Origin of the sequence: Paucibacter sp. KBW04, assembly GCF_003852425.1 — a bacterium.
In the GTDB taxonomy this organism is placed as follows: domain Bacteria; phylum Pseudomonadota; class Gammaproteobacteria; order Burkholderiales; family Burkholderiaceae_C; genus Paucibacter_A.
The window spans coordinates 300,329-357,999 of sequence record NZ_QAJN01000007.1 but is presented as its reverse complement, the minus strand read 5'-3'; the positions used below and the strand labels follow the sequence as shown (position 1 = coordinate 357,999).

General features: G+C 64.5%; 40 protein-coding genes (1 of these 40 cut by a window edge). 21 read left to right on the top strand and 19 right to left on the bottom strand.

All coding sequences use genetic code 11. From position 1 onward, the window contains the following. From DBR47_RS09665 to DBR47_RS09655, 3 genes are all read right to left on the bottom strand, one after another. A protein-coding gene (locus DBR47_RS09665) for a patatin-like phospholipase family protein (RefSeq protein WP_124449368.1) crosses the window boundary here: on the bottom strand, nucleotides 1-857 show its 5' portion. 241 nt of this gene lie to the left of the window's left edge; the window shows 857 of its 1,098 coding nt (coding positions 1-857); its start codon is at nucleotides 855-857; its stop codon lies beyond the left edge, outside the window. A 186-nt stretch (nucleotides 858-1,043) separates the two neighbouring features. Next, the gene (locus DBR47_RS09660; RefSeq protein ID WP_124449366.1) at nucleotides 1,044-2,744 is read right to left on the bottom strand and encodes an AMP-binding protein; all 1,701 of its coding nucleotides are present in this window, start codon (nucleotides 2,742-2,744) and stop codon (nucleotides 1,044-1,046) included. A 479-nt stretch (nucleotides 2,745-3,223) separates the two neighbouring features. Beyond that, the gene (locus tag DBR47_RS09655) at nucleotides 3,224-4,531 is read right to left on the bottom strand and encodes a tryptophan--tRNA ligase (protein ID WP_124449364.1); all 1,308 of its coding nucleotides are present in this window, start codon (nucleotides 4,529-4,531) and stop codon (nucleotides 3,224-3,226) included. 262 nt (nucleotides 4,532-4,793) lie between these two features. Between DBR47_RS09655 and DBR47_RS09650 the strand changes: the two genes are divergently transcribed. From DBR47_RS09650 to DBR47_RS09630, 5 genes are all read left to right on the top strand, one after another. Next, nucleotides 4,794-7,097 carry a bifunctional diguanylate cyclase/phosphodiesterase gene (locus tag DBR47_RS09650; RefSeq protein ID WP_197046967.1) on the top strand — a complete coding sequence of 768 codons (2,304 nt, stop codon included), beginning with the start codon at nucleotides 4,794-4,796 and terminating at the stop codon, nucleotides 7,095-7,097. A 126-nt stretch (nucleotides 7,098-7,223) separates the two neighbouring features. Next, nucleotides 7,224-10,835, top strand: a complete 3,612-nt coding sequence (locus tag DBR47_RS09645) for a DUF2339 domain-containing protein (protein ID WP_231512219.1) — start codon at nucleotides 7,224-7,226, stop codon at nucleotides 10,833-10,835. Further along, a complete protein-coding gene (locus tag DBR47_RS09640) occupies nucleotides 10,832-12,334 on the top strand; it encodes a DUF3999 family protein (RefSeq protein WP_124449357.1) in 1,503 nt (500 codons plus the stop codon). The genes DBR47_RS09645 and DBR47_RS09640 overlap by 4 nt, the downstream gene beginning before the upstream one ends. A 164-nt stretch (nucleotides 12,335-12,498) precedes the next feature. Next, a complete protein-coding gene (locus DBR47_RS09635; protein ID WP_124449355.1) occupies nucleotides 12,499-12,765 on the top strand; it encodes a hypothetical protein in 267 nt (88 codons plus the stop codon). A 215-nt stretch (nucleotides 12,766-12,980) separates the two neighbouring features. Beyond that, nucleotides 12,981-13,316 (top strand): hypothetical protein, encoded by a 336-nt coding sequence (locus DBR47_RS09630; RefSeq protein ID WP_124449353.1) that lies wholly within the window; start codon nucleotides 12,981-12,983, stop codon nucleotides 13,314-13,316. A 4-nt stretch (nucleotides 13,317-13,320) separates the two neighbouring features. Here the strand turns inward: DBR47_RS09630 and DBR47_RS09625 are convergent, their stop codons facing one another. Beyond that, nucleotides 13,321-14,343: an aldo/keto reductase gene (locus tag DBR47_RS09625; protein WP_124449351.1), complete on the bottom strand. Its 1,023-nt coding sequence runs from the start codon at nucleotides 14,341-14,343 to the stop codon at nucleotides 13,321-13,323. Between the two features lie 72 nt (nucleotides 14,344-14,415). Here DBR47_RS09625 and DBR47_RS09620 point away from each other — a divergent pair, with 72 nt between their 5' ends. Further along, complete coding sequence (locus DBR47_RS09620; protein ID WP_124449349.1) at nucleotides 14,416-15,351, top strand: LysR family transcriptional regulator; 936 nt, start codon at nucleotides 14,416-14,418, stop codon at nucleotides 15,349-15,351. Nucleotide 15,352: 1 nt separating this feature from the next. On the opposite strand, the gene DBR47_RS09615 is transcribed toward DBR47_RS09620, so the two are convergent. From DBR47_RS09615 to DBR47_RS09605, 3 genes are all read right to left on the bottom strand, one after another. Further along, nucleotides 15,353-16,126, bottom strand: coding sequence for a VOC family protein (locus tag DBR47_RS09615; RefSeq protein ID WP_124449347.1), 774 nt, complete (start codon nucleotides 16,124-16,126; stop codon nucleotides 15,353-15,355). A 65-nt stretch (nucleotides 16,127-16,191) separates the two neighbouring features. After that, entirely contained in the window at nucleotides 16,192-17,073 is an 882-nt protein-coding gene (asd, locus tag DBR47_RS09610; protein ID WP_124449345.1) for an archaetidylserine decarboxylase, read from the bottom strand. A gap of 56 nt (nucleotides 17,074-17,129) precedes the next feature. Beyond that, a complete protein-coding gene (locus tag DBR47_RS09605) occupies nucleotides 17,130-17,726 on the bottom strand; it encodes a DUF2087 domain-containing protein (RefSeq protein ID WP_124449343.1) in 597 nt (198 codons plus the stop codon). A 313-nt stretch (nucleotides 17,727-18,039) separates the two neighbouring features. On the opposite strand from DBR47_RS09605, the gene DBR47_RS09600 reads away from it, so the two are divergent. Next, entirely contained in the window at nucleotides 18,040-20,079 is a 2,040-nt protein-coding gene (locus DBR47_RS09600; protein WP_124449341.1) for an aminotransferase class V-fold PLP-dependent enzyme, read from the top strand. 14 nt (nucleotides 20,080-20,093) lie between these two features. Continuing rightward, nucleotides 20,094-20,930 carry a rhodanese-like domain-containing protein gene (locus DBR47_RS09595; protein WP_231512218.1) on the top strand — a complete coding sequence of 279 codons (837 nt, stop codon included), beginning with the start codon at nucleotides 20,094-20,096 and terminating at the stop codon, nucleotides 20,928-20,930. 6 nt (nucleotides 20,931-20,936) lie between these two features. Here the strand turns inward: DBR47_RS09595 and DBR47_RS09590 are convergent, their stop codons facing one another. The 3 genes from DBR47_RS09590 to DBR47_RS09580 all read right to left on the bottom strand — a co-directional run bounded on the left by DBR47_RS09590 (nucleotide 20,937) and on the right by DBR47_RS09580 (nucleotide 22,987). Further along, on the bottom strand, nucleotides 20,937-21,515 hold the full coding sequence (locus DBR47_RS09590; protein WP_124449337.1) for a cytochrome b: 579 nt from the start codon (nucleotides 21,513-21,515) through the stop codon (nucleotides 20,937-20,939). Next, the gene (locus DBR47_RS09585) at nucleotides 21,512-21,922 is read right to left on the bottom strand and encodes an antibiotic biosynthesis monooxygenase (protein ID WP_124449335.1); all 411 of its coding nucleotides are present in this window, start codon (nucleotides 21,920-21,922) and stop codon (nucleotides 21,512-21,514) included. Before DBR47_RS09585 ends, DBR47_RS09590 begins: the two co-directional genes overlap by 4 nt. A gap of 120 nt (nucleotides 21,923-22,042) precedes the next feature. Next, nucleotides 22,043-22,987: an NADP-dependent oxidoreductase gene (locus tag DBR47_RS09580; RefSeq protein WP_124449333.1), complete on the bottom strand. Its 945-nt coding sequence runs from the start codon at nucleotides 22,985-22,987 to the stop codon at nucleotides 22,043-22,045. 143 nt (nucleotides 22,988-23,130) lie between these two features. Between DBR47_RS09580 and DBR47_RS09575 the strand changes: the two genes are divergently transcribed. Continuing rightward, complete coding sequence (locus tag DBR47_RS09575; RefSeq protein WP_197046966.1) at nucleotides 23,131-24,045, top strand: LysR family transcriptional regulator; 915 nt, start codon at nucleotides 23,131-23,133, stop codon at nucleotides 24,043-24,045. An 86-nt stretch (nucleotides 24,046-24,131) separates the two neighbouring features. On the opposite strand, the gene DBR47_RS09570 is transcribed toward DBR47_RS09575, so the two are convergent. Together DBR47_RS09570 and DBR47_RS09565 are read right to left on the bottom strand one after the other, a co-directional pair. Beyond that, nucleotides 24,132-25,388 (bottom strand): type II toxin-antitoxin system HipA family toxin, encoded by a 1,257-nt coding sequence (locus DBR47_RS09570; RefSeq protein ID WP_124449331.1) that lies wholly within the window; start codon nucleotides 25,386-25,388, stop codon nucleotides 24,132-24,134. Beyond that, on the bottom strand, nucleotides 25,385-25,657 hold the full coding sequence (locus DBR47_RS09565) for a transcriptional regulator (RefSeq protein ID WP_124449329.1): 273 nt from the start codon (nucleotides 25,655-25,657) through the stop codon (nucleotides 25,385-25,387). Before DBR47_RS09565 ends, DBR47_RS09570 begins: the two co-directional genes overlap by 4 nt. 258 nt (nucleotides 25,658-25,915) lie before the next feature. Between DBR47_RS09565 and DBR47_RS09560 the strand changes: the two genes are divergently transcribed. From DBR47_RS09560 to DBR47_RS09550, 3 genes are all read left to right on the top strand, one after another. Next, a complete protein-coding gene (locus DBR47_RS09560) occupies nucleotides 25,916-27,220 on the top strand; it encodes a UDP-N-acetylglucosamine 1-carboxyvinyltransferase (RefSeq protein ID WP_124449327.1) in 1,305 nt (434 codons plus the stop codon). A gap of 78 nt (nucleotides 27,221-27,298) precedes the next feature. Then, nucleotides 27,299-28,255, top strand: coding sequence for a TIGR02285 family protein (locus tag DBR47_RS09555; protein ID WP_124449324.1), 957 nt, complete (start codon nucleotides 27,299-27,301; stop codon nucleotides 28,253-28,255). A gap of 13 nt (nucleotides 28,256-28,268) precedes the next feature. Next, entirely contained in the window at nucleotides 28,269-29,198 is a 930-nt protein-coding gene (locus tag DBR47_RS09550) for a pseudouridine synthase (protein ID WP_124449322.1), read from the top strand. On the opposite strand, the gene DBR47_RS09545 is transcribed toward DBR47_RS09550, so the two are convergent. Together DBR47_RS09545 and DBR47_RS09540 are read right to left on the bottom strand one after the other, a co-directional pair. Continuing rightward, nucleotides 29,195-29,953, bottom strand: coding sequence for a hypothetical protein (locus DBR47_RS09545; RefSeq protein WP_124449320.1), 759 nt, complete (start codon nucleotides 29,951-29,953; stop codon nucleotides 29,195-29,197). The two genes, DBR47_RS09550 and DBR47_RS09545, sit on opposite strands and share 4 nt — an antisense overlap. Before the next feature lie 116 nt (nucleotides 29,954-30,069). Beyond that, nucleotides 30,070-34,491: a DEAD/DEAH box helicase gene (locus DBR47_RS09540; RefSeq protein WP_124449318.1), complete on the bottom strand. Its 4,422-nt coding sequence runs from the start codon at nucleotides 34,489-34,491 to the stop codon at nucleotides 30,070-30,072. A 264-nt stretch (nucleotides 34,492-34,755) separates the two neighbouring features. On the opposite strand from DBR47_RS09540, the gene DBR47_RS09535 reads away from it, so the two are divergent. From DBR47_RS09535 to DBR47_RS09525, 3 genes are all read left to right on the top strand, one after another. Continuing rightward, on the top strand, nucleotides 34,756-35,544 hold the full coding sequence (locus DBR47_RS09535; protein WP_124449316.1) for an MBL fold metallo-hydrolase: 789 nt from the start codon (nucleotides 34,756-34,758) through the stop codon (nucleotides 35,542-35,544). Nucleotides 35,545-35,876: 332 nt separating this feature from the next. Next, nucleotides 35,877-36,332, top strand: a complete 456-nt coding sequence (locus tag DBR47_RS09530) for a prepilin-type N-terminal cleavage/methylation domain-containing protein (RefSeq protein ID WP_305037013.1) — start codon at nucleotides 35,877-35,879, stop codon at nucleotides 36,330-36,332. 295 nt (nucleotides 36,333-36,627) lie between these two features. Further along, nucleotides 36,628-38,094: an O-antigen ligase gene (locus tag DBR47_RS09525; protein ID WP_124449314.1), complete on the top strand. Its 1,467-nt coding sequence runs from the start codon at nucleotides 36,628-36,630 to the stop codon at nucleotides 38,092-38,094. A 525-nt stretch (nucleotides 38,095-38,619) separates the two neighbouring features. Here DBR47_RS09525 and DBR47_RS09520 read toward each other — a convergent pair. The 5 genes from DBR47_RS09520 to DBR47_RS09500 form a co-directional block, all read right to left on the bottom strand. After that, nucleotides 38,620-39,519 (bottom strand): esterase/lipase family protein, encoded by a 900-nt coding sequence (locus DBR47_RS09520; protein ID WP_370454894.1) that lies wholly within the window; start codon nucleotides 39,517-39,519, stop codon nucleotides 38,620-38,622. A 149-nt stretch (nucleotides 39,520-39,668) separates the two neighbouring features. Next, nucleotides 39,669-41,492: an ABC transporter substrate-binding protein gene (locus DBR47_RS09515; RefSeq protein ID WP_124449312.1), complete on the bottom strand. Its 1,824-nt coding sequence runs from the start codon at nucleotides 41,490-41,492 to the stop codon at nucleotides 39,669-39,671. 8 nt (nucleotides 41,493-41,500) lie between these two features. Continuing rightward, a complete protein-coding gene (locus DBR47_RS09510) occupies nucleotides 41,501-43,360 on the bottom strand; it encodes an ABC transporter substrate-binding protein (RefSeq protein WP_124449310.1) in 1,860 nt (619 codons plus the stop codon). A gap of 5 nt (nucleotides 43,361-43,365) precedes the next feature. Next, entirely contained in the window at nucleotides 43,366-45,225 is a 1,860-nt protein-coding gene (locus tag DBR47_RS09505) for an ABC transporter substrate-binding protein (protein ID WP_231512217.1), read from the bottom strand. 111 nt (nucleotides 45,226-45,336) lie between these two features. Continuing rightward, on the bottom strand, nucleotides 45,337-47,271 hold the full coding sequence (locus DBR47_RS09500) for an ABC transporter substrate-binding protein (RefSeq protein ID WP_231512216.1): 1,935 nt from the start codon (nucleotides 47,269-47,271) through the stop codon (nucleotides 45,337-45,339). 289 nt (nucleotides 47,272-47,560) lie between these two features. Between DBR47_RS09500 and DBR47_RS09495 the strand changes: the two genes are divergently transcribed. The 6 genes from DBR47_RS09495 to DBR47_RS09470 all read left to right on the top strand — a co-directional run bounded on the left by DBR47_RS09495 (nucleotide 47,561) and on the right by DBR47_RS09470 (nucleotide 57,633). Then, nucleotides 47,561-48,499, top strand: a complete 939-nt coding sequence (locus tag DBR47_RS09495) for an ABC transporter permease (RefSeq protein WP_124449308.1) — start codon at nucleotides 47,561-47,563, stop codon at nucleotides 48,497-48,499. After that, nucleotides 48,496-49,557, top strand: a complete 1,062-nt coding sequence (locus DBR47_RS09490; protein ID WP_124449306.1) for an ABC transporter permease — start codon at nucleotides 48,496-48,498, stop codon at nucleotides 49,555-49,557. Before DBR47_RS09495 ends, DBR47_RS09490 begins: the two co-directional genes overlap by 4 nt. Nucleotides 49,558-49,564: 7 nt before the next feature. Then, a complete protein-coding gene (locus DBR47_RS09485) occupies nucleotides 49,565-51,271 on the top strand; it encodes an ABC transporter ATP-binding protein (protein ID WP_231512215.1) in 1,707 nt (568 codons plus the stop codon). Between the two features lie 374 nt (nucleotides 51,272-51,645). After that, the gene (locus DBR47_RS24955) at nucleotides 51,646-53,802 is read left to right on the top strand and encodes a diguanylate cyclase (RefSeq protein WP_197046964.1); all 2,157 of its coding nucleotides are present in this window, start codon (nucleotides 51,646-51,648) and stop codon (nucleotides 53,800-53,802) included. After that, a complete protein-coding gene (locus DBR47_RS09475) occupies nucleotides 53,799-55,922 on the top strand; it encodes a diguanylate cyclase (RefSeq protein ID WP_124449300.1) in 2,124 nt (707 codons plus the stop codon). The genes DBR47_RS24955 and DBR47_RS09475 overlap by 4 nt, the downstream gene beginning before the upstream one ends. 31 nt (nucleotides 55,923-55,953) lie before the next feature. Then, complete coding sequence (locus tag DBR47_RS09470; RefSeq protein ID WP_197046963.1) at nucleotides 55,954-57,633, top strand: SulP family inorganic anion transporter; 1,680 nt, start codon at nucleotides 55,954-55,956, stop codon at nucleotides 57,631-57,633. Nucleotides 57,634-57,671 lie beyond the last annotated feature (38 nt).

Below are 57,671 nucleotides of genomic sequence, written 5' to 3'. Positions count from 1 at the left end.
TCCAGCTTGCCCTCGGCGATCAGACGTTTGACGAAGTCGACGGCGCGCATCTCGGCGATCAGGCCGGCGTTGAAGGTGACCTCGTTGAGCCGGTCCATGATTTGCGCGCTGGTGGTGGGCAATTCTTCGCGGCGTATCGGGTTGATCTGAATCAGCAGGATGTCGCGGCCCTGGCAGTTGTAGATCAGCGGGTGGATGGCCGGGTTGCCCGAGTAGCCCCCGTCCCAGAAGTGGTCGCCCTCGATCTCCACCGCCTTGAACAAGGTGGGCAGGCAGGCCGAGGCCATCACCGCATCCACGCTCAGGCGCTTGCCGGAAAAGACCTCGGCCTTGCCGTTCTTGACCCGGGTGGCGACGACGAAGACCTTGGGCGCCTCCAGGCGCGCCAAGGCCTCGAAGTCGATCTGCTCGGCCACAAAGCTGCGCAGGGGGTTGATGTCAAAAGGGTTGGCCTGGTAGGGCGAGAGCGTGCTGGACCAAAAGCTGTTCATCGCGTTGATCCACAGCGAGGCCGGTGAGTTCTCGCTGGCGCAGGGGCCGAACAAGAAGGCAAAGGGCGCGCGTTGCGCCTCGCTGAGCGTATTGCTCAGCGCGCCCATGGCGACGATGCCGTCCCAGAACTTTTTCAGCGATTCGCGTGCGGCATCGCGCGGATCGGCCTGGCCTTTGGCATGGGCCTGGGCAAAGCCATGGGCCAGGGCGACCGCATTCATGGCCCCTGCGCTGGTGCCACTGATGCCCTCAAAGCCGATACGACCATCCTCCAGCAAGGCGTCCAAGACGCCCCAGGTGAAGGCGCCATGGGAGCCGCCACCTTGCAGGGCGAGGTTGATGCTGTGAGCGCTAGCAGTGTTCATGGCGATGGCGTGTGGTGGGCTTGGGCCATTGTGAGCCCTTGGCGCGGGACGAGCGCCGGGCCGCCCCAAGCCGGCTCGCAATGGCGATGGCTTGCCAGTCGAACTGGCAAGCAGCGCCGTCCCCTCGGGGGACCGGCCAGGCACGCCCGCGTTCAGCGGGGCGAGATTGGACGAGGGGTCAAGCGTTCAGTCTCCAAAAATGACCGGCTTGCGCTGCGCCACCCAGCCTTCCAGCTTGGGGCCGTAGACCTCGTCGATGCGATTGCGTTTGACCTTGAAGGTGGGGGTGATGAAGCCGTTGTCCACCGTCCAGGGCTGGCGTATCACCACCACGCAGTCCATCTGCTCATGCGGGTCCAGCTTGGCGTTGATATCGTCCAGATGGGCGGACAAGGCCTTGCTCAAAGCGGCCTGCTCGGCCTCGCTCTGGCTGTGCGCCGCGGCATTGGGCGAGAGCATCACGATGCCCACCGGCTGGCCCATATTCGCGCCGGCCACCACGCAGGCTTCCACGGCGGGGAACTCGCCCAGGCGGTCCTCGATGGGGGCCGGCGCCACATACTTGCCCTTGCTGGTCTTGAACAAATCCTTCACCCGGCCGGTGATGCGCAAAAGGCCTTGGGCATCGATCTGGCCCTTGTCGCCGGTGCGCAGCCAGCCGTCTTCGGTGAAGGTCTCGGCGCTCAGCTTGGGCTCTTTGTAATAGCCCATCATCACCGCCGGGCTGCGCATCTGCAGCTCGCCGTTCTCGGGCGCGATGCGGGCTTCCACGCCGGCGTAAGTGGGGCCGACGGTGCCGGTCTGGTTCTGACCCGGCAGGGTGATATTGCTGACGGCCAGGTTCTCCGTCATGCCATAGCCCTCGTTGATGGGCAGGCCCAGGCGGCGGTACCAATCCAGCAAGGCCACCGGCATAGGGGCTGCGCCGCCGGCGGCGATGCGGCATTGATCCAGGCCCAAGGCCTTCTTGATCTTGCGCCGCACCAGGCCGCCGATGATGGGGAGAGACAGCAGCAAGGCCAGCTTGTGCTCTGGCATCTTGGCCTGCACGCCTTGCTGGAACTTCACCCACAGGCGCGGCACCGAGAAGAAGATGGTCGGCCTGGCGCGTTGCAAATCGTTGGCAAAGCTGTCCAGGCTGTCGGCAAAGTAGACCGAGAAGCCGGTGTGCAGCCAGCCATGCTCGACCAGCACCCGCTCCACCACATGGGCCAGGGGCAGATAGGACAGCATGCGGTCCTCTTGGCTCATGGGGATGCGCTTGAGCGCCGCGCTCATGGCCCAGGCGAAGGCGCCAAAGCTGTGCATCACGCCCTTGGGTGCGCCGGTCGTGCCCGAGGTGTAGATCAGGGTGGCCAGCTCATCGGCCTGGCGCATGGGCTCGCCCTGCAGCGGCTGGTTGCGGGCGCAGATGGCGTCCCAGCCTTCGTAGTCCTGCAAAGCCTCGGCCGGAGACAGCGGGTAGCTGAAGCACTGCATGCCTGCGGGCAGGCCGGGCTTCATGCCGGCCCAGCCGTCCAGCTTGCCGATGAAGCAGGCCCTGGCCTCGCTATGTGTCAGGATCTGCCGAATCGTCTCCGGCGCCAGCGTCGGGTAGAGCGGCACGGACACATAGCCGGCCAGCCAGATGGCCAGATCGCTCATCAGCCACCAGGCGCAGTTCTTGGACAGGATGGCGACCTTGGCGCCGGGCTCCCAGCCCTGGGCCTGGCCCAGGGTCTGCAGATGGCTGGCCATGCGGCGCACCTGGTCGCTGACCTGGGCCCAGGTGAATTCCTGTACCTGGGCCCCGCCCATGGGCTGGGTCAGGGCGACGCGTGTCGGAGCTTGGCGCTCCCAGTGATAAAAGCGCTGCAGGGCCAGACTGTCGGCGGCGATGGTGGGCATGAGGTCTTGTCTCCGGGGTCTGTTTTTGTCGAATCGGCTCGCGCCGCAAGCCTAGCAAGTCCCGGCAGGCGGCAAGAGCGGGTAAATGGGGGGATGGGCTTCGATTAGAGCCGCCCCTCGAACAGACGAGAAGCCAGCCGGGGGCGCTAAACGCCTGCGCTTTGATCTGACTCAAGCCTGGCGGCGGCAGGTTTCCCAGCGCGAGATATTCCCTTTTCACCCGCGGGCTTGATAGGCGGCGTGGGGCTGGGGCCCTTGAGGAGGAGTGGGCGTCTTCGCCCGCTCAATTTCCAAGGAGTTGCGCCATGAACTTGCCTCGCCCCATGCTGTCCCTCGGGTCAAGTCCGGCGAAAGCGCTCGCCAAGCCACCAGCGCTGCCGCCTTGGTGTCAGGCACTAGTCCGCTGCCTGGCGGCCATGAGCCACCCCAGCCCCAGGCTTTGATTCAGCGCTGGGGGCCGGGCGGCGGGCCGAGCCGGCTTACTCGGCCTCGGCGGCTTGCAAGGCGGCCAGGGCGGCGCCGACGGCGTCCGCATCCAGCTTCAGCTCGGCGCTCAGGGGCAGCTCGGCCAGGGCGCTTGTGCCCTCGCGCTTCAGGCGCGCCACCCACTGACCGGCGGCGCGGCCCTCGGCAAAGCCCTGGCTTTGCAGCAGCAGCGTGCCATCGGCGGCATTGAGCTTGAAGTAGAACTGGCCGTCGGCCTCGCGGTACTGCTTGAACACCGGCAGGGCGGCCTTGGCCACCTTGGCCTTGGCGGCCACCTGGGGGGCGGCGATGAAGCTGCGCAGGCCCACGGCCTCGCGGGCACGGGCCAGCAGGGGGCCGGCCAGCTTGCGGGCCTTGGCCGCGCCTTCTTGCAGAATCGCCTCGATGCGCTCCGGGTGGGCCATCAGCTCGGCATAACGGGCACGCATGGGGCCGATCTGTCCTTCGATCAAGTCAAACAGCTGCTGCTTGGCCTCGCCCCAGGCCAGGCCGGCGCGCAGGGCGGCGCGGAACTCGCTGCGCTGCTCGGCGCTGGCGAAGGCGTCGTAAATCGTCACCAGGGCCTGACCTTCGGGCTCCTTGGGCTCGCCGGGCAGCTTGGAGTCGGTGACGATGCGGGCAATCGCTTCCTTCAGCGCCTTGGCGCCGCCTTCGAACAGCGGGATGCTGTTGTCATAGCTCTTGCTCATCTTGCGGCCGTCTAGGCCGGGCAGCTGGGCCACGTCTTCCTCGATATTGGCCTCGGGCAGGACGAAGAACTCGGTGCCGCCGCCGAACTGGTGGTTGAAGCGCTGGGCCACATCGCGAGCCATCTCGATGTGCTGGACCTGGTCGCGGCCTACCGGCACGCGGTGGGCGTTGAAGATCAGGATGTCGGCCGCCATCAGGATGGGGTAGCTGTACAGGCCCATGGTCACGCCCGCGTCCAGGTCTTCACCGGCCGCGGCATTGGCGTCGGTGGCGGCCTTGTAGGCATGGGCGCGGTTCATCTGGCCCTTGGAGGTCAGGCAGGTCAAGAGCCAGGTCAGCTCAGGGATCTCGGGGATGTCGCTCTGGCGGTAGAAGGTGACGCGCGAGGTGTCCAGGCCGGCGGCCAGCCAGGTGGCGGCAATTTCCAGGCGCGAACGGGCGATACGGGCCGGGTCATCGCACTTGATCAGGGCGTGATAGTCGGCCATGAAGAAGAAGCTCTCCACGCCGTCTTCCCGGCTGGCCGCGATGGCGGGCCGGATCGCGCCGACGAAATTGCCGAGGTGCAGGGTGCCGGTGGTGGTGATGCCGGTCAGAACGCGTTGGGTCATGGTGGGTCTGGCTGCTGCTTTGCTTGAGATCGGGCGGTCGCCCTGTCAGCCCGCATTGTCTCAGCATGTGGACGGCTTGAAATTTCAGCCGGCTGCGATGCAGATTCACGCCGGGCCTGGATTTACCGTCAAGAATCGGGTGTACGTTCCCATTTCAAGGGCTAGGATGTGCGCCACCCCGCCCTTCAATGCTGTGGTGGCTCTTTGCGCCCTTTGTGCCTTTTTGCCTAGCGCGCCCGGGCCGCCACGATTTGGGAGTTCCATGACCGCCCTGATCCTGATTGGTTCTGGACTCAACGCCCTCTTGGGCTTGGCCTTGCTGATGTTGTGGCGCCAAGCGCCGCAGCACCTCTATGTGCGCTATTGGGGCTGGAGCTGGATCTTGCTGTCGGGCGCTTTGTCCCTGGGCCTGGGCCTATTGCCCGATCAGGACGGTAGTGTTTTTCACAAGCTGATGGTGGGCTCGGCGGCGGCCTTTGCCATGGGCTCCATGGCCTTGCGCACGGCGGGTGCACGCATCTACCGCCAGCTGCCCTGGGAGCGCCGCGTCTGGCTGCCGCTTTATCTGGCCATGATGGGCAGCCTGATGTGGCTGGCCGAGCTGGATCACCGTTATGCCGTGCTGGCCGCCTCCATCTATCTGGCCATCGGCGCCTGGCAATGCGCTTGGTGGATAGGCCGGGGCGGCGATTCGGGCGAACGCTTTGTGGCCCTGTGTTTTGTCGCCGCCGGTTTCGTCCACGGGCTGACGCCCGCGTTCGATCCCCTGGGCCGCTCGGCCGTGCCCCATGTGGCGGGCCTGTTCGTGCAGACCACGCTGTCCCTGGGCCTGATCCTGCTGTCGGTCAAACGCGCCCATGGTCAGGCGCGCCAGCAGGCCCAGCGCTTCAGCCTGCTGGCGCAGAACTCCTTGCAAGGCTTGGCGGTGGTGCAGCAGCGGCATCTGGTCTATGCCAATCCGGCGGCCTTGAAGATCTATGGCTTTGCCAGCTTGGAAGAGGCGACGCGGCCGGGCGTGTTCGAGCAGCTGCTGCCGCCCGAGCAGCAGGAGGAAGTGCTGGCCCGCAACCGCCTGGTGCTGGCCGACCCGCGTGCCCGGGTGGAATGGCAGGCCACCCGCCTGACCCGGGATGGGCGGCAGATCCATGTGCACGGCCTGTCCAGCCATACCGACTGGGATGGCCAGCCAGCCGAGCTGATGGTGATGATCGACGACAGCTCCCGCCAATCCGCGCTGGACGCCTTGCGCCGCCAGGCCCTGCATGACGAGCTGACCGATCTGCCCAATCGCAATTTCGCGGTCGAACGCCTGCACCAACTCACCTACACCGGCGCCGCGCCCTTCGCTATTCTGTCGGCCGATCTGGACCGCTTTCAGCTGGTCAACGAGAGCCTGGGCCATGAGGTCGGGGATGCCTTGCTGCAGGCCGTGGCCCAGCGCCTGTGCCAGGAGCTGCCTGTCAACGCGACGCTCGCGCGCCTGGGTGAAGACCAATTCCTGGTGCTGCTGGAGGGCGTTGCCGAGCGCGCCGAGGTGCAGGCGGCGGTGGAGGCCATGCTGGCGCTCTTGCACACGCCATTTCTGGTGCAGGGGGCGGAACTCTTCGTGCATATGTCGGTCGGCGTGGCCCAGTTCCCACGCGATGGGCGCGACGCCAACAGCCTGCTGCGCGCGGGTGACGCCGCGATGCGCAGGGCCAAGGCCAGGGCCGGCATTTCCTATGTTTTCTTTGAGTCCAGCATGAAGAGCGACTCGCGCTCTCGGCTGGAGGTGGAGCAGGCCATAGGCCACGCCATCGTGCAGCGCCAGTTCGTGCTGGAGTACCAGCCCAAGTTCCTGGCCCACAGCCGCCAGCTCTGCGGCTTCGAGGCCCTGGTGCGCTGGGAGCGGCCGGGCCAGGGCCGGGTCAGCCCGGCGGACTTTGTGCCGGCGGCCGAACGCACCGGCCAGATCCACGCCCTGGGCGCCTTGATTCTGGACATGGTGATGGCGCAGATGCGCAGCTGGCTGGACCGCCACGGCCGTTTTCTGCCGGTGGCCGTCAATGTCTCGCCGGTGCAGTTCGAGGACGGCGGCTTTGCCACCGGCCTGCTGGGCGAGCTGAAGGCACGCGCCTTGCCACCGGAGCTGATGGAGATCGAGATCACCGAGACGGCCGCCATCGCCCACCTCGACCAGGTCATGCCCCAGCTCAGCCTCTTGCGCGGCGCCGGCGTGCTGTGCGCGCTGGACGATTTCGGCACCGGCCAGTCCTCGCTGACCATGTTGCGTCAGCTGCCCATCTCCACGATGAAGCTGGACCGCAGCATGATCGCCCCCCTGCCCGAGTCCAATGCCCGCGCCGTCGTGCAGGTGACTTGCGCCCTGGGCCAGGCGCTCAAGCTGGACATCGTGGCCGAGGGCGTGGAGACCGAGGTGCAAGCCCAGGCCGCCGAAAGCCTGGGTTGCACCCAGCTGCAAGGCTATTACCTCGGCCGCCCCCTGCCGGTGGCCAAGGCCCAGGCCTTGCTGGACGATTGGGCGGCCTCGCTGGCGCCTGTGCCCAGCGAATCCGGCCGGACTTGAGTGCCCGCCCCGGCCTGGCGGCCCCACCCTTTTGGGCGGGCATCGCCGCCCGCGCTTTACGCGTAGCATGCCGCTCCAAGACAAAGACTGGGGGCTGGGATGGGGTTGTTGGGTGGAGTCATTGGGTTGCTATTGGGCGCCGTGCTCGGCGGTGTGCCGGGCGCCTTGCTGCTAGGCCTGCTGGGCGGCGTCGGCGGCTATGCCTGGGCCAAACGCGGCGCTGAGGCCTCGGGCCAGCGGGCGGCGGACGCTTCGCAAACCCAGATCGCCATTGCCGAGCTGCGCGCCCTGGTGCAGACCCTGGAGCGCCGCCTTTCCAAGGCCGAGACCGAGCTGCGCAGCTTGCGCCAGCAGATGCAAGCAGGGTCGGCGCCGGCCGCGAGTGGCGAAAGCGCTTCGCCGAAGCCCGTGCAGGCTCCCAGCACCGCCAGCCCCGCGGTTCCGGCCAAGGTGCCTGCCCCTCCCAGCGTGACCCTTCCTGTGGTTGCCGCCACACCGGCAGTGGCAAAGGCTGAGGTTAATGCCGAAGCCAAAGCCGAGATCGACCTGCCCCTGCCGCTGGAGCTGCCACCATCGCCTCCGGTTCAGCCCCGGCCCGTGCGCCCGCCTGCAGTTCCGCCCGTGCCGGCCAAGCCCTTGCGCGAACGTCTGCCCGCGCCCATCGCCAATCTGATCTGGGGTGGCAACACCCTGGTCAAGATCGGCGTCTTCATCCTCTTCCTGGGCTTTGTTTTCCTGCTGCGCTATACGGCCGAGCGGGTCACCGTGCCCATCGAGCTGCGCTATGCCGGTGTGGCCTTGGCCGGTGCCGCCATCCTGGCCCTGGGCTGGTGGCTGCGGGAGCGTCGGCGCGACTACGCCCTGTCCTTGCAAGGCATGGGCGTGGGGGTGTTTTACCTGACCTGCCTGGCGGCCGTGAAGATGCATGGCCTGATCGCCCCCGAGGCCGGCTTCGGCCTGCTGGCCCTGGTTGCCATGCTGGGCGCTGCCCTGGCCGTGCTGCAAAACGCGCCGGTGCTGGCCATCATCGCCGCGCTGGAGGGCTTTGCCTCGCCGGTGTTGATGTCCACCGGCAGCAACCGGCCGGTGCCGCTCTTCCTCTACCTGACGATTCTGGACCTGGGCATTTTCGCCATCGCCTGGTTCAAGGCCTGGCGGGTGCTGAACCTGATCGGCTTTGTGGGCACCTTTGCCCTCGCCGCCGGCTGGGCCGACAAGTACTACAGCCCCGATCAATACGGCATTGCCCAGCCCTTTTTGATCTTGTTCTTCCTGCTGTTCGCCTTGATCGGCCTGCTGTTTGCGCGCCGCACCCTGGCCGAAAGCCAGGTCGGGGCCTCGCCGCTGCAAGCGCTGAAGGCCGTGGGCCGGGTGGACAGCGCCCTGGTCTTCGGCACGCCCATCACCGCCTTCGGCCTGCAGTACCTGCTGAGCAAGGAATGGCACAACGGCCCGGCCTTCTCGGCCTTGGGGCTGGCAGCGTTTTATTTGTTGCTTGCCCGCCTGGTGTTCCAGCGTCAAAAGGGTGGTTTGTCCTTGCTGGCCGAGGCCTATGCCATCGTGGCCGGCATCTTCGTCACGCTCGCGATTCCGCTGGGCCTGGAAGGCCAGTGGACCAGCGCGGCCTGGGCGGTTGAAGGCGCGGGCATGTTCTGGCTGGGTGCGCGCCAGCAGCGGCCGTACGCGCGCCTGCTGGCCCTGCTGGTCTTGTTCGGTGCGGCCTTCAAGCTGCTGGGCGCGACGGTTGTGGACCTCACGCCGGGCACGCCCTTGTTGATGGGTTCGCTCATCGGGCCCATCCTTTTGAGCCTGAGCGCGCTGGTGGTGTGGGCCTTGCATCGCCGCCTGCCCGAGGCCGAGCGGGCCTCGGCGCTGCAGCGGCCGCTGGGTCTTTTGGCCCTGTGGCTGGGCGTCGGTGCCGGCCTGATGCTGCCCTGGCAGCTCTTGTCGCCGCCTTTTGCAGCGGTGGCCACGGCCTTGCTGGCCCTGCCCTTGCAATACCTGTGGCAGCAGCGGGGCTTGGCGGAGTTCCTGCCCTTGAGCCATGTCCTGCGTCTGCTGGCGGTGGGCAGCTTTTTGTTCACCCTGCATAGGCCGGTCGATGCGGGTGCCGAGGCGGCCGCCTTGGCCAGCGGCTGGCGCGGTGCGCTCGCGGCCGGCCTGATCGCGCTGAGCATTCTGGGCGGCGCCCTGTGGAGCATGCTGGCGCAGCGCCGCGTCTGGCTGGCCGCGCAGCAGGCCGCGCAATGGAGCTGGGCTCAGCAGCTGGGTCTGGCCGGTGGCCTGGCCTTGTTGCATCTGGCCACCCTGTTCGGCCTGGGCTGGAATGAGGCGGCGATTCTGTGGCCGCTGACGGCCGTGGGCGTGCTGGCCTTGAGCCTGCGCATGAGCCATAGCGCCACGGCCTGGCTGGCCCTGGCCTTGCCGGTGTCGGCCCTGGGCTTTTTGCTGATGGACTGGCCCAGCCCGGCACAGCAGGCCGCCCATCGCCTCTTCTACGCCTTGCTGGCGCTCGGCCTGGGCTTGCTGGCTCAGGCGTGGCTGATGGCGGGCGAGCGGCATCACAAGCGCCCGCCCGGCTGGGCCAACCTCTGGACGAGGCAGCAGCCCCTGCCCTGGCTGCTGCCCGGCTGGGGCCTGGCCGCCTGGCTGCTGGCCTGGCATCTGGAAGGCTGGCGCATGCTGAGCCTGGCCGCGCCCGAGGGCGATTGGGCCCTGGCTCTGGATGTGGGGCTGATCCTGTGCAGCTCGGTTCTCGCGAGTTGGATCGCGCGGCGGCGCGACTGGCCCGAGCTGGGCGCCATCACGGCGGCCACCGTGCCGGGCCTGATGGTGGCGGCCCTGGCCTACGGCGGCGAGCTGCCTTCGCAACACTGGGGTTGGCTGCTGTGGCCGCTGGCTCTGGTCTGGCATCTGCGCCTGCTGCGCGAGCTGCCGCGCTGGCTCGACGCCCGCCTGTGTGCCGGCGTGCATGTGCTGGGCTTCTGGTTCTTTGCCGCCCTGGCCATGCTGGAGGCGGGGCGCCGTGCAGGCTTGGTGTTTGGCGAGACTTCCGGCTGGACCGTGGCCGCTTGGGCCGCCGTGCCGGCGCTCCTGGCCTGGGCCTTGAGCCGCCCCGCCTTGCAAGCCCGCTGGCCGCTGCAAGCTTGGCGCCAGACTTATCTGGAACTGGCCATGGCACCCGTGGCTGCTTTGTTGATGCTGTGGCTGTGGCTGGGCAATGTGCTTTGCGAGGGCTCGGCCGCGCCCCTGCCCTATCTGCCCCTGCTCAACCCGCTGGAGCTGGCTCAGGCGCTGAGCTTGGCCGCTTTGTTGGCTTGGTGGCGGGCCCTGTACGGGGCCTTGAGGCCAGAGGTGCAGGCCCTGCTGGCTGCCACGGCCCTGGCCTTGATCACCGGCCTGGTGCTGCGCAGCGTCCATCATCTGGCGGGCGTGGCTTGGGACTGGGACGCGCTGTGGGCCTCGCGTCTGGCGCAGGCGGCGGTGTCCATCGTCTGGGCCTTGTGCGGGGTGCTGGCCATGGTCTGGGGCAATCGCCGCCAGACCCGTGCGACCTGGGCCGCAGGCGCGGTGCTGCTGGGCGTGGTGGTGGCCAAGCTCTTGCTGGTGGAGATGGCGGACCGCGGCGGCCTTTACCGCATCGTGTCCTTCATCGGTGTCGGCGTGTTGATCCTGGTGGTGGGTTACTTTGCGCCGGTGCCGGGCAAGGTTGTTGAGAACAAGGAGCAAGCGGCATGAAGCGTTGGTTGTCGCTTGTTTGCTTGGCTGGCTTGCCAGCCTTTGCGCACGAGGTGCCGGTGCTCTTGCAGGGCCATGGGCCTTACTACCGCCTGGAATTGCCGCTGAGCATCTACCAGGGCGTGACCGACCCGTCCCTGAGCGATTTGCGCCTGCGCAATGCGGCGGGGCGGGACATGCCTTTCGCCTGGCTGGACCCCTGGACCGACACGGCGCTGGAGACCGCTCAAAGAAAAAGTTATCTGCTGCCTCAGTTCAGCCTGCCGCGTCAGCCCAAGGCGGGGGCCGACACCCTGGGCCTGCGCGTGGGCAAGGACGGCCGCCTGAGCCTGATCGCGCTGGGCGAGCCCGCGCCTGCAGGCGCCGACCTGATCTTCGACGCCTCCCGGGTGCAGGGCGAATTTCTGCAAGCGACGTTTGAGCTGGCGCCCGAGGTCGAGGGCTTGTTCGCCTACCAGCTGGAAGGCAGCGAGGACCTCAAGACCTGGCAGGTCTTGACGGGGACGGAGCAGCTGGCGCGCCTGCGCAGTGGCGCTGCCCAGATCGAGCGCCTGCAGCTGGACCTGCAAGGCCGCAAGTCTCGCTATCTGCGCCTGCGCTGGCTGGACCCCGCCAAGAGCGCGCGCCTGCAAGCCCTGCGCATCGACGCCGTGCAAAGCGCCCAAGCCCTGCCCGCCCTGCAATGGTCGGCCCCCATCGCGCCCAGCAGCTGCGGCCCGCAGAGCTGCGACTACCCCCTGCCCGGCCCCTTGCCCCTGCACGCTGTGCGCATCGAGTTGCAGGAGCCCAATGTGCTGGCGCCGGTGACGCTGAGCGGCCTGCGCTCCAGCTATACCGTAACGCCCACCTTGCGCGGCCACAGCCGCAACCCACTCTATGCCCTGCGCCACAAAGAGGCGCAGAGCTGGACCGTGCCCGAGCAAGAAGAAGGCCTGGCCAGCAGCATGGCCTATCGCATCCAGCATGGCGGCGCCGAGACCAGCACCCCCGATCTGGTCCTGGACGGCCCCAGCTTTCACACCCTGCGCCTGCGCACAAGCGCCGGCCCCATCAGCCAGCTGGGCGCGCGCCCGCCCCTGCTGAAAGTAGCCAGCCAGACCCGCAGCCTGCTCTTGCTGGCCAGCGGGCCCGGGCCTTATGCCCTGAGCTGGCAGCGGCCAGTCGAGCCGGGTGCGGCCAATGCTTCAGTGCCAAGCGGCCTGCCGCTTAGCCTGGCCAGCCTGGTGCCGGGCGACGCTGCCGCCGGCCCCGCCGCCCTGCGCACCGCAGGTCAGGCCAGCCTGGACTGGGCGCATGTGCGCATGAATCCGCCCAAGCCCGCGGCTTCTTCGGCCCCCAAGGCGAAGGACCCGCAGGCGAGTGCCAAGCCGCAGCGCGCCTGGCTGTGGGCGGCCTTGGGGCTCGCTGTATTGATCTTGGGCGGGATGGTGGTTTCATTGCTGCGCAGCATGCGAAGGGAAAAGGCGCCTGGGGGGCAGGCGACAAGCCAGATTGTGTGAATTCATTGCCGAGTTAGGCAAAGGAATATCGTCTGCTGCCTAGCGCGGGTTTGAGCACGTTTCCAGTGCGGTGAATTCAGCGGATTGGGCGTGTCTCAATCGCGTGCTTAAATCTCGCGCACAAATCGTTAACGAATTGCCGAAAACAAAGTTGAGCATCAGACATGAAGCGGCTACACCTTTCAAAGGTTCCCGAAAAGCTTCACTCGCTCGTCGAGCTTGCTGAGCGTTTCGGTGTCGCCGATGACCGAGGTCGCGAGCTCGTACGAAGGTCCGCCACTCCAGAAGAGCTCCAGCACCTTCGTGAGTCGGTTCGTCGGCACGACGATGAACTCGATGCATGGTTGGCAGGCACGGAATCGTTTGGGCCGGCCTACTCCGACGAGTACATCGCTTTCAGTGCCATGCGCATGACGGCGGACGGCGCGTGATGCTCAACCGAACATTGCAGCGGACCTGCGCCAGCTCCGCTGGCTGGTCCGCTGAACTTTGACGTTGGGCCTGACAGTAGTCATCCCTGGCGCGCTTGCACTTTCAACGGCCAAGCTCACTGTTCGAGCCCGCAGCCCCCTCAGAATCACGGACTCTCCTCGCCTTCCCGCTCTCCCCGAAGGCGAAACCCCAAGACTCAATCGCACGAACCACAATGAAAACTGAAGTGCTGCTACTTACCGGCCTACTTGTCGCGCTGGGCCCTTTCTTGCTTTGGTCGGCTTATCAGATTCAATTCAACAAGCGAGTTGACCTCGTGCGATTCGGTTCAGGCCCACTTCCCGGAGCCGCCTTTCTTAGGCGTCAGTTCGCCGCCGTTCACTTCTTCCATGGCGCGACTTGTCTGTTGGCAGGGACATTCATGTTCGTCACAGACAGTGCCGCCCCCGGAATCTGGGTATTTGCAGGTGTCTCCTGCGCCTTGGCCGTAAAGCGTCAACTACTGATCCGCGCCATAGAAATCAAGGCGACAAAGGCCGCCGCAGAGTGAGGCATCACCCGCGCGGTGACTCAATCCCCACCCAACCCCCTTCGGTATACCGCTCCCCCGCCACGGCGCCGGGTTTAAACAAATCGTCCAGGGTCTGAACCTGCACAGGATTCAGGTTCAAAGAGCCCGCCGCCCAATTGCTGCCCAGGTGCTTTTGCCGCCTTGTGCCGGGGATGACCAAGGCATGGGGCTGTTTAGCCAAGATCCAGGCCAGCGCCAACTGGGAGGCTTGTCCTGCCAGGCCCCAGTCCTCGGCCAGTTCGGCCAGGCGTTGAGCCAGGGCGCGGTTTTGTTCACCGGCTTCGCCATTGAAGCGGGGCAAGACGCGACGGAAGTCGTTCGCGGCCAAGGCATCGCTCGCAGGCAGGGCTGCACTGAGAAGGGCGCGGCCCAGGGGGCTGTAGGCCACGAAGGCGACGCCCAAGCGAGCGGTGGCGGGCAGCATCTGTGCTTCGGCACCACGCTCCCACAAGGAGTACTCGCTTTGCAGGGCCGCCACCGGATGCACGGCATGGGCGCGTTCCAAGGTTTCCAGGCTGACTTCGGAGAGGCCGATACCGCCTATCTTGCCCTCACGCTTGAGCTCGGCCAGCGTTTGCATCACCGCCTCGATGGGCTGAGCCGGGTCGCGCCTGTGCACGTAGTAGAGCCCGATCTGTTCCACCCCCAGGCGTTGCAACGAAGCCTCACACGCGCTGCGGATGTAGGCCGGGGAGTTGTCGATGTGGCGCTCGTAGGTGCCGGGCGGGCGCTTGATGCCGAACTTCGTCGCGATGCAGAGTTCGGCTCTTTGGGCCGGGCTCAGCTGGGCCAAAAAGCGCCCAAGCAATTGCTCGTTATGGCCGCTGCCATAGGTGTCGGCCGTGTCGAAGTGGCGCAGGCCCAGTTCGCGGGCGGCATGCAAGGTGGCCAACGATTCGGCGTCGTCGCTCACGCCGTAGAACTCGCTCATGCCCATGCAACCCAGGCCAAGGGCGGGGAGCTTGTGGCCAGCCAAATGGCGCAGGGCGGGGGTGGTTTTGTTCATGGAAAACTCCTGTTGCGTGTTGGCATGCATCCTCGCGGTAGCGAGGGGTGGCCACAAGCCTCGCAGCGCTGCATGGTCCGTGCAGTCCTGCTTCACAATCGCGCGGTGAATAACGATGTGATCCAACAACCCGAACTTCAGCAGCTGCGCATCTTTGCCGCCGTGGCCCAGGCACGCAGCTATCGGCGTGCCGCCACCGTTCTCAACCTCAGCCCCTCGGCCGTCAGCCAGGCCATGCGGCGCTTGGAAGAGAGCTTGGGCCTGCCGCTGCTGAATCGCAGCACCCGCAGCGTGGCGCTGACGGCGGCGGGTGAGCGCCTGCTGGCGCAAAGCCTGCCGGCGCTGCTTGAGCTGGAACAGGCTTTTGCCAGCGTGCGGGCCTTGGGCGCTGAGCTGAGCGGCAGCCTGCGCCTGAGCGTGCCGCGCAGTGCGGCGCGTCTTCTGCTGGCGCCGCTCGTGGCGCGCTATGTGCGGGCGTATCCGCAGGTGCAGCTGGAGCTGTCGACCCAGGACGAGATGGTGGACATCGTCGAGCGCGGCTTCGATGCCGGCGTGCGTTTCGCTGAACGCCTGCCCGCCGATATGGTGGCCGTGCCGCTCAGCGCGGCCCAGCGCTTCATCGTCGTGGCCACGCCTGATTTATTGAGCCGTGTGGGCCTGCCGCAGACGCCGCAAGACTTGCTCACCCGCCCTTGCATACGCCAGCGTTTTGCCAGCGGGGCGCTCTTCCATTGGGAGTTCGTCAGCCAGGGGCAAGACCTGACCCTGGATGTGCGAGGCCCGCTGACGGTGGACGACCAGAGCGTGGTCTTGCCCATGGCGCTGGAGGGCCTGGGCTTTGCCTACGTTTATGAGCAGGCCGCGCGCGAGCATTTGGCCAGCGGCCGCCTGCAAGAGGTCTTGGCCGACTTCTGCCCCGTGGGCACGGCCTTCTCGCTCTACTACCCCGGGCGGCGCCAGGCCAGCCCGGCGCTGCGGGCTTTTATTGAGATGCTGCGCGAGGTCTGAGTCAGCGCTTCTCTGCCACCAGCGAAAACATCGCCCCCTGCGGATCGATCGCATTGATGATCCAGCTGCCGCCCGGCACTTGCATGGGGCCGTTGATCACCTGGCCGCCGCCGGCCTTGACGCGCTCGACAGCTGCATCGATGGCTTCGACATTGAAGTAGTAGCCCCAGGCGGGCACGGGCATCTCGGGCATCTTGCTCATCATGCCGCCAAAGGCTTGATCGGCTCCGCCAAAGCATTGGTAGACGCCCATGGGGCCCATATCGACGGCTTCTTTTTTCTGCCAGCCGAATTGCTCGGCATAGAAGTCCCAGGCCTTGGCGCCATCGAGCGCCATCAGCTCATGCCAGCCCACGGTGCCGGGTGTGCCGACGGGGGGCTGCAGGGGCTGTTCCTCGCTGCTGCCGGTGAAGATGCACAGGCTGGCGCCTTGCGGGTCGGCAAAGCTGGCAAAGCGGCCCACGCCGGGGATGTCGGTGGGTGGCATGTGCAGGGTGCCACCGGCCTTGACGATGCGTTCGGCCTGGGCGTCGACGTTGGCCACGCCCACATAGCCCACCCAGCAAGAGGGGACGCCGGCGGCGCGCATGTCCTGGGTCAGGGCCATCAAGCCAGCGATTTGGCTGCCGCCAATCGACAGCAAGGTGTAGTCCATGCCGGGCATGCCGGCGTCGGCGGCCGACCAGCCCACCACTTGGCTGTAAAAAGCGGTGGCGGCAGCGGCGTCGGTCGTCATCAACTCGTACCAAACAAAGGGGCAGGCGGGGGTGCTCATGGCTCGTCTCCTCGATAGTGGGAGCGCCATCTTCTCCGCAAGCCCTGGTCGGGGCAAGCGGACTCTTACCGTGCCGACAGGGCCGTGCTGTTCGCCATCGCCTCGCCCAGCCGCACGCTGCTGCCGGCCTGGCCGCGTTCCTCACCGCACCAAGCGGGATTGAAGCTCAGGGCTTGGGCGGCGGGGAAGAGCATCACGACGGTGGAGCCGAGCAAAAAGCGGCCCAGCTCATCGCCCTTGGCCAGGTTCACTTCCTTGTCGGCGTATGTCCACTCGCGCACATGGCCGGGGCGGGGCGGGTTGACCACGCCATGCCAGACGGTGGCCATGCTGCCCACAATCGTCGCGCCCACCAGCACCATCACCCAAGGGCCTTGCTCGCCCTCGAACACGCAAACCACCCGCTCGTTGCGGGCGAACAGGCCCGGCACGCCGCGAGCCGTCGTCGGGTTGACCGAGAACAGCTCGCCCGGCACATGGATCATGCGGGTCAGGCGACCGGCGCAAGGCATGTGGATGCGGTGATAGTCCTTGGGGCTGAGGTAGATATTGGCGAAGCTGCCGTCGCGGAACTGCGCGGCCAGCTGCGCATCGCCACCCACCAGGGCGGTGGTGCTGAACTGATGGCCCTTGGCCTGGTAGATCTGCTCACCCTGGATGCGGCCGAACTGGCTGATGGCGCCGTCCACCGGGCAGATCAGCGTGGCGTTCGCCAGCGGGCGCGCACCGGGTTTGAGCGCGCGGGTGAAGAATTCGTTGAAGGTCGGGTAGGCGGCGATATCGGGTTCGGCCGCCTCGGCCATATTGACCTGGTAGCGGCCCACAAACCAGCGAATCAGCGAGGTGGTCAGGGAACCCATGCGCGCCGAGGCGATCTGCTTGGCAATCCAGGTGAGGGCCTGTTTGGGCAGCAGGTATTGGGGCAAAACGGCAAGGCGGTCGGACACGGAGATTCCCGTAAAAGTGCAGGCGGCGGATTGTAGCGAGCCGCCTGCTCATGGGCTTACTCGTTCGGTGTGGCCCGCTGGCGCAGCTCGCGCAGCAGGGGCAGCAGCTCCTCATCAGGCCTCGCCGCCAGCTTGCGGTATTGGCGGCCGCCGTCCCAGCGTTCCAGCAAACGCATCTCCACCAGCTCGCGGCGCAGGGTGCAGTGGTCGCCAAAGCAATGCTGCTTGTTGATCACCTCGTTGACCTCGGGCTCGGTGTAGATGCGGCGGCTGTCAAAGTGCAGCCACAAGCCCCACAAGACATGGCGCTGCACCTGGCGCTTGGAGGGCCAGCGCGCCAAGCGGCCCTGGGCGTCGAACTGGCGCAGGGCGCGGTCGGCGGCTTCGCTCAAGTCGGGGTGGCGCGGGCCACGTGCTGGGGCGGCATGGACGGGGGTCAGCTTGCTCGGCTTTGCCGGCGCGTCGGCCTTGAGCGCTCTCAGTGCCTGAAGATTGCGATGCCCGGCCGCGCGAGCCAGCATATTCATCAAGCTCAGGTGGCTGGGGGCTTCGGGGCTTGGGCTGGCGCTCAGATGCTGGCTCAGCTCCTGGCGAAGGGCTTTGGTGAAGGCAGAAAGGTCCTGAGCGTGCAGGGCGATCAATTCACGAGGCATGGCGAGTTCTCCACAAATCGTGTGCTGCTTTAACCCGCCGTCTACGTCAGACGCAGACGGTGCTGGTGCTTGCCGACTTCCAGCCGGGCGCACACAAAAGTTTGGGTGAGCTCAAGCTGAATGAATCAATCAAAAGACGTTTCGCCTGGCAGGTTTAGCTTGCGGAAGGAAGTGATCAATGACTCCTGCCGCACGGCAAGGCCTGGGTGTTCTGCCGACCCGGGCGGAAAGTATAGGCCCAAGGCCCGGCAGAGTAGGATTGCGCCTCTTGTTCTTCATTCAGTCTGCATTGCTCGCTGCGACCCGCTCCCCCATGGAAATTTATCTCGATGCCAATGCCACCACCCCGGTGCTGGCGCAAGCCGCTCAAGCCGCTTTGCAAGCCATGGCGGACGACTTTGGCAACCCCAGCAGCGTGCACAGCACCGGCCTGAAGGCCCGCGCCCTGATGGATGCCGCCCGCGAGCGCGCTAGAGCGCTGCTGCACACCGGCGGCGGCCAGCTGCTCTTCGTCAGCGGCGCCACCGAAGGCATTCAGACCGCCGTGCTCTCGGCCCTGCACGCCTTGTTGGCGCGTCGGCAAGCGGGTGACAACACGGCCGAGCTGCTGCTCTACGGCGCCACCGAACACAAGGCCGTGCCCGAGGCGCTCAAGCACTGGAACCAAATCCTCGGCCTGAATCTGCAAATCGCCGCCATCCCTGTGGACCGCGAGGGTCATCACGATCTGGACTTTTTGCTGCGCGAGGCGCCGCGCGCCGGCCTGGTCTGCACCATGGCCGCCAATAACGAGACGGGCGTGATCAGCGATCTGGCCGGCATTGAGGCGACTTTGCAGCGCAGCGGCAGTCGCGCCTTCTGGATGGTGGACGGCGTGCAGGCCCTGGGCAAGATCCCTCTGCAGCTGGCCCAGACCCGCATCGATTACGCGCCCTTCTCCGGCCACAAGCTTTACGCGCCCAAGGGAATCGGTCTGCTGTATGTGCGTGAGGGCGCGCCCTTCACGCCGCTGATGGCCGGTGGCGGGCAAGAGGGCAGCCGCCGTTCGGGCACCGAGAATATGTCCGGTATCGCCGCCCTGGGTGCGGTGCTGGCAGCGCTGGAAGACGGCGTTAGCTTTCGTGATCATGCCACCCTGCATGCCTTCCGCGCCCGCCTGGCCGAGGCGCTGGAAGAGGCCTTCCCTGGCCTGGTCTACAACGCGCCGCTGGACCAGACCCTTCCCACCACGCTCAACTTCGCCGTGCCTGGCCTGAGCTCGCGCCTGCTGCAAGACTTGTTCGACGCGGCCGAGCTGCGCATCAGCGGTGGCTCGGCCTGCAGCGCCGCCAAGGCTCAGCCCAGCTTTGTCTTGCAAGCCATGGGCTTGCCGGACTGGCAGGCGGCCGGCGCGGTGCGGCTCTCCATCGGCCCGGCCGTGGACGAGGCCTTTATCAAAGAGGCCTGCGCCCGCATCCGCGCCTGCGGCGAGTCTCTGCGCCAGAATTGTTTGAGCCCGCAGGACAACCAACCCACGCTGGGCGAGGGCATCACCCGCTTCGCTCTGGATGGCGCTTGCTGCTATCTGCTGGCCGATGCGGCCTCCCAGCGCTGCGTGTTGATCGACCCCTTGCCCGAGCAATTGCCACGGCTGATCCAAACCCTGCAATGCCAGGCCTACCCGCTCCTCGCCGTGCTCAGCACCCAGGGCTCGGGCCTGCATGCCGAGGCACGCCAGGCACTGGCCGAGGAGCTGGGCGAGGCCTTGTTCCCGCAGACCGAGATCGACGCCCTGGGCTGGCCCGTGCAGATGAGCGAGCTGCAGCTGGGCGCCAAGTGCCTGCGGCGCCTGCCCCTGCAAGGCGGCCGCCAACAAGGCTTGGTCTTGAGCGAAGCGGGCCGCGACCTGCTGCTGTTTGGCGAGCCGGGTGCCGAATGCGCCGAGCTGGCCTGCTTGTGCGCCCCGGCCCTGGATGCAGGCGCGCAGTTTGTGCGCCGTTTGAATCAAGCATTAGCGCCCAAGCCGCTCAGCGAGCGGCTGCTGCCCGGCGCCCAGCTGCAAGCCTTTGTGCAAGCGCATCCCGAGGCCTTGGTGATCGATGTGCGCGAGCCCTACGAGCAGTTCCTCAGCCACACGCCGCCGCTGTGGGGCGCCACCTTGCAGGCGGTGCCGCTGTCGCGTCTGCTGAATGCCTTGCCGGCTTGGTTGACCCAGCCCGAGCAGCCCCTGCTGTTTTTCTGCCGCAGCGGCAATCGCAGCCGCCAAGCGGCCGCGGCCCTGGCCAGCTTGGGCCATAGCCAGGCCTGGTCGCTTAACGGGGGCCTGGCCTTGCTGCCGGCTTTTGCCACCGAAGACCCTGCCCTGATGGTTTGATGATCTTGTTCCCCATGTCAGAAGCTCACGTTCACAGCTCTTTCTACCGCTTCGTCGCCCTGGCCGAGCCCGAGCGCATTGCCCAGCGCCTGCGCGAGATCAGCACTCGCTTGGGCGGCAATATCTTGGTTGCTTCTGAGGGCATCAGCGCGGCAATAGCTGGCCTGCCTCAAGACTTGGCTGACTTCGAGCAAGCCCTGCAGCACGATGAAGTGTTCGGCGGCGCGTTTGAGGGCATGTGGTTCAAGCACAGTGCCTGCGCGACCAGGCCTTTCACCCTGATCAAGGTGCACACCAAGCCCGAGATCGTGGCCTTTGGTGTGCCCGGCGTCAGCGGCCTGCCTGACCCGGCCAAGGCCAATACCCATGTGCCGCCCGAGCAATGGCGCGAGCTGATTCAGCAGCCCGATGTGGTGCTGCTGGACAACCGCAATAGCTTCGAGTTCCGCCTGGGCCGCTTCAAGGGCGCGGTGGATCCGCAGGTGGCGCATTTCCGCGATTTCCCGGCCTATGTCGAGGCCCATGCGGACGAGTGGAAATCACAAGGCAAAAAGGTCGCCATGTATTGCACCGGCGGCATACGCTGCGAAAAAACCAGCGCCTGGATGCAAGACCAAGGCCTGGAGGTCTACCAACTGGACGGCGGCATCGTCAGCTACTTCGAGGCCATGCAGGCCCGTGGTGAAGACGCCGCCGCCGACTGGGACGGCGAGCTGTTTGTGTTCGACAAACGCATCGCCATCGACACCCAATTGCAAGAGACCGCCACCACCGCCGAACAGGTCTACGCAGGCCTGCCCGACGAGGCCTGGCGGCTGGCGCGGGCCAAGCGCCTGGACCCCGCCGGTTGACTTGTCTCAGCGCTTGCCCAAGCCCATGCGGCGCAGCAGGTGGTCACCCTTGAAGAACTGGTGATACAGCGCTGCCGCCACATGGCCGAGTATGGCCAGCATCAAGAGCTTGGACACCAGGCCGTGCACCAGGCGCGGAGGGTAGATGCGCAGGCTCTCCGGCAAGGCGCCCACACCGCCGAAGACGATATCGGGCAGACCTGCCATGACGGAGAGCGCAATGCCGCTGCCCGCCATCACAAACACCAGACCGTAAAGCGCCCAGTGCATTAGCGGGGCCAGGCGGTCCAGCGTGGCGTTGCCCGTGCTGGCCGGTGCCGGATGGCGGGTGAGCAGGCGAATCAGCAGACGCAGCACCATCAGCACCAGGATCCCGCCACCCACCATCATGTGGGCGCGCAAGGCCTCCAGCTTGGCCGGGTCGCTATTGGCCATGGGCGCCATGGACTGGCTGCCCATGAACAAGGCCATGCAGATCAGCAAGGCCAGCAGCCAGTGCAGCAAGACCAGCAGCAGGTGGTAGCGCTGCGGACGCGCCTGCTGCAAGGCGGGTGCGGCCTGTGCGCTTTGTGCGGCGCCACTCATTTGACCGGGGTGTAGAGGCCGGCACCGTCAACCGTGATGGTGCTGGAGTGTGTGGCGATGGCCTTCTGGAACTCGGGCTTGGCGAACACCGCTTCCCAGTCCTTCAGCGCACGCCAGCGCATCACATGGACGTAGTTGGGCTTGTTGGCGGGGTTCTTGTTTTCCATCAGTTGCTCATCGAGCAGACCCGGCTGTTTGCGGATCACCTCGTTCATCGCGGCCATGGCTTGCTTGACCTCCTCACGGCTTTTGCCCGCCGCGCTGTTGACGGGGATGACGATGGTGATGCCTTCGCTTGCGGCAGGCGCTTTGCTTTGGGCCTGGGCGAACTGGGGGGCCAGGGCGAGGGGCAGGCAAAGGGCCAGGCTGAGGGCGAGGCCTGACAACAGGTTTTGTTGGATACGCATGGGGTTTGTTCCTTGCTCAAAAATGGTTGATCGTGCGGTTCATGCTAGGCGCCGCCTCGCGCCTGTCGCGCGATGAAACAGGGTTCGTGGGCGCCGGTATTGACTTCTTGTCTTTCTCGCTCAAGGGTGCGGCGGGTCGATGTGCAAGACCATCTTTCCCTTGGCCTTGCCGCTCTCACCGAGGCGATGGGCCAGTGCCGCATCGGCCAGCGCAAACTCCTGGCCGATCTGAACGCGTAGCTGGCCGCTGCCCGCCAAGTCGGCCAGGCTTTGCAGCACCTCGCCACGGCCTTGCGTGAAGACGAAGCGGGCTTGCAGGCCCAGGCTCGCGGCGCGTTCTTGGGAAGGCGGCTCGGTGGTCGAGATCAGCAGGCCGCCGCGCTTGAGCGTGGCCCAGGAAGCCTCCTGAGTGGCGCCACCCAAGGTGTCCAGGACCACGTCCATCTCCCGCACCTGCTCCTGGAACTTCTGTTCCCGATAGTCGATCACGGTTTGTGCGCCCAGGCTGCGCACCCAGTCCAGGCCGGCAGCCGTAGCTGTGGTGCTGACTTCTGCGCCACGCCAGCGGGCCAATTGAATGGCGGCCGAGCCGACGGCACCCGCTCCGCCGTGGATCAGCACCTGTTGACCTGCTTGCAGCTGGGCGATCTCGATCAAGGCCGTCCACGCCGCCTGGCAAGGCGTGGGCATGGCTGCGGCCGTGGCAAAGGTGAGCGAGCTGGGCTTGCGCGCTGCCTGCGAGGCCGCCACCGCGACGAACTGGGCGTAGCAGCCGCCGCGCGCAAATTCGGCGTAGAAGAACACCTCGTCGCCGGCCTTGAACTGCGTGACCTTGCGGCCCACGGCGATCACCACGCCCGCGCCGTCCCAGCCCAGGGTGATGGGGAAGGGCTTGTTCAGCATCTGGGCCATGGCGCCTGAGCGCATCTTCCAGTCCACCGGGTTCACCCCGGCGGCGACCAGGCTGACGAGCAGGTCTTCGTCGCCGCACAGCGGGATGGGGGCATCTTCCTTGAGTTGCAGTTGTGAGGCATCGCCGTAGGCGTCGATCTGAATGGCTCTCATGGTCTGTGCTGACTGGGGCAAGCGCTTGTGTAGGTGGCCGGATGCTAGGCTTGGCCCTGCGCCATGCCTAGCGCCAGTCTTGGATTTGTTTTTTCCAAAAATCGCCTGAATGAGGGGCACGAGAGGGTGGGAGTGAAGCTGCGATGAGGGAGAGCACGAGCACCAGCGATTTGGCCGCGCTGCACGAGATGGCCTTGTTTGTGGAAGTTGCGCGGGCGGGCAGTTTCAGCCGCGCCAGCCTGGTGCTGGGCATGCCGGGTGCGACCTTGTCGCGGCGCATCAAGGCGCTGGAAAGACAGCTGGGCCTGCGCCTGTTTGAACGCAGCACGCGGCGCGTCATGCTCAGCGATGCGGGCGAGCTTTACTTCGAGCGTTGCGCCCCCCTGGTCGATCAGGCCCGCCAGGCCAGTGCCGAGCTGCGCGCCTTGGTGGAGCAGCCCAGCGGCCATGTGCGCCTGTCGGTGCCGGTCGATCTGGGCCTGGCTTACATCGGGCCCTTGCTGCCCGAATTTGCGGCGGCCTATCCCGAGATCAGCCTGAACCTGGACCTCTCACCGCGTTACTCCGACCTGATCGGTGAGCGCGTCGATGTCGCCATTCGTCTGGGTGAGTTGCGCGGCGAGCATCTGGTGGCGCGCAAGCTGGGGCAGATCGAAAGGCAGTTGTTTGCCTCCCCTGAGTATCTGGCGCGCCATGCCGCGCCCCGCCATCCCAGCGAGCTGGCGCAGCATGACTGCCTGTTCTTCGCCCCGGCCGGTGCCGCGGCGGCGCAATGGCGTTTGTGCCAGGGCCCGACGCGGGTGGCGGTGGAGGTGCGTGGACGCTTCAGTCTCAACAACCCTGGCCTGATGGCGCAGCTGGCGGTTCAGGGGCAGGGTATTGCGGCTTTGGCTGAGCGCTTGAGCCGTGCGCCCGTGGCAGCCGGTGAGCTGGTGCGCGTATTGCCGGATTGGCGCTTCGAGCCTCTACCGGTCCACGCGGTGATGGCTTCGCGCCTGCAGCCTGCGGCTGTGCGAGCCTTGATCGACTTCTTGCTGGAACGCCTGCTTTTGCTCTGAGCTCGGGTCGTGCACCTGGACCATCGCCGTCTCCGGCAAGTCCGGCAATACCGTCTTGCTCAATGGCAATGCCCAGCCTTTGATTCCTATGCGCTGAGGCGCCGGGCCACTTTTTTTGTTTGTGACTTCAAGTCCAGCGCGAGTTTGTTGGTAAATGTTTGGCCGCCAGGGCTGAGCATGGGTTGGAGGTCTTGCACAGCTTGGTCGATGGCCTCGGGCAGTTTGTTCGCCAAGGCCAGGGCAAGCGATTGCAGATACTTGGGCTGCATGCTGATTTGCGCTGCCAGGCCTTGCAGCTGAGCCTTGCCGATTTTTCCGGGCTCAAGCTCGCCGCCAATGCTGAAGGCAAATTCCCTCGATAAGCCGGTGTAGATGCGGGTACACATCATGTCGTAGAAGGGCGTGAGTCGTACCCCTTGTCCTGGCCGCTGATAGATGGAGAGGTTTTTGGCGTGGCTGTCGTTGTTGCCGACAAAAAGGTTGAAGAAGATCCATTGCGCAAAGGCTTGCAGATCCAGGGCGGGGGACGAGCTGTACTTGCGAATGATTTGCGCGCATTGCGCTGCGCCGGGGCCCCCCTCTTTCTCGTACTTTCGCTCAGACCCTAGGCCCGCGAGCTGGCAAAAATCGTACTGGATCAAGCGCCCCAGCGAGCCGTCGGCCAGCGTCTGTCGGTCAAAGCGTTCGACGACGCAGGCTTTGGTCAGGGGTTCGTAAAAGACCTTGGCCGTGTTGAGTCCGCACAAGGCGGCCGTGCGCATGATGAGGGTTTCATTGGCGGCGGATTCTCTGACTTTCGCCAAGCGCCGGATATCGGGCTTGAGGATGTGGGTGGAGGGCGCCGAGCCCTTTGGCAAGAGCGGCGTTTTGCCGTCAAAGATGGCGATGGAGGCCTTGTCCTGTGCGCCGGCCAGGGAAATCCGCGTGTTCTCGCCTTGGATTTGAATGGCCCCGGCACTTTTGTTTTTGATCGTGGTGGCCAGTGCTTCCCAACTCGTCGTCTGGTACTCAGGGGGCGAGGGGCGCTGGCCATGGGGCAGCATGACAAAGCCACCGGCGGTGTCGCCCGCCACCTCAAGCAGCAGTGAGAACAGCGTGGAAGCCTTGCGCTGCTCCGACAGGTAGACGCGCAGTTCGCCCTCGGGCAAGAGGTTCTCAAAAAAGGCCCGCACATGCGGGCTGTCAATCTTGCCCGCCTGCAAGGCAATCACGGACAGAGGGAAGGCGGCTTGACGTGCCAGCCAAGTGGGTGCGTATTCAAATGCCAGGGGTGAGCTGTCTTGCACCGTCCCCATGAGCTCGGTGCCGTAAAAGACATCCAGTGCGCGTGGTCTTGGATTCACAGCGAGCTCGGCGTTTTCGGTCTGACGATCAGCTCCAGTCCGAGCAAGTCCAGCACATCGAGCACTTTTTGAATTTGCACCGTGGGCTTGCCCTTTTCGATGTCAACGATTAGGCGATTGCCGGTGTTGCCAATGCCGGCCAGATCGATTTGGCGCAGCTTCAGCTCGCGCCTTTGCTCACGCACAATGGTCCCAAGTTCGGCAGCCGAGCGGACGATGAGGGCCGCTCCAGAATGACCGAGCGGGAAATTCAAGGGTGTTTCCGACATGCTTAGACCCTAAAGTTACCGATGGGTAATTTATCATCATTCATCGCCGACATCTGCCTAAGAAATTACCGATTGGTAATTTTTTCTAGCTCTGGCTTGGTATTGAGTCGAAAAGTTACCGTTGGGTAATTTCTGAAAATTCAGTAGGCATCGTGCGGCCTCTACACTGAAGCCGAATAAGCCCATCAGACAGACCCCCGATAATCGCTTGCCATCAGTAGGCCTCGCGTCGCATCGCAAAGAACCCGCTCAAACTCCATGTCCAACCTCATCGTCCACGGCGGCACCCCTTTGAAGGGCCGCATCATTCCTTCGGCCAATAAGAACGCCGTGCTGCCGGTGCTGTGCGCGACCCTGTTGACGCGCGAGCCGGTGCGTTTGCGCGGGGTGCCGGAGATCACCGACGTTAGGAAGATTTTGGAGGTCTTCCGCAGCCTGGGCAGCTTGGTGTCCATGGACTACGAGACTGGCGTGCTGGACGTGCACCACAAGGACACGCACTTCGACGCGGCCAAGGACAGGCTGCCCGAGGAGATGCGCAGCTCCATCATGCTGGTGCCGGGCCTGATGGCGCGTTTTGGCGCCGCCCGCATCGAGGACGATGTGACCGGCTGCACCCTGGGCGTGCGCGAGATCGACCCCCATGTGGAGGTGTTCCAGCGCTTCGGCGCCCAGGTGGAGCGGCAGCCCGATGGCCTGGTCCTGCATGTGGCCGAAGGCAAGCTGCGCGCCAACAATCACTGGACGGACTACGCCTCCGTCACCACGACCGAAAACTTCGTGCTCTGCGCCGCCCTGGCCGAAGGCCGCTCCACGCTGATGAATGCGGCCTCCGAGCCCCATGTGCAGGAGTTCTGCCAGTTCTTGCAATTGCTGGGCGCCAAGATCGAGGGCCTGGGCACCTCGCGCCTGGCCATCACCGGGGTGGACCGCCTGGGCGGCGGCGAATTCACCTTTGCCGAAGACTTCCACGAGATCGTCACCTTTCTCGCCCTGGGCGCCATCACCGGCGGTGAGGTCGAGGTGCGTAACTCCACGCCCGAGCAGTTCCCGCTGCTGGACCGCACCTTCGCCAAATTCGGCGTCGAGATCGTGCATGAGAACGGCTGGTCGCGCGCCGTCACCCAGGGCCCGCTGAAGGTCAAGGAACCCTTCACCCGCAACATCCTGCAAAAGGTCGAGGCGGCGCCCTGGCCTTATGTGCCGGTGGACCTGCTGCCCATTTTTGTGGCGCTGGGCATCAAGGCCGAAGGCAGCGTGATGTTCTGGAACAAGATTTACGACGGCGCCATGGGCTGGACCTCGGAGCTGAGCAAGTTCGGTGGCCATGCCTTTTTGTCCGACCCGCATCGCATGGTTACTTTCGGCGGCAAGCCCTTGCATGCGGCCGAGGTGGAGAGCCCCTACATCATCCGGGTGGCCATCGCCCTGCTGATGGTGGCGGCCAGCATTCCGGGCAAATCGGTGATCCGCAATGCCACGCCCATCCGCCGGGCCCACCCGCAGTTTGTCGAGAACATCTGCAGCCTGGGCGCCCGCATCGAGTGGGTCGATAGCGAGTAAGCCCCCCAGTCTTCGCCACAAGCCAGTGAATCGGCGGGGCGTCCCCGGCCGGAACGCCCGCTCAAGCCCTGTTGATTCATGCCTAAGTTTCTACGCCGGCTGCTGCCGGCTGCTTTGATTGCCGCCACCACCCTGCTGGGTCTGGCCGGCCCCGCCGCCCGGGCCGCCGTGCCCGGCGAGGTCATCGACACCGTCGGCACCATTCACTGGCTGGTGCAAGACCTGCCCCCGCATTTCAGCTTCAAGGCCGGCCGCGCGCCGCAGCGGCCCCGCGATCTGGGCAACGGCGAGGTGGACGGGTTTTTGCGTTTGCTGATCGAGCGCATCCCGCAGTACCGCCACGAGTTTGTCGATGCCGGCCTGCCGCGCTTCGAGGCCTTGGTGCGCCAGGGCCAGACCCTGTGTTCCACCCTGCATGTGCGCACGCCTGAGCGCCTGTCCTGGCTTTACTTCACCAGCCTGCATGCGCCGCTGTTCTCACGCCAGCTGCATGTGGTGGTGCGGCGCGATCGCCTGGCTCAGTTTGAGCAAACCGATGCGCCGGGTCAGCCGCTCAGTCTGGCGGAGATTCTGCAGCGCCAGGATCTGGTCGGCCTGCTGCCGCGGGGTCGTGCGTTCGGCCCCCGCATCGACGGGCTTTTGCAGGCCGCCGGTGAGCAAGCACCCAAGACCATGGTCACCGGCCGAGGCACCCATTTGCTCAGCATGCTGCGCGCCCAGCGCATGGACTACACCTTGGAATACCCCTCGGTGGTCAACGACTATCTCAGCACGGCCTCCGCCGGGGTAGAGCTGCTCAGCCTGCCGATTGCCGAAGGCCGCAGCACGGCCGTGGCCACCGCTGCCTGCAGCCGCACGCCGGAAGGGCGGCGCCAGATCGAGGCCATAGACCAAGCCGTGCGCAAGCTGGCGGCAGACCCGCAGCGCGAGGTCTGGATACGCAACTGGCGCGGCCCGCATCTGGACGAGCAGGACCGCCAGAACCTCAAGCGCTTCATGGACGAACGCGCCCGCGGCGGGCCGCAAATCGAGTAGGCGCTTACCCGCCATGAGCCGTCCCGCCAAACTCCAGCTGCCCCTGCGCGAAGGCGTCAGCGCCAGTGCCCTGGCATGCCCGGCCGGGGCATGGGGCTCGCTGCTGGAGTTTCTGTGTGAACGCCTGCCCACGGTGACGCGCGCCGACTGGCTGCAACGCCTGGCCGCTGGCGAGGTGCTGGACGAGCAGGGTCAGGTCTTGCCGGCCGACGCACCCTATCGCCCCGGCCGCCGCATCTACTACTGGCGCTGGTTGGCCCAGGAGGCGCCCATTCCCTTTGAGGCGCAAATCCTGTTCCAGGACGAGTTCTTGCTGGTGGCCGACAAGCCGCACTTTCTGCCCGTCGTGCCGGCCGGCCGCTATGTGCAGCAAACCCTGCTGACTCGGCTCAAAAAAGCCACCGGCCTGGAGACCCTGACTCCCGCCCACCGCATCGACCGCGAGACGGCCGGCCTGGTGATGTTCAGCATCCAGCCGCAGACGCGGGGCGCCTATCAAAACCTGTTCAGAGATCGGCAGGTCCACAAGGTCTACGAGGCGATTGCGCCCTTTGATGGCAGCCTGAGCTGGCCCCTGCTGCGGCGCAGCCGCATGGAGGAGCGCAGCGAGGCCTTTATGCAGATGCAGGAGCTTGCGGGTGAGGTGAATGCCGAGACCCGCATCGCCCTGCTGGAGCGCCTGGGGCCCACCGGGTACTTGGCCCGTTATGAGCTACAGCCCAGCACCGGCCAGAAGCACCAGCTGCGCGTGCATATGAATGGCTTGGGCCTGCCCATCGTGGGTGACCGCATCTACCCGCGCCTGCTGCCGCAGGAAAGCGAACCCGACTACAGCCACCCCTTGCAGCTGCTGGCGCGTGAGCTGAGCTTCACCGACCCCATCACCGGCCAGGCCCGTTGCTTCAAGAGCCGGCTGGCGCTGGCCGCTTCTGCAGCCGCCTAAAAAGGCAGGAGCAGCTGGGCGCTGAACATATCGCCCGCGTGACCATAGGTCTTGCCGAAGAGGTAGGCTAGGCTCAGCTCGCTGGCGGCTTGTGTGCCGCTGCCGAAGAGGCTGGGCAAGCCCAGATGCAGCACCGGCCCGGCGCGGTGCGATTGCTTGGCCTGGGGCGCCCAATGCCGCCAATTGCCCAGCTCACCAAAGCCCTGCACACCCCATCTCAAGCCCGTGTCCAAACGGTAAAGAGCCTGCCATTGGTACTTGAGCTGGGTACCCTTGCTGGAGCCCTGTTCATGGGCCAGGATCAGGTTCAGATTGAGTTGGGTCAGGCCCCATTCGGTCTGCAGGGCCGGGCCCCATTCCAGGGCATTGCTGGGCTGATCGCCCAGATTGCGTATCAGCTGGCTGTGCAGGGCCAGGTCGAAGGGCGACTCGCCCTGGGTCAGTAAGACATCGTTCTGCCAGTTCCAGGAGCTCTGGCTGAAACCGGAACTGGCCGTGCCTATGCCGCTGAGAAATAACTCACTGGTCCAGCGGCTGTTGACACCGTAACGCAAGCCCAGCTCGGGCCAGAGCATGGCGGCCGAGCCGGGGGCTTTGACCGTCCAGTAGCGCAGATCCAGGGCCAGCTGCCCAGCCTGGCTATAGGGCGTGACCAAGTAGTAGCCGGGGTCTGCCCGCGGCGACGTGCAGGCACCAGCCAGGGCCAGGGCGCCGAGCAGCAGGCGTATCGGTGAACGGGGTTGAGAAGGGCTCACAAGCAGTCTGGTGAGAGGCAGCGCGGGACTGAGCGGCGCTGGGCAATCAGCATAGCCCTTTGCCCCGCAGCTGACACGGACTTAGTTGGCAATTTGCCCTTTCGCCGGAGCCCGCCTCAGCCCTGCAAGAGATTGGCCAGGGCTGCCGCGTCCAGCACCGTCGCCTCCTCCTGCCCTTCCAGAATGCCATCGGCCAGGCCGCGTTTGTCGCGGTGCAGATCGATGATGCGCTCCTCCACCGAGCCGGCCGTCACCAGGCGGTAGACGGTGACCGGCCGCTTTTGCCCCATGCGGTGGGCGCGGCCGGTGGCCTGGTCTTCGGCGGCGGGGTTCCACCAGGGGTCGACGATGAGCACATAGTCGGCCATGGTCAGATTGAGGCCAAAGCCGCCGGCCTTGAGGCTGATCAAGAACACCTCGCCCTCGCCGCGCTGGAAGGCGGCCACGCGTTTGGTTCGCTCGGCCGCTGGCGTGCTGCCATCGAGGTATTGGTAGCTCACGCCCATGGCGTCCAGGCGCTCGGCCAAGAGCTTGAGATTGTCGGTGAACTGGCTGAACACCAGGGCCTTGTGCGAGCCCTCGACCAGCTCGCGCACGATGCGCTCGAACTCGGCCATCTTGCTGCCCATCAGCCCCAGCTCGGGCGAGACCAGGCGCGGGTCGCAAGCGGCACGACGCAAGCGCATCAGCTCGGCCAGCACCTGCATGGGCGCGGCCTGGCCCTGGCTGGCGGCCTTGGCCACGGCTTCCTGCGCGCTGCGCCGCAAGGCCTCCAGAAAATTGCGTTCCTCGCTGCTGGGTTGCACCAGATGGACGATCTCGGTGCGCGGCGGCAGGTCTTGCACGACCTGGGTTTTGGTCCGGCGCAGCAAAAAGGGCGAGACCAGGCGGCGCAGGCGCTGGCGGGCGGCCGCGTCCTGCTGCTTTTCAATCGGGTTGGCAAAGCGCTCGCTGAACTGATTCGCCGCGCCCAGCAAGCCGGGGTTGATCAAGTTCATGATGGACCAGAGATCGGCCAGGCGGTTTTCCACCGGCGTGCCGGAAAGCGCGAGGCGGAAGTCCGCCTTGAACTCGCCCACCGATTTGGCGCGCTTGGTGGCGGCGTTCTTCAGCGCTTGGGCCTCGTCCATCACCAGGGTGGCCCAGCTCTTCTCGGCCAGGGCCTCGCCGTCGATTTGGGCCAGGGCGTAGGACACCACCAGCACATCGCCGGGGCCGGCCTCGGCAATTGCGGCGGCGCGGTCGGCGTCCTCGCCATAGATGCGGCAGCGCAGGCCGGGGGCGAAGGTATTGGTCTCGCTCAACCAGTTACCGCACACCGAGGTGGGCGCCAGCACCAGGGCCGGGCCCTTCGCGGCGCGGTCCAGCAAAAGCGCCAGGGTCTGCACTGTTTTGCCCAGGCCCATATCGTCGGCCAGGCAGGCGCCCAGGCCGGCGTGGGCCAGACGGCTCATCCAGGCATAACCTTCCATTTGATAGCCACGCAGCTCGGCGCGCAGGCCCGGCGGCACGCTGGGCTGCAGAGCGGCGGCTTGGCCGAGGGCTTCCATGCGAGCCAGCCAGGGCGAGTCGCCCTGCAAATGCATCTCGCTGAGTGTGGCGTCTAGCCAGGAGGCGCTGGCTTGGGGCAGCAAGAGCTGGTCTTTTTTGCTCTGGCCCAGGGCGTCCAGGTCGCGCAGCTGCTGGCGCAGCTGCTCACTCAGGGCCAGGTACTCGCCCTCGCCCAGGCGCACAAAGCGGCTGCGCGAGGCACGCGCCAGCGTCATCAGCTCTTGCAGGCTGAGCACGCGCTGTTCGTCCAGCTGAGCCTCACCGTTCAGGGCCAGCCAGTCGCGCCCGCTGCTGACCTGCACCGTGACGGCCGTGCTGTTCACCGGGCTGACGCGCAAGGGCTTGCCCTTGGGCCAGGCCAGGGCGGCGATGCCGCTCAAGCCAGGCAGCACTTCCACGGCGTGCAAGGCTTCTTCGGCGTCGCTCAGATTCCAGGGCGAGGCCGGGCTGAGTTCGGGGTCGAGAAAAGGCAGGGCCTCCAGCACTTGTTGGCGGGCGGCGGTCTCGGCGGCCAGATCGCGCTCGGTCGTCAGGCTCACGCCCTCGTGCATGCACATCAGCTGGGCGCGGCCCTGGCCGGGGGTGACGGCGGGGCCGAACGTGCCAAAGGGCTGGGCCACCAGCTGCAGCTGCAGGCCATCGCCCTGGGGTTTCAGCTGGGCGTGCAGGCGGCTGTCGCCGGGCACGCGCTGGCCGGCTTGGGCATCGCTGTGCAGCTGGAAGTGGGCGCTCAGCACCTGCAGGGCCGCGCCCAGCTCGGCGCTGGCGCTGGCCGGCACCGTCCAGCCCTGGGCCACCAGCTCGGCCACCCGGCGCTGGGCGCTGCTGATGCGGATCAAGCGGGCGCGCTGCGGGCCCTCGCGCACGATGCGCAAGGCCTCGCGCTTGGCGATTTCCAACTCGTAATTCGTGCCCATCCAGCCCGTCAGCCTGGGGCTGTTGCGGGCCAGCAGAGGCGGGTGCAGGCGGAACTCAAAACAGTCTTCGCTGGCCGTGCTGCCGGGCTTGCGCAAGACCTCCAGCTCGGGCTGGGCCTCGGCCAGCTCTATCCACTGGCCCGGCGCGTCCTCCAGCATCACCGCCGGATGGCCGATCAGGGCGATGGCTGCCTGCGTCACATCGAGCTGAAAGCTGTTGGCGCCGCTGTAAGGGCTGCGTTCGATATGGCGCAGCACCGCGTTGTCGCGCGCGGCGGCCAGCTCGCTGCCTTTTTTGAGCTTGGCCAGGGTGACGGGTTTGAGCTTCTCCACGCCTTTGGCACTAACGCTGCGTTCAAGCGGCGTGATGTTTTGCACCCGGCCTTCCTCGTCCAGCTGCAGCGACCAGGCCAGTTCGCTGTTGCGGCCCTCGCCGCTCTTGGCCTCGGGCGCCACGGCCAGGGCCGAGATGGCGGCCAGGGCATCGCGCCAGGCTTCGCGGGGCTGGCCGAAGAAGGCCGGCGGCGTCGGCTGCCCGGCCAGATCTAGATCGGGCGTGCCCAGCTCCAGCAAGGGCGCGGCCTGGGCCGTCCAGGCGGCCAGCCAGCGCTGGCCGGATGCCGCCAGGCGATGGATCAGCTTTTGCGTGGCCTGTGGGCCCCAGCCGCTGGCGGCCTTGCCCAGCCAGGCGGCCAGCAGCAGGCGGTCGGCCGCCTGGGCCAGGCCGTCTTCGCGCTCCTCCAGGGCGGGCAGGTATTGCAGGCTGCTGGGCTCGAAGGAGGTCTCGCCCAGTCGGGCGCCGATCACATGGGCCCAACGACCCCAGAGCTCTTGCGGCGAGGGGTTGCGCGAGCCCGATTCGCCGATGCAGTATTTGCGCGCCGCGTCCCAGAGCTTGGGGTCGTCCTGGGCCAAGAGGCTGGCGATGTAGAGGCGAGTCAGCTCAGGGCTGAGGCCGCCGCGGCGCAGCTTGCTGGCCTTGCGCACCTCCTTGATGGCCTGCTCAAAATCCTGGGCGGCGGCGGCCCACTGGCCTTGGGCGGCCAGTTCCAGGGCGCTAAAGCTGGTGGAGGCGGGCAGCTTTAAATCGGCCGTCAACCGGCGCATGGCGGGGAAGTCCAGCGCCAGGGCCTGGGCCTCGGCCAGCAGGGCGCGCAAGGCCGGGGCGATGCGCTGGGGCTGGTGCTCAAAGCCATCCATCAACCATTGCTGCAGCTGGCCGACGCGGGCGTCGCTGGCGGGCAGGGCGGCGATGATTTGCGGCAGCAAGGATTGCAACAAGTCGGGCGCGATGCGGGCGATGGCCTCGGGCATCCAAGGTCGGCACAAGGCCTCGGCCCAAAGCGTGGGCTCTTGCAGCTCGGTCCAGTACTTCAGACGTTCTTCAAATTCGGCCAGGCCCATGCCCGAGAAAATCAGGGCGCGCAGCATGCGCAGGCATTCGTCCGCGCCGCGAAAGCTCAGCCAATTCTGCGCGCGCTGCGGCTCGCCAATGCCGCCGGCCAGCATCCAGGCCAAGCAGCGCCAGACGGGCAGGGCTTCAGGCTGTGCCGGCGCTGCCTGCATCAGCAAGGTCTGCAGGCGCGCCGCATGGCGGGCCAGATCGGCCACATGGCCGCGCCCAGTCTGCAGATGCAAAAAGCCCTGGCGGTGCAGCGACTTCAGGGCCAGGGCGATATCGGCCGGCATGAAGGGGCGGCCGTTGGCAGCGCGGATGGCGCCCCTGGCATTGAGCCAGAGGCGCAGGCCGTCCACACCGCGCGAGCCACCGGCCAGCAGCAAGGCGTCCAGCACGATTTGCTCATCGGCCGAGATGCCGGGGCTGGCGTGCTCACCCAGGGGCGCGTTTGCGCTGCCCGTGGCTTCTACTTTGCTGGCGCTGCCATGCCGCTTGACCATGCCGGCCAGTTTGGCCGCGAGATTGGCCTGCTTGATGCGCTTGGCCTCTTCCACCAATTGTTCGATGCTGAGCTTCTTGGGCACAGCGGGCTGCGCCGCCTCGCCTGGGCCGCCCGGCCCTGCTGTGGGTGGGCTCTTGTCCTTGCCGTCGCTCGGTGTTCTGCTGCTCATGGAGGGCTTTGCTGTGAAGGGCGCAGTATGCCAAGGCCGGGCCAAACACGCCCTTGCCGACGGCCAGGCACGAGACCGACGAATTGCCTGTGCACAAAATCACGTTAGCGGCCGGGGCTTGTGCCGGGTATCGCTGTGAGTGAAAAAACCCGGTAATGCTCACTTAGCGCGGCCCAGAAGCCTGCGTACATTGGCATCCCTGAGCGCAGCATATGTGTGCCGCGACAGGGTTCCTCCCCACCCTCTCTCCGACCCCTGCTTTTCATGAAAATTCGCGTCCTTGGCTGTTCTGGCGCCATAGCCGCCGGTTACAAGACCACCGCCTTCCTGCTGGACGACGATGTGTTGATCGACGCCGGTACCGGGGTGGGTGATCTGCCGCTGGACGCCCTGGCCCGCATCGATCACATCCTGGTCAGCCATTCCCATCTGGACCATGTGCTGTCCATCCCCTTGCTGGCCGACTCGGTGCTGCGCCTGCGCGCCGCCGCCGGCCGCCCGCCCATCCAGGTTCACGCCCTGCCGCAAACCTTGGAGGCCTTGCGCCGCCATATCTTCAACGGCGTGATCTGGCCCGACTTCACCCGCCTGCCCAAGGCCGAGAGCCCGGTGCTGAGCCTGCATCCCTTTGAGATCGGCGAGCGCCTGGATTTGGGCAAGGGCCGCAGCATCGAGGTTTTGAGCGCCGCCCACACCGTGCCTGCCGTGGGCTTTGCCGTCGACGCCGGCCCGGCCTCAGGCCACGCCCATTGGGTTTTCACCGGCGACACCGGCCCCAACCCGGCCCTGTGGCAGCGCTTGGCCCAACTCAAGCTCTCGCATCTGGTGATTGAAACGGCGTTCAGCAACGAAGAACACGAACTCGCCAGCCTCAGCCAACACCTCTGCCCTGCCGCCCTGGCCCGCGAGTTGGCGCATCTGGACGGCCCGGTGTCTGTTCATATCACCCACATCAAGCCAGGCGAAGTCGAAGCCGTGATGCAAGAAATCGCGTCCCTAAGCACCGGGCATACGCTCAGGCCGCTGCAGGCGGGGGATGTGATGGCGCTGTGATGCCTCTTTGCACACAGCCCTCAAAATGGGGTCAGAGTCAATTAACCAATTAATTGACTCTGACCCCAAATTCATTCTTGTTGGGACGTGCTGGGTTTTGGTGCCCATGGAACAGCTGACAAAAATTGTCAGGCCCGAGGTGGGCGACAAAATTTGGAGGGCGGGACTGACAAAAATTGTCAGATCAGGCAGCCCGGAGTCTCAAAGATGTGAGAAAAGTCACAGAAGTCGGACCCCAAAAAGCTGGCACGACCCCTGCATTCAAGGGGGTGCGTCTGATCCGAATTTTGATTTTTCTGGTCCCTACACTTTTCCCTTTCTAGGAGCACATCATGAGCATGAAGCGCGTTCAACAAGGTTTCACCCTGATCGAACTGATGATCGTCGTGGCGATTATTGGTATTTTGGCGGCTGTGGCGATTCCGCAGTACAAGGATTACACGGCGAAGACGAAGGCCGCCTCGGCGGTGTCTAGCATGGATGGTGTGAAGAAGGCTGTGGCCTTGTGCGCTCAAGAAAATGGAACCACGACCGGCTGTAGCTCCGGTACTAACGGTATTCCCGCGTGGAGCGCAACTGATGTATTGACCACAGTGGTGGCAACTGATGGCACCATCGTTGCAACATTTACTCCAGCGGCTAAGGTTGGTGCCGATTTGGGCGACCAGACGATCACCTTTGCGCCCTCTCTGAATGCGTCTCGTTTGTCTTGGACGATTACCACCAGCGTTGCCGCCGGCGCGATCAAGGACTCGATCATTAAGAACTCTACTGCAGCTGGTACCTGAGCTTAGTATCTAGACTTGTTTGAGTAAATAAAACTATTTACTCGAAGTAAAAAGGCGCCTATATGGCGCCTTTTTTCGTGCCTTGCACGGGCGCAATTCGGGGGTGCCAGTCCTACTCTGAGTTGACCGAAAAAAAGAAAATGCACGAGTTTGACCAAGGTTTCAATGTAAGTGAAACGGTTTGGACGAGTCCTTTAAACTCCCCGCGCGGCAGCAACGGATTCTCAAGGAATTTGGCGATGAATTGTAAGTTCCACGAGTGCTCTCAAGCGCGGCGCTTTGCTGTGAGTTTGACATGATTCAAAGTTATGAAGCTGGAAGAAGTGAGCTTTCATTTGGCTTTTTTGATGGCTTGATGTTTAGCGGGCTCTGCTTCTTTATTTGCGCGCTGTTTCTATTCCCTGTTTTCGTTGGTGGGTCATTTCACAATCAAGCTCGAATTGCGCAAACCTTCCTCTTCTCTCTCGCTGCCTTGTATATCGCATTGAGGCGTTGGAATCTACCTTTGCATCTCACAAAAAGTGCAAAGCTAGTATTCGGCCTACTGGTAATTTTTTCAGTTACATCTGGCGTCCACGCAATAAACAAAGCAGCCTCACTACGAGAGTTGGGGCTTTTTCTCGGTGTGGCTGGGTTTGTTATTGCCATCGTACACATTTGCTTTCGCTCGGGTTTCGAGCAAAGACTAGTTAAAATAATTATTGCTGGCTGGGCACTGTATTCGTTGAAGTTTCTTTTAATGCTTGCAATGGTATTAGTAGATGGCCAGCGTCCAAATGCGTGGCTTTTAATTTCAGGATTTGACAATCCGAGATTTCTTAATCATTCCCAAACAATTGCATTGCCATTGTTGGCAGGCATTTGCCTAAACAAAAAGCTCAGTTTTCCGTGGCGAGGAATTGCTGCGTTTGCTTTGGTTGTGAATTTTATGTTGCTGGCAATGACTTTTGGCCGCGCAACTATTCTGGCTTTACTTTGTATTGCCGTCCTTTCAGCACTTGTCTTTGCAGAAATTGGTCGAAAGCTTGCAGCTGTGATTATTTTGGCCGGAATGTTTGGATACTTGTTTTTTCACTTGATATTCGAAGTGGTGCCTGCTTGGCGTGATTTGTCAATTGCCGCGCAAATTAAAAATTCCTCGGAGGCTGGTAGTGATCATTCACGATTTCTACTTTGGAATTTGGCGATTGAATATTTTAAATCGTCACCAATTCTCGGTGTAGGTCCGATGAACTTTGCGGAATTTAAGAATCCCAAAGGGGCACATCCGCATAATATTTACTTGCAAGTTTTATCAGAATTTGGCCTGCCATTTTTTCTACTATTTTTTGGATCTTTAGTCGTTCAAGTCGTTCGACTAACTCAGTATTTGAAACTTAATTTGCAGCATTTTGCAACCAGTGGAATTGCACTTGGTAGCTTTCTGGCTTTAGTAGCTGCTGCAATTGACGGTATTTTTTCAGGCAACTTTGTCATGCCAACTTCCCAAGTTTGGATTGCCTTGACCTTGGGTTTGTTCCTCGCGAGCTTGGCCCGGCAGCGCTGTCTTGTTGAATTGTCAGGGCTGCGTCGTCAAGGTTCATCCAATCTACTTTGGCGGGGATTTCTGGTGTTGCTCCTTTGTTCCCAATTGTGGATGGCCATTCAAAGCCTTAAGGAGGTTATGCAACCAGAGCCGAGAATTGGTGTAAGGAGTCAAACGACAGAACCCAGTGAGCTATGGCGGCCAAGGTACTGGCTGGACGGATGGCTAGGCAAGTGATTTTTATTCTTTTGACTAGTTGAGAAGTGGGCTGCGCGTGCTCTTCAACGAGACAGGACCGAGCACTTGATGAATATCCAATAACCGTTAGGTTTTTGAAGATACATTTCTCTCGAAACTATCGTGAAGATGTTGCAATCATGATGGGGAAGAAGACATCAAGTGGAAGAGCACTGGCACTATCGTTTCAAAAATCACCTAAGATGGAAATAGTCGGCTTATTGATGATGGCTTTGTCCGTCTATGTGCTAGCCCGTTTGTTGCATTCTTCCGAGTCAAAGCTCTAAATCTTCAGTCGTGAGGTATTGCGCAGACCGTGTTGGCTGGTGCGCAAGTGTCAGCGCAGCACTGGAAGGAGTTTGGTCGTCAGGGGACGCTTACGAATGCACTACGGCTTCAGTTGGAGAATGGGGTCAGACGATCTTTGCTTGACGTGCCTGCACACTAGTTTCCAAGTCGAGCAACTTTTTCTGTCTCAAGGCTTTCAACCTTGATTCCAGCAGAATAGGGGTTTCCGACTGGTTCTTAAGGGCGGCCGGTCTTGAAGAAAAACCTCCGCACCCCCCCCGCATCAAACGGGCTCCAGGCCCCCACCCCCTGCGCCAGCCGATCTGCCACCGCGTAAAGCGCCAGCGGGTTCATCCCCAAGCCGATATGGCTGGCCGGCACTTCGATGTTTTCGCTGTGGTCGCTGGGGGGGTTGATGCTGCAGCGCCAGGAGACGATGCCGTCGCTGCGGGAGTAGATCGACGTGGTGGGCACCGGCGGCGTTTGGCGGATCTGCGCCATCAAGGCGGGGTCGTGGGTGTCTTGGCCGCTGACCAGTTCGAAGAAGCGCCAGGCATTGGTGGCGCGTGGGTGGCCGGTGAAGGGCGTGCCCAGGGTGATGACGCAGCGGGCGTGGTCGGGCAGCTCCTTGGCCAGTTCGCGGGCGTAGATGCCGCCCAGGCTCCAGCCGATTAGGCTGACCGGTTGGGCATGATGCTTGAACAAGCGCTTCACATCGGCGGAGCATTGCTCCAGCACGCCGTGGCGGGGGCCGAAGTTGAAGCCCTGGCCCCAGGGATGGGTCTCGTAGCCCAGGGCATCCAGAAAATTGCGCAGCGGCTTGGTGGTGAGGTCGTTGGCACCGAGGCCAGGGAAGACGATCACCGGATGCCCGTCGCCGCGCGGCAGTCGGCGCAACCAGGGCGAGGCGGCCAGCAAGGCGGCGAACTCCCAGGGCGCGCGGCCCTCCAGCATCAGCAACAAGGCATTGGGCGCGCTCAGGTCCAGCAGGTGATGAGAGTGGTGAGGGTGATGCTGGGGCGGCGCCGAAGCCTCAGCCTTGGCTTGCCCGGCCCGGCCTTCGCGCAGGCCGCGCTGCTTGCTTGGACTGGACAGGGTGGCGCTGCTGCGTGGCTTGCGTGGAGAGGCGGCTGGCATGCTGGGCTGGGGGTGGCGCGTGGCAGCAGACCCTCAGGTCGAGCCGACAGTGGCACCAGGATGGATGGACACGGCTTCGATATTAGCCACTCCGCGCCGCTCGGCCTCAGTTCTAGAGTCCTCTGCCCATTTGTGCGAGCCGTGCCGGTTCAAGGCCGCAGGCTGTTGTCGATGTCCACAAAATGCCAGAACTCATTGCGGAACATGGGGCGGCGATAGCCGATCAGCCAGGGCTGCGAGATGTCGTTGCGGATGCGGTGCACATGGGTCTTGATGGGCATGTAGGCCGCCTGGATGCGCTTGGCCTGGAGGAGCAGGGCTTCGCGCTCGGGGCCGTCGGGCATCACCAACATGCGCTCGTACAAATCGTCGAACTCCTTCAGCCTAAAGCGTGAGATGTTCTGGTTGCCCGCTTGGGGGCCGTACATGTATTGCAAGGTCTCCAGGCCATCGGGCGAGTCGGCTTGATTGCCCATCATCCACAGCATCAGCTTGCCGGCGCGGGCTGCCTTCATTTGCTCTGGCCATTTGCCGGCAAAGAACTTGACCCGGATGTGCAGGGCATCAAAGGAACGCTGCCATAACTCGTCGTACTGGCGGGACTGCGAATCCGGTTGCGTCGCCACCTCAAGCAGCAATGGCGAGCCATCGGGCCGGTCGCGCCAGCCGTCTCCGTCGCGGTCCACAAAGCCGTAGGCATCCAACAAGCCAGCCGCCCGAGCCGGGTCGTAGTTGCTCATCTCGGAGCGGTACTTGGGGTCGTAGCCCGAGGTATGCGGGACCACATGGCTTTGCGCCAGCACGGCCTGGCCGCGCCGCACCTGGCGGATCTCTTTCTCCACATCCAGCCCCAGGGAGATGGCACGGCGCAGCGCTACCTGAGCCGGCGTGTAGCCGCCTACCGTCGGGTCTTCCATATTGAAGAAGGTGAAGGCTTCATCGGCCGCCAAGATGCGGTGCAGATGCATGCCGCGTTTGAGCAGATTGGGTGCCAGCTTGCCACCGGGCAGGGCGGTGTTGATGAAGTCATTGGGCACGATGAAGGACAGGTCGGCCTCGCCATTCAAGAAGCTCAGCCAACGGGGCTGGGACTCCTCGATGATGGAAATCTCCACCCGGTCGATCATGGGGATGCGTCGGCCCTTGAAGCGGGCGACCAGGGCTTGGCCCTCGGCATCGTCGGCGGCCGGTTCCGCCTCGTAAAAGCGTTCGCGATAGCCCGGGTTTTTCTCCAGCACGATGAGGCTGGAGCGCCGCCATTGTTTGAGCACAAAGGGGCCGGTGCCCACGGGGTGCTCGGTGATGCGGTCGCCGTAATACTCCACCACCTCGCGGGCCACAGCACCCAGCAGGTCGTTGCTGGCGAGGTTGTCCAGCAGGCGCGGCCGAGGCTGGTCCAGATTGATCTGCAAGGTGTAGCGGTCCAGGGCGCGCAGGCCGGGCAGGGGCGCGTCGTAGTCCAGCGCGCGCTTCTCGGCCATGGCCTTGTCGCGCAGGGCGCGCAGGCCCTGGATGCCCATCTCCTCCAGGCTGGCGTAGAGGGGAGCCTTGATCTTGGGGTCGGCAAAGCGCTTGAAGCTAAAGACGTAGTCGGCCGCCGTCAGCTCACGCTTTTTGCCTTTGAAGGCCGGGTCGTCCGCGAAGTAGATGCCGGGCTTGAGTTTGATGGTCCAGGTCTTGAAGTCGTTCGTAACCTCGGGCAAGGCGGCCGCCGTCAGCGGCTTGGCCTTGACCGGCAGGGCCAGGTAGTCGAAGGCGTAGAGCGCCTCAAAAATATGCGGGGTGATGGTGCGGGAGTAGGTGTCGCTGATCTGCGCCGGGTCGAAATTGGTCTCTGCAATCTCGAAGGCATAGCGCAGCACCTTGGGCGCGGGCTTCGCCTCAGCGGCCAGGGCCAAGCTCAGCGGCAACGCAGCCAGCAGTGCGGCGGCCCCGAAAAACTTTTTCAAGCAAGAAGCGAAAGAGGTCCGCATGTTTTTCATCAGGGCTTTTTGCGACTGTTGTCGATGTCCACGTACTGCCACCAGTCCTGCGCGAACTGCGGGCGGCGGTAGCCGATCAGCCAGGGCTGGGCGATGTCGGTGATCAGGCGATGGCCGCGCGCGCGATAAGGCGCATAGGCCACACCCAGACGCTTGGCATCGCGGAACACCGCCTCGCGCTCTGGGCCGTCCGGCATGCTGTTGGCCTGCTCGTAGAGCTTGTCCATGGCGGGCAGATTGAAACGGGCGTAGTTCTGGCCGCCGATGCGCGGGCTGTAGAAAAAGCCCAGCGCGTCCTGCCCATCGGGTGAGGAGGCGGAACTGCCCAAGGACCAGATTTGGAACTTGCCGGCGCGCAAGCTTTTCAGGTTTTCCGGCCATTTGGCCGATTTGAACTTCACCTGCAGGCCGATCTGAGCCAGGCTCTTGGCCCAGATTTCATCGATCTGGCGCTGGAAGCTGTCCGGCGTGGTCAAGCTCTCCAGCAGCAGGGGGCTGCCATCGGGTTGCTCGCGCCAGCCATCGCCGTTGCGGTCCACATAGCCGTAGAGGTCCAGCAGGGCGCGGGCACGTTGCGGGTCAAAGTCGCCGTTCTCGCTCTTGAACTGCGCGTCGTAGCCGGTGGTGTGGGGCAGCATGATGGACTGCGCGCTGATGGCCTGGTCGCGGCGGGCGATCTTCATCTCGCGCTCGGCATTGGTGGCCAGCGAGATGGCGCGGCGCAGAGCGATGTGGGCGGGCTCAAAGCCGCCCAGCACCGGGTCTTCCATATTGAAGACGGTGAACAGCACATCGGAAGCCACCACCGTGTAGCTGTGCATTCCCTTCTTGGCCAGGGTCGGCGCCAGCTTGCCGCCGGGGATGGCTTGCGAGGTGAAGTCCTCCGGCAAGGTGTAGAGCAGGTCGAACTGGCCGTTCAGAAAGGACAACCAGCGTGGCTGGTTCTCTTCGATGATGGCCACCTCGACCCGATCCAGCATGGGCAGGCGCCGGCCCTTGAAGCGGGCCAGCAAGGCCTGACCCTCGGCGTCATCGGCATTGGGTTCGGCGTCGTAATAGCGCTCGCGATAGTCGGGGTTGCGGACCAGCTCGATCAGGCTGCTGCGCCGCCAATTGCCCAGCTTGAAGGGGCCGGTGCCCACCGGGTGCTCCATGCTTTTGTCGCCATAGGTCTCGATCACCTCGCGGGCCACGGCGCCCAGCAAGCTGCCGTCGGCCAAGACCTGGGGCAGGCGGGGTCGAGCCTCGGCCAGCCTGAGCTGCAAGGTGTAGCGGTCCAGGGCCAGCAGGCCGGGGATGGCCTTGTCGTAGTCGAAGGGCTTTTTGCTTTTCTCGATCTCGGCGCGGTACTCGTTCAAGCCCAGCAGATGCTGTTCTTCCAGCCCATCCCAGGTGGGGCTATTGGTCACCGGGTCGGCAAAGCGCTTGAAGCTGTAGACGTAGTCGGCCGCCGTCAGCTCGCGCTTCTTGCCTTTGAAGGCGGGGTCCTCGGCGAAGTAGATGCCGGGTTTGATCCGAATCGTCCAAGTCTTGAAGTCGGCGCTGTGCTCGGGCAGGGCGGCGGCCGTCAGGGGTTTGAGCTTGAAGGGTCGGGCCAGATAGTCGAAGGTGTAGAGGCCCTCGTAAATCTGCTGGGTGATGATGCGGGAGTAGAGGTCTTGCACCTTGGCCGGGTCAAAGCCGGTCTCGGCGATCTTGAAGGCATAGCGCATCACCTTCTCGTCTGCGGCCTCTTTTTGCGGCGCAGCGGCCTGGGCTGGCGAAGCCGCCAGGCCGAGGCCGCTCAGCAGTGCCGTGATCGCAAGACCTCGGGAGGCCGTTCGGGTCAAGAAATTTCGACGGGCTTGCGATCGTTTCATCATCTCTAGGGCTTGGGGCGTAGGCTGTTATCGACGTCCACGTACTGCCAGAAATCCAGCCAGAACACGGGGCGCCGGTAGCCTAACAGCCAAGACTGGCCCATATCGGTGTAAAGCCGGTGCACATGGGGTTTGTACGGAACGTAGACCGCGGCCAGGCGCTTGGCTTGTAGGAACAAGGCCTCACGGGCTGGGCCATCCGCCATGCTCTGCATCTGCTCGTAGATGCGGTTGAACTCGGGCTGGTTGAAGCGCGAGAGGTTTTGCCCGCCGCTGGCCGGGCCATAGAGTCTTTGCAAAGACTTCAGCCCATCTTTTTGCTCGGCCCGCGAGCCCACGCTCCAGGTCATGAAGCGGCCAGCGCGCGCGGCCTTGAGGTTTTCCGGCCACTTCGCCACCTTCATCTCCAGGCGCAAGCCCAGATCGTTCATGGCTTTTTGCCACTGCTCGTCGAGCTGGCGGTACTGCGAGTCGGACTGGGTGTTGCGCAGCAGGACCAGCGGGCTGCCATCGGGGCGTTCACGCCAGCCATCGCCATCGCGGTCCACATAGCCATACACGTCCAGCAAGGCCTTGGCGCGGGCCAGGTCATGGCTGGCCATATCGCTTTTGTACTCGGCCGAGTAGCCGGTGGTGAAGGGGGCGATATTGCTCTGCGCCTGAATCGCCTGGCCGCGCCGTACCAGCAGGATCTCGCGCGGGATGTCCAGGGCCAGGGAGATGGCCCGACGCAAGGCGACTTGGGGCGCCGTGTAGCCGCCTACCAGCGGGTCCTCCATATTGAAGGCGGTCAGCGTCACATCCGAGCCCACGGCTGGATACGCGCGCAGGCCTTTCTTGGCCAGGTTGGGGGCGAGGTGGCCGCCGGGCATGGCCTGGCCTATGAAGTCCTCGGGCAACTGCTCCATGAAGTCGTGCTCGCCATTCAGAAAGGACAGCCAGCGCGGCTGGTTCTCTTCGATGATGGCGACCTCCACCCGGTCCAGCATGGGCAGGCGGCGGCCCTTGAGGCGGGCCAGCAAGGCCTGACCCTCGGCGTCTTCGGCGGCGGGCTGGGCGTCGTAGTAACGCTCGCGATAAGCGGGGTTGCGTTCCAGCACGATTTGCGAGGAGCGCCGCCAGGACTTGAGCACAAAGGGGCCGGTGCCGACCGGGTGCTCACCGATCTTGTCGCCGTAGAACTCCACTACCTCACGCGCCATGGCGCCGTAGAGGTCGTTGCCGGTCAGGATCAGCTCCTGCAAGCGCGGGCGGGGCTCGGCAGTCTTGAGCTGCAAGGTGTAGCGGTCCAGGGCGCGCAGGCCGGGGATCTCGCGTTCGTAGTCAAAAGGCTTGCCGCTCTTCAAGGCTTGCTGGCGCAGCTCGGCCAGGCCCAAGAGCCCGGCCTCTTCAAAGCCCGCCCAGTTGGGGCTTTTGTTGCGCGGGTCGGCAAAGCGCTTGAAGGTGTAGACGAAGTCCTGCGCAGTCAGTTCGCGGCGCTGGCCTTTGAAGGCCGGGTCGTCGGCGAAGTAGATGCCGGGGCGGATGCGGATGGTGAAGCGGGTGAAATTCGCATTCGTCTCAGGCAGGGCCTGAGCGATCAGCGGGCGTATCTGGATGGGCCGGGCCAGGTGGTCGTAGGCATAAAGCGTTTCGAACACATGGGCGGTGATGACGCGGGAGTAGATGTCGTTGATCTGGGTCGGATCAAACGAGGTCTCGGCGACGCGGAAGGCGTAGCGCAAGACCTTGGGCTCGCTTGGGCTCGTAGCAGCAGCAGCCGCCGCTGCGGCGTTTTGTGCATGCCCAGTCAAGGGCAGCCAGAGTGCGACGGCCAGGGGCAGCAGCTTCAGGCAGGACAACATCGTCATCATCTTCTTTTTCATCAAGAGACAAATCCTGTTGCCAGCGCCTGGTGCTGCAGGCGGCGCCGGTGAGGGGCTTGGCGAGAGAGGCGGGCCTCGGCGCTTGAGCCGAGGCCGGGCCGGCGCGGAGGCTTAGTTCAGGAAGGGCTTTTGTGCCTCGGCGTCGATGTCCACATAGTTCCAGAAGGTGCGGACAAAGACATTGCGCTCATAGCCCTTGACCCAGGGCTGGGAGAAGTCGGTGAAGATGCGGTGGATGTCCATCTTGTAGGGCATGTAGGCGATCATCAGGCGCTGGGCTTCGCGCATGGCGGCCAGGCGCTCGGGGCCGTCGGGCAGGGCTTTTTGCTTTTGGTAGATGGCGTTGTAGGCCGCCAGATTGAAGCGCGCCTTATTGGCCTTGCCGATGGCGCCGCCATCCGCAAGCGCCATGAAGGTGTCGTTGTCCGGGGTGCTCGCGACCCAGCTGACGCCCCACATCTGCAGCTTGCCCGCGTTGGCGGACTTGAGGTTCTCCGGCCATTTGGCGGTCTTGAACACCATCTTGATCTTCAAGGCGTCCATGCCCTTGTTCCAAAGCTCTGCCAGCTGGCGGCTGTCGCTATTGGGCTGGGTGGCGTACTCGATGCGCAGGGGTGAGCCGTCGGGCATATCGCGCCAGCCGTCGCCGTTTTTGTCGGTATAGCCGTACAGGTCCAACAAGGCCTTGGCCTTGGGCAGGTTGTATTCGCTCATCTCCGATTTAAAGCTCGGGTCATAGCCGAACACACCGGGGATGGTGGGGCCTTGCACCGGGATGCCCTGGCCGCGACGAGCCAGGCGGATCTGCTTGTCCACCTCCATGCCCAGGGAGATGGCGCGGCGCAGCGCGATCTTCTCCGGCGTGTAGCCGCCCACGATCGGGTCTTCCATATTGAAATAGGAGAAGGCGATCTCGGGGTAGATGAAGCGGGTCATCTGAATGCCGCGCTTGGCCAGATTGGGGGCCAGCTTGTCGCCGGGGAAGGCGATGCCGGCGAATTCAAACGGCACCTCGGGCAAGACTTCTGCCTCGTTGCCCAGGAAGGACAGCCAACGCGGCTGGGCTTCTTCGATGATGGCGATCTCCACCCGATCGATCATGGGGACGCGCTTGCCTTGCAAGGCCTTGACCTGGGCGGCCAGCTCGGGCTTGTCTGCAGGGGCTTGCTCGCGGTAGTACTCCTCGCGGAAGTTGGGGTTCTTCTCAAGCACGATGCGTGAGCTGCGGCGCCACTCGGCCAGGCGCCAAGCATTGGTGCCGACCGGGTGTTCCATGATCTTGTCGCCATACAACTCCACCACCTCACGGGCGACGGCGCCCAGGAAGGCGTGGTCGGCAAACTGGTAGACGAAGCGCGGGTCACCCACGCCCAGCTTGATCTGGAATTTGTAGCGGCTGAGCTCCTGCAAGCCTTCCACCGGCTGGTCGTAGTCAAAAGGCTTCTTGGCCTTCATCAACTTCTGGCGCAGCTCTGAGAGGCCCAGGATCTTGACGTTCTCCAGCAGATAGAGATTGGGGCTCTTCCACAGCGGGTCGTAATGGCGCTTGATGGAGTAGATGTAGTCGGCCGCCGTCAGCTCACGCTTCTTGCCCTTGAAGGCCTCATCGTCGTTGAAGTAAATGCCGGGTTTGACTTCGAAGGTCAGGGTCTTGAAGTCGGCCGAGATCTCCGGCAAGGCCACCAAGGTGTTGGGCTGCAGCTTGGGCGTCTTGGACAGGTACTCGTACTTCAGCGGCGCATCGAAGATGCCGGCGGCCACGGTCTTGGAATAGGTGTCGGAGATCTGCGCCGGGTCGAAGCCGGTTTCGGCCACGCGGAAGGCATAGCGCAAGACCTTGGGCTCGCTGCTGGGCGCCGCCGCGGCGGCGGCTTGCGCGCTGGCGCTCGTTGCCGTGGCGCTAAAGACCGCGGCCGCAGCCACAGAAAAACTGAGGCAGGCCATCAATTTTTGCAGGCCCAATGAGCGGGCGGGAGGCTGGGCGGTGGGGGTGGTCTTGTGCATGGCTTGGGGCCAGGCCGAGTGGGCCGGACGGGCTTTATTCACGGGTTTCATTCTTGGAATAGAGAGACGGACGACAGAACTCGTGGCCCTGCGCGCAGTCGCGAAGTCTAGTGCCACGGCGGGGTTTATGTGGGCGAACGCCGCCCACAAGGCCGATGAATTCAGGGTCCCCGGACAAATGCCGGGGGATTTCGGGCGCGTCGTCGACTAGACTCGCGCCACATTTCTTTCATGAAACTTATTCGAGCCTAGGCCCCATCACAAGCGGGCGCCGGTTTGAGCAAGCTTTTCAATTTCGCTTTCGCGATCTGATACCCGGAGACCCGTAGCAATGGTGGCCTACCTGTTCAGGCGCTTGTGGCAAATGATTCCGACCTTGCTCGGCGTCGTGCTGCTGGTGTTCTTTCTTTTCAAGTACTTCGGTGGTGATCCCGCCGAAATCATGGGGGGCCTGAATGCCAGCCCCGAGCAGATCAATGCGATTCGCGAACAGCTGGGTCTGAACAAGCCGGTCTGGGAACAGCTCTTGATCTTCATCAAGCAGATCGTGACCTTTGACTGGGGCAAGAGCTGGGCGACCAATGAACAGGTCTCCAGCCTGTTTGCCAGCCGCCTGCCGGCGACGCTGACCGTCATGCTGCCCATCCTGATCCTGGAAGTCCTGCTGGCGATTCCCTTCGCCCTGGCCGTGGCCTATGTGCGCGGCAGCCTGACCGACCGCACGGTGATGATTCTGAGCACGGTGGCGGTCTCCATCTCGCTGCTGGTCTATGTGATCGTGGGCCAGTATGTGTTCGCCTTCCGCCTGGGCTGGTTCCCGGTGCAGGGCTGGACGGACAGCGTCTGGACCAATCTGACCACCTACGCCCCCCTGCCTATTTTTGTGGCGGTGGCGGTGGCGATTGCGCCCTACACCCGTCTGTATCGCACCTTCTTCCTGGACGAAATCGGCCATGACTATGTGCGCACCGCGCGCGCCAAGGGTCTGACCGAGCGCACCATCCTGCTCAAGCACGTGCTGCGCAACGCCATGATCCCCATCATGACGAATATCTCGGTGGCCCTGCCTGGCGTCTTCGTCGGCAGCTTCTTGCTGGAGGTGTTCTTCTCCATCCCGGGCCTGGGCCGTGAGATCTTGCTGGCGGTGAATCGCAGCGACTATCCGGTGATTCAGGCCTTCGCGATCTATATCGCTTTCCTGACCATGGTTGTGAACTTGATTACTGACCTGCTGTACAAGCTGGTCGACCCACGGGTGGTGCTTAAATGAGTGCGGTCATCTCCAATAACAACAATGCCGCGGCGCCCAAGAGCGCCCAGCGCTCCGAAGGCGTCTGGTCGGCCGCCTGGCGCCGCCTGCGCAGCGACAAGGTGGGCATGGTGTCCATGGTCATCGTGGGCTTCTTCCTGCTGCTGGTGTTCGCCTCCAGCACCGGCCTGATCGCCAAGAACTGGCAAAAAGAAGTGGGCGTGCCCAATGCGCCGCCGACTTTCGTCGGCCCCGCACCTGCTGAGGCAAACAGCGTGCTGGCCGCACCCAAGGGCCCCAATGTGGACCTGAGCGATATCGACCCCCTGGCGCCCAAGTACGCCGAGTGGGAAGAGCGCGCCAAGACCTACAAGACCGAGGTCATCGTCAAGGCCGAGACCCTGCCCCTGGGCGGCGACCGCCTGGGCCGCGATGTCTTGTCCAAGGTGATCAAGGGCGCGGAAGTCTCCATCCTGGTGGGCGTGTTGGCGGCCGTGGTGGCCACCATCATCGGCACCGTGCTGGGCGCCCTGTCGGGCTTCTTCGGCGGCAAGGTGGGCGACTTCTTGGAGTGGGTCTACAACGTCTTCACCGCCATCCCCAGCATCTTGCTGATCTTTGCCTTCGCGGTGATCTTCGGCCGCGGCGTGCTGTCGGTCGTGATGATTCTGGGCCTGGCGGGCTGGACCGGCATCTACCGCCTGATTCGCGCGGAGTTCATGAAGCACTCGGTGCGTGAGTATGTGCGCTCGGCCGAGGCCATCGGCGCCTCCAAGTTCTCGCGCATGTTCAAGCACATCTTGCCCAATGTCTCGCATGTGGCCCTGGTGCAGCTCTCCCTGCATGTGGTGAGCTTCATCAAGAGCGAGGTGATCCTGTCCTATCTGGGTCTGGGCGTGGGCGTGGACCAGGTCTCCTGGGGCACCATGCTGTCTGAGTCGCAAAGCGAGCTGATCCTGGGTTACTGGTGGCAGCTGGCCGCCGTGACGGCGGTGATGGCTGTTTTTGTGACCGCCTTCGCCTTGTTCACCGATGCCTTGCGCGACGCGCTGGATCCCAAGCTGCGTGGCCTGGAGTGATTTGAAAATGTTGCTAAGTATTCAAGACCTCAAGGTCGCCTTCCGCATGGGCAAGGTGGGTGGCCAGATGCAGCGCACCCTGGCCGTCAAGGGCGTCAGCTTCGATGTGCCAGAGAACTCCACCGTCGCCCTGGTGGGCGAGTCGGGTTCGGGCAAGAGCGTGACCGCCATGTCCATCCTGAACCTGCTGCCGGACAACGCCGAGCGCCAGGGCAAGATCCTGTTCCAGGGGCGTGACCTCTTGCAGACCAAGCTGCCCGAGCTGCAAGCCATACGCGGCCGCGACATCGCCTGCGTGTTCCAGGACCCGATGAGCTCGCTCAACCCGGTGTTCACCGTGGCCGACCAGATCATGGAGCCCCTGATCAAGCACATGGGCATGACGAAGCGTCAGGCCCTGGTGCGAGCCGAGGAGTTGCTCAACGAGGTTGGCATCCCCGAACCCAAGCGCCGTCTGAAGGCCTACCCGCACGAGATGTCGGGCGGCCAGCAGCAGCGGGTCATGATTGCCGTAGCCCTGGCTTGCAGCCCTAAGCTTTTGATCGCCGACGAGCCCACCACGGCGCTGGACGTGACCATCCAGCGCCAGGTGATGGAGTTGATGGCCAAGCTCAAGGACACGCACAAGATGAGCTTGCTGTTCATCTCGCATGACTTGGGCGTGGTGGGTGAGATCTCGGACCAGGTGGTGGTGATGCGCCATGGCGAGATCCGCGAAAAAGCTCCCGTGGCCGAGATCTTCAAGAACCCGCAAGACAGCTATACCAAGGCCTTGCTGGCCTGCCGCCCCAGCCTGACGGAGAACCCGGCGCGGCTGATGGTGATCGACGATCACATCGCCAACCAGATGGGCCAGGGCAAGGCCGCCGCGGTCGAGAAGGCCAAGGACCCGAACGCGCCGGTGATTCTGGAAGCTCGCGCTCTGAAGAAGAGCTTTTTCTTCGGCAGCGGCCTGTTCGGCAAGAAGGAATTCAAGGCGGTCAAGGAAGTGTCTTTCAAGCTGCGCAAGGGCTATACCCTGGGCGTGGTGGGTGAGTCCGGCTCCGGCAAGACGACCATGGGCCTGACGCTCTTGCGTCTGCACGAGCCCACCGGCGGCGAGGTGCTGTTCGAGGGCCAGGACCTGCTCAAGATGAGCGGCAACGACTGGCAGAAGATGCGCCGCCGCATCCAGGTGGTGTTCCAAAACCCTTATGCCTCGCTGAACCCGCGCTTCACCATCGGTCAGACCCTGGTCGAGCCCATGGAGATCCACAAGATCGGCAAGGACCACGACGAGCGCCTGGCGCGCGCCAGCGCCTTGCTGAAGAAGGTGGGCCTGGACGACACCGTGCTGAACAAATACCCGCACGAGTTCTCCGGTGGCCAACGCCAGCGCATCGCCATCGCGCGCTGCCTGACGCTGAACCCCGAGGTCTTGGTGCTGGACGAAGCCGTCTCGGCCCTGGACGTGTCGGTGCAGGCCCAGGTGCTGAATCTGCTGAAGGACTTGCAGGACGAGTTCGGTCTGTCCTACATCTTCATCAGCCATGACCTGGCCGTCGTCAAGTTCATCTCCGACGAGGTCTTGGTGATGCAGAACGGCGATGTGGTCGAGCAAGCCGAAACCCAGGCCCTGCTGCACGCACCTAAGCAGGAATACACCCGGCGCCTGCTGGGTGCCGTGCCACGCGGCTACCAAGAAGCCACGACGGCGGCCGGTCTGGCGGCCTGAGGCCTCAGGCCCAATTCGAGCGAGGGCGGCATTCATCGCCGCCTCGCTCGCTTCAGCAAGTCCTAGGGCTGCGGCTTGCTGGCCAGCTATGGGTTTGGCGCAACGCCAGCCGCACAGGCCGACTCGCGGTAAACCCGCGGTTGAGCCAAGGGCCCCCTGTCAGATGCTCGCCATGCCCTAGGATGTGCGCTCGTCGGTTTGACAATTACTGCACATTCAAGCGCATCTGATCTGTCAAGCCAAGACCAACGCCGCCGATATTCGTACGAATGAGCATGGCTTGCTGGTTTACTGCTGAGTCGGGTCGACTCGACCCTGGACGCGCGTCCGGGTCGGGGGCGGCGCGCATGGCGCGGCGGCCCTTGATCCAGGCCTTGAACCGTGCGCTGCTCAGCCTGGGTTTGCTGTGCTCGCTAACGGCCTGCCAACCCGAACCCTCGGCCGCCGTCGGCGCCAAGGCCGCAGCTCCACCACCCTCGCTGCAAGGCTTGCGCCTCAGTGGCGAGGAGGCACAGAGCTTTGCCCGCGAGCTGGAGGCTATCGAGCGTGGTGGCTTGCTGAGTAACGACGAGAACGAACGCAAGCTGCGCGAGCTGCAGCTCAGAACAGCCCCCAGCAGTCTGGAGCGTTTGCAGGTGCTGGCCCTGCGCGGCGCGGCGGCGGCGCGCAGCCATGATGAGAGCCTTGCCCAGCAGATGTTGGTCGAGTTACAGGCCTGGCCCGAAGGCCCCTGGTCTTCGCTTGCCCAGTTGGCGGCCGACGTTGTCAGGGGCGAGATCCTGGTCTTGAAGGGCCAGCGGCGCGAGGCGCTAAAGACCTTGCAGGCCCTGCCGGCGTTCTCGGGCAGCAATGCGCCCAAGGACTTGCTGATCCGCTGCTACCAGTTTCAGATGCATATGCGCGGCGACGCGGGAGACTTCGACGGCGCCGTCGAGGCGGGGCATGAGGCGCTCAAGCTGGCCGATCAGATGGGCCAGAGCTGGCGCCGGGCCTTAACGCTGAGCATGTTGTCCTACGCCTATGCACAGGCCCAGCAATTGGATCAAGCCTTGCAGTTCACCGAGCAGGCCTTGGCCGAGGCGGCCAAGGACCCGGACCCGGCGCTGATGTACCAGATCCACAACTCCCTGGCCATCGTGCTCAGCGAACGCGGCCAGATGGAGCTGGCGCTGAAGGCCTCGCAAAAGACCCAGGCCTATGCCCGCCAGACCGGCTCCGACAAGCTCCTCGCCCTGGCCTTGGCCAATTACGCCGATCTGCTGCTCAAGCGCGGCAGCTACTCGCAGGCCCAGCAAGTCGCGGAAGAAGCCCTGCCCCTGGCCCTGAAGGCCAAAGACCCGACCTCGGAGGCCGTTGCCCGCTACAACATTGGCTTTGCCAAGATCTCCCAGAAGCGCGTGGACGAAGGCCGACGCGAGGTGATGGCGGCCATTGCCACCGACGAGAGGCTGGGCTCCGTGGGCGACGCCGCCCTGGGTTGGCTGGAGCTGGGCGAGTATCTGGAGCGCGCCGGCGATTTGCCCGGCGCCGTCAAGGCCTATCACCAGCACCGGCGCTGGGACGATCAGGCCCTGCGGGCCGAGACCCGCAAAGCCATGCTGGAAACGCAGGCGCGCTACGACGACGACAAGCGCGCCAAGGAGATTGATCTGCTGGGCCGCGATAACAGCCTCAAGGCCGAGCAGCTGCGCTCCCGCGATCTGCAAATCAAGCTGTGGGCGGCCATGGGCGGCTGCGTCGTCCTGTCCTCCATCTTGCTGGGCCTGGCCTATCAGCGCATACGCAAGACCAACCATGCCTTGGCGCGCAGCAATGAGGCGCTCAAGCACCAGAGCGAGCGCGACCCGCTGACCGGCCTGGCCAATCGCCGCTACTTCCAGGCCGCCATCAAGCGCCAGCCCGAGGATGGCGAGTTCAGCGGCACGCTATTCCTGATCGATATCGACCACTTCAAGCGCATCAATGACAACTACGGCCATGCGGCCGGTGACAGCGTGCTGGTCGAAGTGGCCAAGCGCCTGCGCTCGGCCTTGCGGGAGGTGGACCTGGTGGTGCGCTGGGGTGGCGAGGAGTTTTTGATCCTGGTAGCTGCAACCGAAGCCCCCCGACCTGTCGCTGCGCGTCAGGCCCCCCGAGGGGGAGGGGAAACAACTTGGGGCGGCCCGGCGTTTGTTTCCCATGAGTCCGCCGATGCCAAGGCCCTGGCTCAGCGCCTGCTGGACCAGATCGCCAGCCAGCCCATCGTGCATGGGCGCGAGACCATACGGGTGACGGCCTCGATCGGCTTTGCCTGCCTGCCCATCATGCCGCACGGTTTGGTGCCCAGCTGGGAGCGGGCCATCGATCTGGTGGACACCGCCATGTATCTGGCCAAGGCTCATGGCCGCAACAAGGCTTACGGTATTGAAAGCGTGGACGCCAAGGACGAACCGCAGCTGCAGCAGCTGACGGCGCAGATGGAGTCCTCCTGGCGCGAGGGGCAGATCAGCCTGCAAACCCTGCAAGGGCCAGTCTTGGAGCCAACGGTATGAGTGTGCGAGCCGGCTGGGTGGCGCCGCGCGTCTTGCAAGCCCTGGGCTGCGCGTGCCTGCTGGCCAGCTTGGGCGTGCTGCCGGTGTGGGCCGATGCCCGCAGCGTCTCCGCCACCGCGCCTCCGCCGGCCCTGACCGCCGCCTCGGCGAGTTCTTTGCTGGCCGATCTGCGGCCCGACGCCCCGCCCGATCCCAAGCTGGATGCCAGCCTGAGCCTCTTGCTGCGCCGCGCCTACGACAGGCCGGACGAGGCCTTGCGCGGCCTGCACCAGCTGCAGCGCGACCCAGCTAACACCGAACATCAGCAGCAGATGCGCTGGGTCGAAGCCCGCATCGCCGTCCAGGCCGCCGATTTCGTCACGGCCGAGCGCCTGGCCAATAGCTTGTCGACCGACCCTTTGTTTGGCAACCGACTGGATCTGCTGCGCGCCGAGATTGCCGATCGCCAGGGCCAGCCCTTGCCGGCCGCCGCCCTGGCTCAACGCGCCGTGGCAGGGCTGGAGAAGGCCTGCGTGCGCAGTGATTTGCGCGCCAGCATTGCCAAGGGCTGTGATTTCCGCAGCCTCTGGTATGCCTTGCGGGTGCTGGAGCGCAAGCAGCGCAATGAGGGTACCTTGCCTTTTGCCGAGGCTACTGCGCGATACGGCCTTGAGCTGGCCGAAGCCGGGGGCGACGCGTTTATGAGTGCCATCAGCATGGGCTCGCTGGCCTTGCTGGCGCATTCCCAAGACCAGGACGCGGCCTCGCGGCGTTGGCTGGTCCAAGCCTTGCAGACCGCCCAGGGCGATCCGCTGGCGATGGCTCAAATCAAGGTATATGAAGCGACCTTGGCTTCGATTCGCCGCGATCTTCCGACCCAGTTGCAAGCGCTAGAGGACGGTCTAACCTTCGCTGAACAAGCCGATGCGATTCGTGTGGGCTTGCAAATCCGTGCCAATCAGGTGGACACCTTGATGCACCAAGGGCAGGCGGCTCAAGCCGTAACTTTGGCCCTGCAGGCCCTGCCCATGGCATTGCAGCGCTTTGATCTACGCATAGAGCGAAGTCTGCGCCACAACCTCTCGGTGGCCTATGTGTATCTGGGCCAGTTCGAGAACGCCAAGCGCGAGGCCGCCCGGGTGGACGAGCTGCGCGTGGGCCAGCCCGACCAGAGTCTGCGCATGCTGGAGCTGCGCGAGATGGGCGAGGCGATGGAGGGCGCCGGCCGGGCCAAGGAAGCGATTGCCATCTATCACGAGGAGCGCAAGCTCAGCGCCCAGGTGCATGCCAGCAATCGTGAGGCCGCCCTGCAGCAACTGCAGATCAAGTACGACATCGAGCGCAAGCAGCGCGATCTGGACCTGCTGGCGCGCGACAACAGCCTCAAAGACCACCAGCTCAGCAACCGTCATCTGCTCACCCAGGTGGGGGCGGCGGTGGCGGCCCTGCTGCTGCTCTCCTTGGCCCTGACCACGGTGATGGTGCGCCGGGTGCGCGCCGCCAACAAGCGCCTGAAGGCTAACGAAGCCTTGCTGCGGGCCCAGAGCGAGCGCGACCCGCTGACCGATCTGGCCAACCGCCGCCATTTCCTCGCGGTGATGGAGCAGCAGGCGCAAAGCCGTTTCACCGGCGCCCTGCTGATGATAGACATCGACCACTTCAAGCATGTCAACGACGAGTACGGTCATGCCGTGGGCGATATCGTGATCTGCGAGGTGGCGCGGCGCATCAGCCATGCCGTGCGCCACGAGGACCTGGTGGTGCGCTGGGGCGGCGAGGAGTTCCTGGTCTTCACGGCCGACGTCAGCCAGGAGCAGCTCGGCCAGCTGGCCGAGCGGGTGCTGATGTGCATAGGCGGGGAGCCGGTGCAAAGCAGTGGCGGGCCCTTGCGCGTGACCGCCTCCATCGGCTTCGCACATTTCCCCTTGCCGCCCGCCCAGCTGCCCTTGCACTGGGAGCAAGCCGTCAACTGGGCCGATATGGCGCTCTATATGGCCAAGGCCAAGGGCCGCAACCGTGCCCTGGGCATCGCCACCGTGCAGGCGGACGACAGCTCGGCCCTGCAGCAGATCGAGGCCGATTTCGAGGCGGCTTGTAGCTCGGACCGGGTGCATTTGCGCGAGGTATTGGGCCCGCACTGAGCTTGTGCAATTTGTGCCGACAATGGCGCCGATGAAGACCACGCTCGAAACGCTGCACTCCCACCTGCGTCAACCCCATGTGCGCGAGGATGTGCTGGCCGCCTTTGTCGTCAGCGTGCTCTTGATCCCGCAAAGCCTGGCCTATGCCATGCTGGCCGGGCTGCCACCGCAGATCGGTCTCTACGCCAGCTTGCTGCCCTTGCTGGCCTATGCCGCCCTGGGCTCAAGCCCGGTGCTGGCGGTGGGGCCGGTGGCCGTGCTGGCGCTGATGATTGCCCAAGCCCTGGGCGCCATGCCGGCCGGGGTCAGCCCGGCCGAGGGGGCGCTGGTGCTGGCGGCCGAGATGGGCCTGATCCTGCTCCTGGCTGCCGCCTTGCGTCTGGATGCCCTGGCCTCCTTGCTCTCGGTGCCGGTGCTTTACGGCTTTGAGACCGGTGCAACGCTGAGCATCGCGATCAGCCAGCTGCCGGTGCTGATTGGTAGCCCGGCCAAAGGTGTGGATCTGCCTTCCTTGGCGCAAGAATTTTGGGCCCATGGCCTGGTCTGGCAAGACCTGACCCTGGCCTATGGCCTGGGTGCTTGCGCCCTGCTGCTGGCCGGGCGGCGCTGGCTGCCGCCCACCTTGGCGCGCTTGGCGCCGCTGGGCCTGCTGCTGGCGGCCATGGGCTTGGCCTGGCAGACCGATGCACTCTCCCACGGCGTGGCCGTGCTGGGCACGCTGCCGCCGCTGGATCTGCGGCCCAGCCTGCCGCGCCTGGACGCCGCCCTCTGGCTGGGCTTGCTGCCGCACGCCTTGCTCTTGTCGCTGATGGCTTACGTCAGCAGCTTGGTGGTGGCCGAGTCGCTGGCGCGCCGGCGCGGCGAGCGGGTCAACCCGGCGGCCGAGTTGCGCGGCCTGGGGGCGGCCAATCTGATCGCGGCCTTCAGTGGCGGCATGCCGGTGGGGGGCAGTTTTTCGCGCAGCGTCTTGTTGCAGGACGCGGGCAGCCGCAGTCGTTTGAGCGGCGCTTTTGTGGCGGTCTTCATGGGCTTGGCCATGCTGCTGCTGGCAGCACCTTTGGCCTGGCTGCCCAAGGCGGTGCTCTCGGCCACCATCTTGGTGGCGGTTTTGTCGGGTCTGAAGTTCCAGCCCTTTGTCGATGCTTGGCGCTATGCGCGGCCCGAGGCCTTGCTGATGTTGCTGGTCTGTCTGACGGTGCTGGGCGTCAATCTGGCCGTGGGCTTGGGCCTGGGCGTGGTGGGTTCCATCGCCCTGCTCTTGCAGCGCAGCGCGCGCCCGCATGTGGCGCAGATCGGCCGGGTGCCTGGCACCGAGCATTACCGCAATGTGGACCGCCATGCGGTCGAGTGCTTGCCCGATGTGATGGGTTTGCGCATCGATGAGAGCCTGGTGTTCACCAATGCGCGGGGCTTGAGCGATGTGGTGCAGGGCTATTTGCAGACCCAGCCCCTGGTGCGCCGGGTGGTGCTCTTGATGTCACCGGTCAACAGCATCGACTTCAGCGGCCTGGAGGCCTTGCGCGAGCTGCATGCCAGCCTCAAATCGCAAGGCCGACGCCTGGATCTGTCCGAGGTCAAAGGCCCGGTGCTGGACCGCCTGCGTGCCAGCGACTGGCAGCGCTGGTTCGAGGGTCAGGTCTTTCTCAGCCACCACCAAGGCATGGTGGAAGGCGAGCGCCCCTTGCGCAATGACCCTTCGCCGGTGATCTAAAAAAATGGGGTTAAAAAAATGGGGTCAGAGTGATTTAA

Coding starts and splice junctions, on each gene's coding strand:
- DBR47_RS09565 (WP_124449329.1), bottom strand. CDS start 25,657: ATGTCGGAAACACCCTTGAATTTCCCGCTCGGTCATTCTGGAGCGGCC.
- DBR47_RS09485 (WP_231512215.1), top strand. CDS start 49,565: ATGTTGCTAAGTATTCAAGACCTCAAGGTCGCCTTCCGCATGGGCAAG.
- DBR47_RS09575 (WP_197046966.1), top strand. CDS start 23,131: ATGAGGGAGAGCACGAGCACCAGCGATTTGGCCGCGCTGCACGAGATG.
- DBR47_RS09535 (WP_124449316.1), top strand. CDS start 34,756: ATGAAAATTCGCGTCCTTGGCTGTTCTGGCGCCATAGCCGCCGGTTAC.
- DBR47_RS09495 (WP_124449308.1), top strand. CDS start 47,561: ATGGTGGCCTACCTGTTCAGGCGCTTGTGGCAAATGATTCCGACCTTG.
- DBR47_RS09555 (WP_124449324.1), top strand. CDS start 27,299: ATGCCTAAGTTTCTACGCCGGCTGCTGCCGGCTGCTTTGATTGCCGCC.
- DBR47_RS09600 (WP_124449341.1), top strand. CDS start 18,040: ATGGAAATTTATCTCGATGCCAATGCCACCACCCCGGTGCTGGCGCAA.
- DBR47_RS09615 (WP_124449347.1), bottom strand. CDS start 16,126: ATGAGCACCCCCGCCTGCCCCTTTGTTTGGTACGAGTTGATGACGACC.
- DBR47_RS09490 (WP_124449306.1), top strand. CDS start 48,496: ATGAGTGCGGTCATCTCCAATAACAACAATGCCGCGGCGCCCAAGAGC.
- DBR47_RS09505 (WP_231512217.1), bottom strand. CDS start 45,225: ATGAAAAAGAAGATGATGACGATGTTGTCCTGCCTGAAGCTGCTGCCC.
- DBR47_RS09520 (WP_370454894.1), bottom strand. CDS start 39,519: ATGCCAGCCGCCTCTCCACGCAAGCCACGCAGCAGCGCCACCCTGTCC.
- DBR47_RS09540 (WP_124449318.1), bottom strand. CDS start 34,491: ATGAGCAGCAGAACACCGAGCGACGGCAAGGACAAGAGCCCACCCACA.
- DBR47_RS09595 (WP_231512218.1), top strand. CDS start 20,094: ATGTCAGAAGCTCACGTTCACAGCTCTTTCTACCGCTTCGTCGCCCTG.
- DBR47_RS09660 (WP_124449366.1), bottom strand. CDS start 2,744: ATGCCCACCATCGCCGCCGACAGTCTGGCCCTGCAGCGCTTTTATCAC.
- DBR47_RS09550 (WP_124449322.1), top strand. CDS start 28,269: ATGAGCCGTCCCGCCAAACTCCAGCTGCCCCTGCGCGAAGGCGTCAGC.
- DBR47_RS09655 (WP_124449364.1), bottom strand. CDS start 4,531: ATGACCCAACGCGTTCTGACCGGCATCACCACCACCGGCACCCTGCAC.
- DBR47_RS09510 (WP_124449310.1), bottom strand. CDS start 43,360: ATGAAACGATCGCAAGCCCGTCGAAATTTCTTGACCCGAACGGCCTCC.
- DBR47_RS09515 (WP_124449312.1), bottom strand. CDS start 41,492: ATGCGGACCTCTTTCGCTTCTTGCTTGAAAAAGTTTTTCGGGGCCGCC.
- DBR47_RS09470 (WP_197046963.1), top strand. CDS start 55,954: ATGAAGACCACGCTCGAAACGCTGCACTCCCACCTGCGTCAACCCCAT.
- DBR47_RS09635 (WP_124449355.1), top strand. CDS start 12,499: ATGAAGCGGCTACACCTTTCAAAGGTTCCCGAAAAGCTTCACTCGCTC.
- DBR47_RS09530 (WP_305037013.1), top strand. CDS start 35,877: ATGAGCATGAAGCGCGTTCAACAAGGTTTCACCCTGATCGAACTGATG.
- DBR47_RS09650 (WP_197046967.1), top strand. CDS start 4,794: ATGACCGCCCTGATCCTGATTGGTTCTGGACTCAACGCCCTCTTGGGC.
- DBR47_RS09605 (WP_124449343.1), bottom strand. CDS start 17,726: ATGCCTCGTGAATTGATCGCCCTGCACGCTCAGGACCTTTCTGCCTTC.
- DBR47_RS09590 (WP_124449337.1), bottom strand. CDS start 21,515: ATGAGTGGCGCCGCACAAAGCGCACAGGCCGCACCCGCCTTGCAGCAG.
- DBR47_RS09525 (WP_124449314.1), top strand. CDS start 36,628: ATGATTCAAAGTTATGAAGCTGGAAGAAGTGAGCTTTCATTTGGCTTT.
- DBR47_RS09640 (WP_124449357.1), top strand. CDS start 10,832: ATGAAGCGTTGGTTGTCGCTTGTTTGCTTGGCTGGCTTGCCAGCCTTT.
- DBR47_RS09585 (WP_124449335.1), bottom strand. CDS start 21,922: ATGCGTATCCAACAAAACCTGTTGTCAGGCCTCGCCCTCAGCCTGGCC.
- DBR47_RS09620 (WP_124449349.1), top strand. CDS start 14,416: ATGGTCCGTGCAGTCCTGCTTCACAATCGCGCGGTGAATAACGATGTG.
- DBR47_RS09560 (WP_124449327.1), top strand. CDS start 25,916: ATGTCCAACCTCATCGTCCACGGCGGCACCCCTTTGAAGGGCCGCATC.
- DBR47_RS09625 (WP_124449351.1), bottom strand. CDS start 14,343: ATGAACAAAACCACCCCCGCCCTGCGCCATTTGGCTGGCCACAAGCTC.
- DBR47_RS09630 (WP_124449353.1), top strand. CDS start 12,981: ATGAAAACTGAAGTGCTGCTACTTACCGGCCTACTTGTCGCGCTGGGC.
- DBR47_RS09580 (WP_124449333.1), bottom strand. CDS start 22,987: ATGAGAGCCATTCAGATCGACGCCTACGGCGATGCCTCACAACTGCAA.
- DBR47_RS09475 (WP_124449300.1), top strand. CDS start 53,799: ATGAGTGTGCGAGCCGGCTGGGTGGCGCCGCGCGTCTTGCAAGCCCTG.